Annotated in this window: 56 protein-coding genes and 2 pseudogenes (2 of these 58 only partly in view); 28 read left to right on the top strand and 30 right to left on the bottom strand. The window is 69.8% G+C overall.

Annotated features, from left to right (window positions below; genetic code table 11):
- The 7 genes in view from E4F25_RS07400 to E4F25_RS07370 are tightly spaced (at most 10 nt apart) and all read left to right on the top strand, a layout consistent with a single transcriptional unit that may run on beyond the window.
- Positions 1-131, top strand: the 3' portion of a protein-coding gene (locus E4F25_RS07400) for a COX15/CtaA family protein (RefSeq protein WP_140909523.1). The gene continues 1,033 nt to the left of window position 1, outside the view; 131 of the gene's 1,164 nt are visible here — the last part of the coding sequence; its start codon lies off the left edge, out of view; its stop codon occupies positions 129-131.
- Positions 128-1,057: a heme o synthase gene (locus E4F25_RS07395; protein WP_140909522.1), complete on the top strand. Its 930-nt coding sequence runs from the start codon at positions 128-130 to the stop codon at positions 1,055-1,057. The genes E4F25_RS07400 and E4F25_RS07395 overlap by 4 nt, the downstream gene beginning before the upstream one ends.
- Before the next feature lie 4 nt (positions 1,058-1,061).
- Positions 1,062-1,400 carry a hypothetical protein gene (locus E4F25_RS07390; protein ID WP_140909521.1) on the top strand — a complete coding sequence of 113 codons (339 nt, stop codon included), beginning with the start codon at positions 1,062-1,064 and terminating at the stop codon, positions 1,398-1,400.
- 9 nt (positions 1,401-1,409) lie between these two features.
- Positions 1,410-1,754 carry a GFA family protein gene (locus E4F25_RS07385; protein WP_140909520.1) on the top strand — a complete coding sequence of 115 codons (345 nt, stop codon included), beginning with the start codon at positions 1,410-1,412 and terminating at the stop codon, positions 1,752-1,754.
- A 3-nt stretch (positions 1,755-1,757) separates the two neighbouring features.
- Positions 1,758-2,300 (top strand): hypothetical protein, encoded by a 543-nt coding sequence (locus tag E4F25_RS07380; protein WP_140909519.1) that lies wholly within the window; start codon positions 1,758-1,760, stop codon positions 2,298-2,300.
- The gene (locus tag E4F25_RS07375; RefSeq protein ID WP_140909518.1) at positions 2,297-2,797 is read left to right on the top strand and encodes a cupin domain-containing protein; all 501 of its coding nucleotides are present in this window, start codon (positions 2,297-2,299) and stop codon (positions 2,795-2,797) included. The genes E4F25_RS07380 and E4F25_RS07375 overlap by 4 nt, the downstream gene beginning before the upstream one ends.
- Positions 2,798-2,807: 10 nt before the next feature.
- Positions 2,808-3,137, top strand: a complete 330-nt coding sequence (locus E4F25_RS07370; RefSeq protein ID WP_140909517.1) for an MmcQ/YjbR family DNA-binding protein — start codon at positions 2,808-2,810, stop codon at positions 3,135-3,137.
- On the opposite strand, the gene dnaG is transcribed toward E4F25_RS07370, so the two are convergent.
- From dnaG to rpsU, 3 genes are all read right to left on the bottom strand, one after another.
- Positions 3,134-4,882 carry a DNA primase gene (dnaG, locus tag E4F25_RS07365; RefSeq protein ID WP_140909516.1) on the bottom strand — a complete coding sequence of 583 codons (1,749 nt, stop codon included), beginning with the start codon at positions 4,880-4,882 and terminating at the stop codon, positions 3,134-3,136. The two genes, E4F25_RS07370 and dnaG, sit on opposite strands and share 4 nt — an antisense overlap.
- A 23-nt stretch (positions 4,883-4,905) precedes the next feature.
- Positions 4,906-5,352, bottom strand: coding sequence for a GatB/YqeY domain-containing protein (locus E4F25_RS07360; protein ID WP_140909515.1), 447 nt, complete (start codon positions 5,350-5,352; stop codon positions 4,906-4,908).
- A gap of 88 nt (positions 5,353-5,440) precedes the next feature.
- Positions 5,441-5,656, bottom strand: coding sequence for a 30S ribosomal protein S21 (rpsU, locus tag E4F25_RS07355; RefSeq protein ID WP_132328402.1), 216 nt, complete (start codon positions 5,654-5,656; stop codon positions 5,441-5,443).
- Between the two features lie 83 nt (positions 5,657-5,739).
- Here rpsU and tsaD point away from each other — a divergent pair, with 83 nt between their 5' ends.
- The 5 genes and pseudogenes from tsaD to E4F25_RS07330 all read left to right on the top strand — a co-directional run bounded on the left by tsaD (position 5,740) and on the right by E4F25_RS07330 (position 9,988).
- Entirely contained in the window at positions 5,740-6,765 is a 1,026-nt protein-coding gene (gene tsaD / locus E4F25_RS07350; protein ID WP_140909514.1) for a tRNA (adenosine(37)-N6)-threonylcarbamoyltransferase complex transferase subunit TsaD, read from the top strand.
- A gap of 10 nt (positions 6,766-6,775) precedes the next feature.
- Positions 6,776-7,126 (top strand): annotated as a pseudogene (gene folB, locus E4F25_RS07345) (dihydroneopterin aldolase); the annotation flags it as partial.
- Positions 7,127-7,231: 105 nt separating this feature from the next.
- Positions 7,232-7,759 (top strand): 2-amino-4-hydroxy-6-hydroxymethyldihydropteridine diphosphokinase, encoded by a 528-nt coding sequence (gene folK, locus E4F25_RS07340; protein ID WP_140910376.1) that lies wholly within the window; start codon positions 7,232-7,234, stop codon positions 7,757-7,759.
- An 84-nt stretch (positions 7,760-7,843) separates the two neighbouring features.
- On the top strand, positions 7,844-9,106 hold the full coding sequence (locus tag E4F25_RS07335) for a mechanosensitive ion channel family protein (protein ID WP_140909513.1): 1,263 nt from the start codon (positions 7,844-7,846) through the stop codon (positions 9,104-9,106).
- A gap of 33 nt (positions 9,107-9,139) precedes the next feature.
- A complete protein-coding gene (locus tag E4F25_RS07330) occupies positions 9,140-9,988 on the top strand; it encodes a DUF6159 family protein (protein WP_140909512.1) in 849 nt (282 codons plus the stop codon).
- A 29-nt stretch (positions 9,989-10,017) separates the two neighbouring features.
- Here the strand turns inward: E4F25_RS07330 and E4F25_RS07325 are convergent, their stop codons facing one another.
- A complete protein-coding gene (locus tag E4F25_RS07325) occupies positions 10,018-10,758 on the bottom strand; it encodes a pteridine reductase (RefSeq protein ID WP_140909511.1) in 741 nt (246 codons plus the stop codon).
- Between the two features lie 34 nt (positions 10,759-10,792).
- Here E4F25_RS07325 and E4F25_RS07320 point away from each other — a divergent pair, with 34 nt between their 5' ends.
- Together E4F25_RS07320 and E4F25_RS07315 are read left to right on the top strand one after the other, a co-directional pair.
- On the top strand, positions 10,793-11,977 hold the full coding sequence (locus tag E4F25_RS07320; protein ID WP_181168237.1) for a class I SAM-dependent methyltransferase: 1,185 nt from the start codon (positions 10,793-10,795) through the stop codon (positions 11,975-11,977).
- Positions 11,974-12,369, top strand: a complete 396-nt coding sequence (locus tag E4F25_RS07315; RefSeq protein WP_246069808.1) for a VanZ family protein — start codon at positions 11,974-11,976, stop codon at positions 12,367-12,369. Before E4F25_RS07320 ends, E4F25_RS07315 begins: the two co-directional genes overlap by 4 nt.
- 77 nt (positions 12,370-12,446) lie before the next feature.
- Here the strand turns inward: E4F25_RS07315 and E4F25_RS07310 are convergent, their stop codons facing one another.
- From E4F25_RS07310 to E4F25_RS07285, 6 genes and pseudogenes are all read right to left on the bottom strand, one after another.
- The gene (locus E4F25_RS07310; protein WP_140910374.1) at positions 12,447-13,685 is read right to left on the bottom strand and encodes a multifunctional CCA addition/repair protein; all 1,239 of its coding nucleotides are present in this window, start codon (positions 13,683-13,685) and stop codon (positions 12,447-12,449) included.
- 46 nt (positions 13,686-13,731) lie between these two features.
- Positions 13,732-15,678: a lytic transglycosylase domain-containing protein gene (locus tag E4F25_RS07305; protein ID WP_140910373.1), complete on the bottom strand. Its 1,947-nt coding sequence runs from the start codon at positions 15,676-15,678 to the stop codon at positions 13,732-13,734.
- Positions 15,679-15,830: 152 nt separating this feature from the next.
- On the bottom strand, positions 15,831-16,598 hold the full coding sequence (locus tag E4F25_RS07300; protein ID WP_140909509.1) for an endonuclease/exonuclease/phosphatase family protein: 768 nt from the start codon (positions 16,596-16,598) through the stop codon (positions 15,831-15,833).
- Between the two features lie 4 nt (positions 16,599-16,602).
- The gene (locus E4F25_RS07295) at positions 16,603-17,442 is read right to left on the bottom strand and encodes a thiol:disulfide interchange protein DsbA/DsbL (RefSeq protein ID WP_140909508.1); all 840 of its coding nucleotides are present in this window, start codon (positions 17,440-17,442) and stop codon (positions 16,603-16,605) included.
- A 59-nt stretch (positions 17,443-17,501) separates the two neighbouring features.
- Complete coding sequence (locus tag E4F25_RS07290; RefSeq protein ID WP_140909507.1) at positions 17,502-18,131, bottom strand: thiol:disulfide interchange protein DsbA/DsbL; 630 nt, start codon at positions 18,129-18,131, stop codon at positions 17,502-17,504.
- A gap of 224 nt (positions 18,132-18,355) precedes the next feature.
- A pseudogene (locus tag E4F25_RS07285) lies at positions 18,356-19,162 on the bottom strand (c-type cytochrome); the annotation flags it as partial.
- A gap of 72 nt (positions 19,163-19,234) precedes the next feature.
- Here E4F25_RS07285 and yihA point away from each other — a divergent pair.
- The 3 genes from yihA to E4F25_RS07270 are packed head-to-tail and all read left to right on the top strand — an operon-like array spanning position 19,235 to position 23,901.
- On the top strand, positions 19,235-19,873 hold the full coding sequence (gene yihA / locus E4F25_RS07280; RefSeq protein WP_140909505.1) for a ribosome biogenesis GTP-binding protein YihA/YsxC: 639 nt from the start codon (positions 19,235-19,237) through the stop codon (positions 19,871-19,873).
- A 57-nt stretch (positions 19,874-19,930) separates the two neighbouring features.
- On the top strand, positions 19,931-21,298 hold the full coding sequence (locus E4F25_RS07275) for a glutamate--cysteine ligase (RefSeq protein WP_140909504.1): 1,368 nt from the start codon (positions 19,931-19,933) through the stop codon (positions 21,296-21,298).
- Positions 21,298-23,901 (top strand): phosphoenolpyruvate carboxylase, encoded by a 2,604-nt coding sequence (locus tag E4F25_RS07270; RefSeq protein ID WP_140909503.1) that lies wholly within the window; start codon positions 21,298-21,300, stop codon positions 23,899-23,901. Before E4F25_RS07275 ends, E4F25_RS07270 begins: the two co-directional genes overlap by 1 nt.
- Positions 23,902-23,922: 21 nt before the next feature.
- Here E4F25_RS07270 and E4F25_RS07265 read toward each other — a convergent pair whose 3' ends face one another.
- Entirely contained in the window at positions 23,923-25,188 is a 1,266-nt protein-coding gene (locus E4F25_RS07265; RefSeq protein ID WP_140909502.1) for an ATP-binding protein, read from the bottom strand.
- A 144-nt stretch (positions 25,189-25,332) separates the two neighbouring features.
- Here E4F25_RS07265 and frmR point away from each other — a divergent pair, with 144 nt between their 5' ends.
- The 3 genes from frmR to fghA are packed head-to-tail and all read left to right on the top strand — an operon-like array spanning position 25,333 to position 27,585.
- Entirely contained in the window at positions 25,333-25,608 is a 276-nt protein-coding gene (gene frmR, locus E4F25_RS07260) for a formaldehyde-responsive transcriptional repressor FrmR (RefSeq protein WP_140909501.1), read from the top strand.
- A gap of 28 nt (positions 25,609-25,636) precedes the next feature.
- On the top strand, positions 25,637-26,746 hold the full coding sequence (locus tag E4F25_RS07255; RefSeq protein ID WP_140909500.1) for an S-(hydroxymethyl)glutathione dehydrogenase/class III alcohol dehydrogenase: 1,110 nt from the start codon (positions 25,637-25,639) through the stop codon (positions 26,744-26,746).
- Between the two features lie 11 nt (positions 26,747-26,757).
- Complete coding sequence (gene fghA, locus E4F25_RS07250) at positions 26,758-27,585, top strand: S-formylglutathione hydrolase (RefSeq protein ID WP_140909499.1); 828 nt, start codon at positions 26,758-26,760, stop codon at positions 27,583-27,585.
- A gap of 76 nt (positions 27,586-27,661) precedes the next feature.
- Here fghA and E4F25_RS07245 read toward each other — a convergent pair whose 3' ends face one another.
- Genes E4F25_RS07245 through E4F25_RS07230 form a run of 4 tightly spaced genes read right to left on the bottom strand, consistent with a single transcriptional unit; the run spans position 27,662 to position 30,077 of the window.
- Positions 27,662-28,333, bottom strand: coding sequence for an adenine nucleotide alpha hydrolase (locus E4F25_RS07245; protein ID WP_140909498.1), 672 nt, complete (start codon positions 28,331-28,333; stop codon positions 27,662-27,664).
- Between the two features lie 38 nt (positions 28,334-28,371).
- A complete protein-coding gene (locus E4F25_RS07240) occupies positions 28,372-28,716 on the bottom strand; it encodes a hypothetical protein (protein WP_140909497.1) in 345 nt (114 codons plus the stop codon).
- 13 nt (positions 28,717-28,729) lie between these two features.
- Entirely contained in the window at positions 28,730-29,119 is a 390-nt protein-coding gene (locus tag E4F25_RS07235; RefSeq protein WP_220433195.1) for a DUF1761 domain-containing protein, read from the bottom strand.
- Between the two features lie 16 nt (positions 29,120-29,135).
- Positions 29,136-30,077 carry a DegV family protein gene (locus tag E4F25_RS07230; RefSeq protein ID WP_140909495.1) on the bottom strand — a complete coding sequence of 314 codons (942 nt, stop codon included), beginning with the start codon at positions 30,075-30,077 and terminating at the stop codon, positions 29,136-29,138.
- A 95-nt stretch (positions 30,078-30,172) separates the two neighbouring features.
- Between E4F25_RS07230 and E4F25_RS07225 the strand changes: the two genes are divergently transcribed.
- A complete protein-coding gene (locus E4F25_RS07225) occupies positions 30,173-30,943 on the top strand; it encodes an AMP nucleosidase (protein ID WP_140909494.1) in 771 nt (256 codons plus the stop codon).
- Here E4F25_RS07225 and E4F25_RS07220 read toward each other — a convergent pair.
- From E4F25_RS07220 to E4F25_RS07210, 3 genes are all read right to left on the bottom strand, one after another.
- A complete protein-coding gene (locus tag E4F25_RS07220; RefSeq protein WP_140909493.1) occupies positions 30,940-32,193 on the bottom strand; it encodes an amidohydrolase family protein in 1,254 nt (417 codons plus the stop codon). The genes E4F25_RS07225 and E4F25_RS07220 overlap by 4 nt on opposite strands.
- Positions 32,190-33,614, bottom strand: a complete 1,425-nt coding sequence (locus E4F25_RS07215) for an amidohydrolase (RefSeq protein WP_140909492.1) — start codon at positions 33,612-33,614, stop codon at positions 32,190-32,192. Before E4F25_RS07215 ends, E4F25_RS07220 begins: the two co-directional genes overlap by 4 nt.
- Positions 33,615-33,700: 86 nt before the next feature.
- On the bottom strand, positions 33,701-34,546 hold the full coding sequence (locus tag E4F25_RS07210) for a DUF817 domain-containing protein (protein WP_140909491.1): 846 nt from the start codon (positions 34,544-34,546) through the stop codon (positions 33,701-33,703).
- Between the two features lie 23 nt (positions 34,547-34,569).
- Here E4F25_RS07210 and E4F25_RS07205 point away from each other — a divergent pair, with 23 nt between their 5' ends.
- Positions 34,570-35,106 (top strand): DUF924 family protein, encoded by a 537-nt coding sequence (locus tag E4F25_RS07205; protein WP_181168235.1) that lies wholly within the window; start codon positions 34,570-34,572, stop codon positions 35,104-35,106.
- Position 35,107: 1 nt separating this feature from the next.
- Here E4F25_RS07205 and grxD read toward each other — a convergent pair whose 3' ends face one another.
- Positions 35,108-36,043: a Grx4 family monothiol glutaredoxin gene (gene grxD, locus E4F25_RS07200; protein WP_140909490.1), complete on the bottom strand. Its 936-nt coding sequence runs from the start codon at positions 36,041-36,043 to the stop codon at positions 35,108-35,110.
- A gap of 44 nt (positions 36,044-36,087) precedes the next feature.
- Positions 36,088-36,840: an MBL fold metallo-hydrolase gene (locus E4F25_RS07195; RefSeq protein ID WP_140909489.1), complete on the bottom strand. Its 753-nt coding sequence runs from the start codon at positions 36,838-36,840 to the stop codon at positions 36,088-36,090.
- On the opposite strand from E4F25_RS07195, the gene E4F25_RS07190 reads away from it, so the two are divergent.
- Positions 36,839-37,642: a polysaccharide deacetylase family protein gene (locus E4F25_RS07190; protein WP_140909488.1), complete on the top strand. Its 804-nt coding sequence runs from the start codon at positions 36,839-36,841 to the stop codon at positions 37,640-37,642. The two genes, E4F25_RS07195 and E4F25_RS07190, sit on opposite strands and share 2 nt — an antisense overlap.
- Positions 37,643-37,778: 136 nt before the next feature.
- Here the strand turns inward: E4F25_RS07190 and E4F25_RS07185 are convergent, their stop codons facing one another.
- Together E4F25_RS07185 and E4F25_RS07180 are read right to left on the bottom strand one after the other, a co-directional pair.
- Positions 37,779-38,474, bottom strand: coding sequence for a class I SAM-dependent methyltransferase (locus tag E4F25_RS07185; RefSeq protein ID WP_140909487.1), 696 nt, complete (start codon positions 38,472-38,474; stop codon positions 37,779-37,781).
- The gene (locus E4F25_RS07180; protein WP_140909486.1) at positions 38,471-39,085 is read right to left on the bottom strand and encodes an SGNH/GDSL hydrolase family protein; all 615 of its coding nucleotides are present in this window, start codon (positions 39,083-39,085) and stop codon (positions 38,471-38,473) included. Before E4F25_RS07180 ends, E4F25_RS07185 begins: the two co-directional genes overlap by 4 nt.
- A 102-nt stretch (positions 39,086-39,187) precedes the next feature.
- Between E4F25_RS07180 and rsgA the strand changes: the two genes are divergently transcribed.
- The gene (gene rsgA, locus E4F25_RS07175; RefSeq protein ID WP_246069806.1) at positions 39,188-40,228 is read left to right on the top strand and encodes a ribosome small subunit-dependent GTPase A; all 1,041 of its coding nucleotides are present in this window, start codon (positions 39,188-39,190) and stop codon (positions 40,226-40,228) included.
- A 62-nt stretch (positions 40,229-40,290) separates the two neighbouring features.
- Positions 40,291-42,678: an NADP-dependent malic enzyme gene (locus E4F25_RS07170; RefSeq protein WP_140909485.1), complete on the top strand. Its 2,388-nt coding sequence runs from the start codon at positions 40,291-40,293 to the stop codon at positions 42,676-42,678.
- 22 nt (positions 42,679-42,700) lie between these two features.
- Here E4F25_RS07170 and arsB read toward each other — a convergent pair whose 3' ends face one another.
- From arsB to E4F25_RS07150, 4 genes are read right to left on the bottom strand one after another with little or no spacing between them, the layout of a single operon-like run.
- Positions 42,701-43,732 carry an ACR3 family arsenite efflux transporter gene (arsB, locus tag E4F25_RS07165; protein WP_181168292.1) on the bottom strand — a complete coding sequence of 344 codons (1,032 nt, stop codon included), beginning with the start codon at positions 43,730-43,732 and terminating at the stop codon, positions 42,701-42,703.
- A complete protein-coding gene (locus tag E4F25_RS07160; protein ID WP_246069805.1) occupies positions 43,729-44,154 on the bottom strand; it encodes an arsenate reductase ArsC in 426 nt (141 codons plus the stop codon). The genes arsB and E4F25_RS07160 overlap by 4 nt, the downstream gene beginning before the upstream one ends.
- On the bottom strand, positions 44,127-44,615 hold the full coding sequence (locus tag E4F25_RS07155) for an ArsI/CadI family heavy metal resistance metalloenzyme (protein ID WP_140909483.1): 489 nt from the start codon (positions 44,613-44,615) through the stop codon (positions 44,127-44,129). The genes E4F25_RS07160 and E4F25_RS07155 overlap by 28 nt, the downstream gene beginning before the upstream one ends.
- Positions 44,612-44,953, bottom strand: coding sequence for an ArsR/SmtB family transcription factor (locus tag E4F25_RS07150; protein ID WP_140909482.1), 342 nt, complete (start codon positions 44,951-44,953; stop codon positions 44,612-44,614). The genes E4F25_RS07155 and E4F25_RS07150 overlap by 4 nt, the downstream gene beginning before the upstream one ends.
- 137 nt (positions 44,954-45,090) lie before the next feature.
- Between E4F25_RS07150 and aceE the strand changes: the two genes are divergently transcribed.
- From aceE to E4F25_RS07135, 3 genes are all read left to right on the top strand, one after another.
- Positions 45,091-47,778, top strand: coding sequence for a pyruvate dehydrogenase (acetyl-transferring), homodimeric type (gene aceE / locus E4F25_RS07145; RefSeq protein WP_140909481.1), 2,688 nt, complete (start codon positions 45,091-45,093; stop codon positions 47,776-47,778).
- A gap of 112 nt (positions 47,779-47,890) precedes the next feature.
- Positions 47,891-48,781 carry a hypothetical protein gene (locus E4F25_RS07140; RefSeq protein WP_140909480.1) on the top strand — a complete coding sequence of 297 codons (891 nt, stop codon included), beginning with the start codon at positions 47,891-47,893 and terminating at the stop codon, positions 48,779-48,781.
- Positions 48,782-48,797: 16 nt separating this feature from the next.
- Positions 48,798-49,193, top strand: a complete 396-nt coding sequence (locus E4F25_RS07135; protein WP_140909479.1) for a hypothetical protein — start codon at positions 48,798-48,800, stop codon at positions 49,191-49,193.
- A gap of 53 nt (positions 49,194-49,246) precedes the next feature.
- Here E4F25_RS07135 and E4F25_RS07130 read toward each other — a convergent pair whose 3' ends face one another.
- The 4 genes from E4F25_RS07130 to dcm all read right to left on the bottom strand — a co-directional run.
- A complete protein-coding gene (locus E4F25_RS07130; RefSeq protein WP_220433194.1) occupies positions 49,247-50,821 on the bottom strand; it encodes a GmrSD restriction endonuclease domain-containing protein in 1,575 nt (524 codons plus the stop codon).
- 86 nt (positions 50,822-50,907) lie between these two features.
- Positions 50,908-52,278 carry a type II restriction endonuclease gene (locus tag E4F25_RS07125; RefSeq protein WP_140909477.1) on the bottom strand — a complete coding sequence of 457 codons (1,371 nt, stop codon included), beginning with the start codon at positions 52,276-52,278 and terminating at the stop codon, positions 50,908-50,910.
- Positions 52,279-52,427: 149 nt separating this feature from the next.
- Positions 52,428-52,853 (bottom strand): very short patch repair endonuclease, encoded by a 426-nt coding sequence (locus tag E4F25_RS07120; protein ID WP_140909476.1) that lies wholly within the window; start codon positions 52,851-52,853, stop codon positions 52,428-52,430.
- 31 nt (positions 52,854-52,884) lie between these two features.
- On the bottom strand, positions 52,885-53,932 hold the 3' portion of the coding sequence (gene dcm, locus E4F25_RS07115) for a DNA (cytosine-5-)-methyltransferase (RefSeq protein ID WP_140909475.1). The gene runs 167 nt beyond the window's last position; 1,048 of the gene's 1,215 nt are visible here — the last part of the coding sequence; the start codon falls outside the window, past its right edge; it ends in the stop codon at positions 52,885-52,887.

Genomic DNA, 53,932 nt, shown 5'->3' with positions numbered 1-53,932 from the left:
TGGGCATCGCCAACGTGCGCATGGCGTTGCCGCTGGAAGTGGCGGTGCTGCACAACGCCGGCGCGGCGCTGCTGCTGTTCACCCTGGTCACGCTGCTGGCGCGCGTGCGCGCTCCGGAGGTTGCGCCGTGAACGCTTCGGTGTTCCGCCAGTACTGGAGCCTGACCAAGCCGCGGGTGGTGGCGTTGATCGTGTTCACCGCGGCGATTGGCATGTTCCTGGCGACGCCGGGGCTGCCGCCGCTGAAGGAGTCGGTGCTCGGCTTCCTCGGGATCTGGCTGGCGGCGGCCAGCGCGGCGGCGATCAACCAGTTGCTGGACTCGCGCATCGACGCGCAGATGGCGCGCACCAACTGGCGCCCGATCGTGGTCGGCCAGGTGACGCCGCGGCAGGCGCTGGTGTTCGCGCTGGTGCTGGCCGCGGCCTCGATGGCCATCCTGCTGCTGTGGGTCAACGCGATGACCGCGCTGCTGACCTTCTGCTCGCTGATCGGCTACGCGGTGATCTACACCCGCTACCTGAAGCGCGCCACGCCGCAGAACATCGTCATCGGCGGCATCGCCGGCGCCGCGCCGCCGCTGCTGGGCTGGTCGGCGATCACCGGCATGCAGGACCAGTGGGGCTGGGCCCACGCGCTGCTGCTGGTGCTGATCATCTTCGTGTGGACGCCGCCGCACTTCTGGGCGCTGGCGATCTTCCGCCGCGCCGACTACGCGCGTGCCATGGTGCCGATGCTGCCGGTGACCCACGGCGTCGAGTACACGCGCTGGCAGATCCTGCTGTACACGGTGCTGCTGGTGGTGGTGAGCGTGCTGCCGTGGGTGGTGGGCATGAGCGGCCTGTTCTACCTCGGCGGCGCGCTGGTGCTGGGCGCGGTGTTCCTCTGGTACGCGTGGCGGCTGCTCGATCCGCCCGACGAGTTCCATGCGATGCGCACGTTCAACTACTCGGTGGTCTACCTGATGGCGTTGTTCGCGTTCCTGCTGCTGGACCACTGGCTGCTGCCGCTGCTGGCGCCGGCGGCGGGCATCGAGTTCGTGCCGGCCCAGGGAGGATGACGCCATGGCGAGTTGGCTCAGCGCCGCCGCACCGCTGATCCCGGAAGTGATCAGGCTGGCGACACCGTACTTCTCGAAGAAGCCGGTGGAGCAGCTGCCGGACCTCGCGGCCTCGGTGGCCGAGCTCCAGGACGCGGTGCGCACCAACGCCGACGCGCTCACCCGCAACGCCGAAGCGCTGGAGAGCTTTGCCGCCGATACCCGGCGCTCGATCGAGGCGCTGCAGGTGCAGGCGGCGGCGACCGCGCGCGAACTGCGCCTGCTGCGCCACGTCGCGACCGCGGCCCTGACGGTGGCAGTATTGGCGTTCGGGCTGGCGGCCTACGCGCTGGCGCAATCCTGAGGAGATGACATGAAGTCCGGAAGCTGCCATTGCGGTGCGGTGAAGTACACGGTCGATGGAGAGATCGACAAGGTCGTGGAGTGCAACTGCTCGCACTGTCAGCGCAAGGGCTTCCTGCTGTGGTTCGTGCCGCGCTCCGCGCTGAAGGTGACCGAGGGCGAGGACAAGCTCACCACCTACACCTTCAACAGGCATGTCATCCACCACGACTTCTGCCAGGTCTGCGGCTGCCAGCCGTTCGGCCTCGGCAAGATGCCGGACGGCACCGAGACCGCGGCGATCAACGTGCGTTGCCTCGCGGACGTGGACCTTGCCGGGATCGAGCGCACGCAGGTGAACGGGCGCGACTTCTAGCGCATGCGGGCCTGGTGCACGCAGACGCTGATACTGCTGGCGCTGCTGCTCGCCGGTTGCGCCTCCATCCCGCTGTCCACCGCGCTGCGGTTTGCGAATTGGGATGCCCGGGACCTGGCCCGGGTGGACCCGGCGCAGGTGCGGGTACGGGTGTCGGTCGACGAAGGAATCGGCATCGACGTCGACGGCACCCGCCTCGGGATGTCGCTGATCGACGACGCGGGCGTGGTCCACGCGGCAGAACTACCGCTCACGCTGCTGGCGTCGCGCTCCGGTACGCGGCCCGGCGGGTGGTTCCGGAGCGACATCCCGGTCGATACCGTCGTTCTTGCCCTGACTCCCGACGGTGCCGACAAGCTGGTCGGGATGCGGCAGCTCGTGCTGTCCGGCCAACCCCGCGAGTTCAGCCTGAAGGTGTGGGCCAAGCTGGCGGAGGTGCCTCCGGAAACCCGCGCGGTGAGGTTCTGGGCCGACGTGCGGCTGGGCGAGGACGAGCCCTACGTGACCGTGATCGACGGAGCCGAACTCGAGATGGTGCGGGAATGACGGGCGAAGCGGGAGCGGGGCGGGCCGCCTGGCTGGTGCAGGCGCTGGGCCTGGAACCGCATCCCGAGGGCGGCCACTACCGCCGCATCCATGCGTCGTCGGCAAGCGTGCTTCCCCCGGATGGCCGCGGCGAGCGGCCGGCGCTGACCTGCATCCATTACCTGCTGGCGGCCGGCGAATGCAGCCGCTGGCACCGCGTGGCTTCGGACGAGGCCTGGCATTACATCGAGGGCGCGCCGCTGGTGTTGCTCGGCGCCGACCCCGGTTTCACCGAAGTGGAGTCGCGTCTCCTCGGGCCGTTCGGTCCCGGCGCGGAGCCGGTGCGGGTGGTGCCGCACGGGCGCTGGCAGGCCGCACGGTCCACGGGGCCCTACACGCTGGTGGCCTGCACCGTCGGCCCCGGTTTCGACTTCGCCGACTTCGAGCTGCTGCGCGACCGCCCGGCCGACGCGGCGCGCGTGCGCGCGCTCGGCGGCGACGTGGCGGCGCTGGTGTAGGAGGGCAGCGATGAAGCTCGAAGAGATCCGCAAGGTCGCGATGGCGCTTCCGGAGGTGACGGAGGCGCCGCACCACAATTTCGGTTCGTTCCGCGTGGCGGGGAAGATCTTCGTCACCATGCCGCCGGACGGCGAGTTCGTGCACGTGTTCGTCGGCGAGGAGGACCGCGAGACGATCCTCGCGCTGTACCCGGAGTGGGCCGAGAAGCTGATGTGGGGCAAGCGCGCGCTGGGGCTGCGCATCGCGCTGCGGAAGGCGGACGCGAAGGTCGTCCTGCCGCTGGTGCGCAAGGCGTGGGAGAACAAGGCCCCGCCGCGGCTGGTCGCAGCAGCCCGCTAACGCGTCGACAGGTTGCCGAGCAGGGCGCGCAGTTCTTCCTTGTCGCGCGGGTCGAGGCCGGAGGCGCGTTGCTTCTCCTGCAGTTCGTCGATGCGCTGTTGCCAGGTCTGGCGTTCGAGCTGCGCCATGGCGTCGCGGAACTCGTGCTGCCAGGCGGCTTCCTCGCCGGGGATGGACTGCATCGCCAGCTTCTGCAGGGCGGCGGCTTCCTCGCGTTCGCCGAAGTGCTCGAGGATGCCGCCGGTGCGGATGTCCGGACGCTCGCGGACCAGCGCGACCAGTTCGGCCAGCAGCGGCACGCCGGGCTGGCGCAGGGCGGCGAAGGTGTACGGCGGCTCGAGCGCCAGCGCGAGCTGCGGGTGCTGCAGCAGCAGCGCGATCGCGCCGCGCACGAGGCTGCGCCTGGGCGCCGGCGCGCCGCGGCCGCCGCGGTGCACGCGATGTGCCGGGACGTGGGTCTCGGGCGTGCTCGCGCGCGCGCCGAGGCCGGTGAGCTCGGTCAGGCGCTGCTTCATCAGGTCGCCGAAGGCGCCGTCGGGGATCTGCGCGAGGTAGGGCTTGCAGCGCTCGGCCAGGCGCGCCTTGCCGTCGAGCGTGCCCAGGTTCACGTCGGCCTGCATCTGGGCGTAGAAGAACTCCGACAGCGGGGTCGCGTCGCGCAGCCGCGCGTCGAAGCCCCCAGCGCCTTCCTGGCGCACGATGGTGTCCGGGTCCTCGCCGTCGGGCAGGAACAGGAAGAACGCCTGGCGGCCCTCGCGCATGCGCGGCAACACCGACTCGAGCGCCTTCCAGGCAGCGGCGCGGCCGGCGCGGTCGCCGTCGAAGCAGAAGTACACGTCGGGCGCGTTGCGGAACAGCAACTCGGCGTGGTCGGGGGTGGTCGCGGTGCCGAGCGTGGCCACCGCCTGGGTCACGCCGAACTGCGCCAGCGCGACCACGTCCATGTAGCCCTCGACCACGACCAGGCGTTCCAGCTTCGCGTTGGCCTGCTTCGCCTGCCACAGGCCGTACAGCTCGCGGCCCTTGTGGAACAGCGGGGTCTCGGGCGAGTTGAGGTACTTGGGGCTGCTGGCCCGGCTCTCAGACGGCGTGTCGATCACCCGGCCGCCGAAGGCGATCGTGCGTCCGCGGCGGTCGTGGATCGGGAACATCAGGCGGTCGCGGAACTTGTCGTAGACGGCGCCCTTGTCGTTCTTCGAGAACATGCCGCCGCGCTCGAGCAGCTGCATGCGGCGCTGGTCGGTGCCGAGGGCATCGCGCAGCGCGCCGTAGCCGTCGGGGGCGTAGCCGATGCCGTAGCGCTCGACGATCTCCGGGGAGATGTCGCGGCCCGCCACGTAGGCGCGCGCCTTGTCGCTGGCCGCGAGCTGGCGGCGGAAGAACTGAGCCGCGGCCTCCATCGCCGCGTACAGATCGCGGGTGCCGCTGTCCTGGTTGCGCTGCTGCGTGTCGCGCGGCACTTCCATGCCGACACGCTTCGCAAGTTCGTCCACGGCGTCGAGGAACTCGAGCCGGTCGTAATTCATCAGGAACGAGATCGCGGTGCCGTGCGCGCCGCAGCCGAAGCAGTGGTAGAACTGCTTGGCCGGAGACACCGTGAACGAGGCCGAGCGCTCGTCGTGGAACGGGCAGCGCGCCGCGTATTCCTTGCCCTGCCGCTTCAGCGGCACCCGCGCGTTGACGATCTCGACGATGTCGGTGCGCGCGAGCAGGTCGTCGATGAAGGCATCGGGGATGCGGGCCATGGGGCTAGGATGCCCTACCGCGGTCAGCCTGACAGCCGCTGCTTCACCAGCTTCGAGACCTCGCCCATGTCGGCCTGGCCGGCGAGCTTCGGCTTGAGCACGCCCATCAGCTTGCCCATGTCGGCCGGGCCGCTGGCGCCGGTGGCGGCGACGGCCTCCTCGATCGCGGCCCGGATCGCGGCCTCGTCCAGCTTCTCGGGCAGGTAGGACTCGATCACCGCCATCTCGGCGCGCTCGATGTCGGCCAGGTCCTGGCGGCCGGCGGCGTCGTACTGGCTGATGGAGTCGCGGCGCTGCTTGACCATCTTCTCCAGCACGGCCAGCACCTGGGCGTCGTCGAGCTCGATGCGCTCGTCCACCTCGCGCTGCTTGATCGCGGCGTTGACCAGACGGATCACGCCGAGGCGAGCCTTGTCGCCGGCCTTCATGGCCGTCTTCATGTCTTCGGTGAGCTGCTGCTTGAGGGTCATGCTGGGGCTCCGGAAACAACGAAGGCCGGCGACGCGATGCGTGCCGGCCTTCGGGAATGCGTGGCGCTGGCCCGGACGGGCCGCGCGATCAGTACATCCGCTGGCGCTTGGTGACGTCGCGCGAGGTGCGGCGGGCCTGGCGCTTCACCGCGGCGGCGGCCTTGCGCTTGCGCTCCTGGGTCGGCTTCTCGTAGAACTCGCGCTTGCGGGTCTCGGCGAGCACGCCGGCCTTCTCGCAGGTGCGCTTGAAGCGACGGAGGGCAAACTCGAAAGGCTCGTTTTCGCGGACTTTGACGCTGGGCATCTGGTGGTCTCTGGTGGCTGGGCCGCCCTTTGGAAGGGGCGAGCCGCGTATGATAACGGGTGCCCCATGGAGCACGCAAGCGCTTGAAAGTCCTCGGCATCGAAACCTCCTGCGACGAAACCGGCGTGGCCGTCTACGACACCGCGCGGCCCGGCGCCGACGGCCTGCTGGCCCACGCCGTGTACAGCCAGGTGGCGCTGCACGCCGAGTACGGCGGGGTGGTGCCGGAGCTGGCCAGCCGCGACCACGTGCGCAAGCTGCTGCCGCTGGTGCGCCAGACCCTGGCCGAGGCCGGGCTGGCCACCGCGGACCTGGACGGGGTCGCCTATACCGCCGGTCCCGGACTGGTCGGGGCGCTGCTGGTCGGCGCCGGGGTGGCGCGCGCGCTGGCCTGGGGCTTGGACCTGCCGGCGGTGGCGGTGCACCACATGGAGGGCCACCTGCTGGCGCCGCTGCTCGAGGATCCGGACCTGGAGCCGCCTTTCGTGGCGTTGCTGGTGTCCGGCGGGCACACCCAGCTGGTCGCGGTCGAGGCGCTTGGCGCGTACCGGCTGCTCGGCGAGACCCTGGACGACGCCGCCGGGGAGGCGTTCGACAAGACCGCCAAGCTGATGGGGCTGCCGTACCCGGGCGGGCCGCAGCTCGCGCAGCTGGCCGAGCAAGGGACCCCGGGCGTGTACCGCTTCGCGCGGCCGATGACCGACCGGCCGGGGCTGGACTTCAGCTTCAGCGGGCTCAAGACCCAGGTGCTGCTGGCCTGGCAGGGCAGCGACCAGTCCGCGCAGACCCGCGCCGACATCGCGCGCGGCTTCGAGGACGCGGTGGTCGAGACCCTCGCGATCAAGTGCGAGCGCGCGCTGGACGCGGCCGGCTGCGACACCCTGGTGGTGGCCGGCGGCGTCGGCGCCAACAAGCGCCTGCGCGCGCGGCTGCAGGCGATGGCCGAATCGCGCGGCGGGCAGGTGCGGTTCCCGCGCCCGGCGCTGTGCACCGACAACGGCGCGATGATCGCCTTCGCCGGCGCGCTCCGGCTCGAGGCCGGGCAGCGCGCCGACGCCGCGGTGCGGGTGACCCCGCGCTGGGACATGGCCAGCCTCCCGGCCATGTAAAGTCCGCTCCATGGACAAGGTTTTCATCGAAGGGCTGGAGATCGAGGCGCTGATCGGCGTCTACGACTGGGAGCGCCGGATCCGGCAGCCGCTGCGGTTCGACCTCGAGATGGCGTTCGACAACCGCCGGCCCGCGGCCAGCGACGCGATCGCCGACACCCTCGACTACAAGGCGGTGAGCAAGCGTCTGATCGCGTTCGTCGGCGAGTCCTCGTACGAACTGGTCGAAACTCTCGCCGAGCAGTGCGCGCTGCTGGTGCTGCGCGAGTTCGGCGTCGAGCACCTGAAGCTCAAGCTGTCCAAGCCCGGCGCGGTGCGCGGCGCGGTCGCGGTCGGGGTGATGCTCGAGCGCAGCCGCGCCGACCTGCCGCCCGACGAACAGGTTGCCACCGAGGCCGCGCCGCCCGGCACCCCGGCCAGCTCGCCGGCCGCGGCGCGCGCACGCGTGGTGCTGCCGGCGGCGGCGATGCCGGCGCGCCGCGGCGCCAATCGCCTGCGCAAGGCGACCAGCCGCTGCTACCTGAGCCTGGGCAGCAACATCGAGCCGGAACAGAACCTGCGTTCCGCGGTGGCCGCGTTGCGCGAGCGCTTCGGCGAGGTCCAGGTGTCGCCGGTCTACCGCACCGCCGCAGTCGGCTTCCAGGGCCCGGACTTCCTCAACGCGATCGCGGTGCTGGACAGCGACATCCACCCGTTCGCGCTCAACGACTGGCTGCACGCGCTCGAGATCGCGCACGGCCGCGACCGCCGCGACGCCTCCTACAGCAACCGCCCGCTGGACGTGGACATCATCTACTTCGGCGAACTGGTGCTCGACGGCCCCGGCGACTTCCAGCTGCCGCGGCCCGAACTGCACCATGCGTTCGTGCTCAAGCCGCTGGCCGACGTCGCGCCCGACTTCGTGGATCCGATCCGCGGCGTGACCCTGGCGCGACTGTGGGCCGCGCACCCCGAGCACGACAGCCCGCCGCAGCAGGTGGACCTGGAACTGTAGGAGCGGCGCTAGCGCCGCGACCTGTTGCTGCGTGGGTCGCGGCGCGAGCGCCGCTCCTACAGGGTGAATTGTTACCCTGTCGCGATGGAATTCGATCTCCGCGCCCTCGCTTCCACCCCACTGTTCGCCGCCACCGGCCTGCTGATCGCGGCCTGGCTGGCCTGGTTCGTGTTCGGCCGCATCCTGCTGCGCGTGTTCACGCGGGTGGCCGAAGTCTCGCCGATGCACTGGGACGACGCCCTGGTCGAGCGGCGGGTGCCGCAGCGGGCGGCGTGGATCGTGCCGGCGGTGGTGGTGCTGGTCGGCCTCGCCTACGTGCAGGGGCTGCCCGAGTTCCTGGTGGTGGTGGTGCGCAACGTCGCGCTCGGCTGGATCGCGATCGCCGCCGCGCTGGTCCTCGGCGCCTTCCTCGACGCCATCAACGACGTCTACGTGCGCCACAGCCCGTCCGCGGCCGACCGCCCGATCAAGGGTTACCTACAGCTTTTGCAGATCGTCATCTGGGTGCTGGCCCTGATCCTGGTGGTGGCCGCGCTGATCAACAAGTCGCCGCTGGTACTGCTGACCGGCCTGGGCGCGATGACCGCGGTGCTGATGCTGGTGTTCAAGGACACGCTGCTGTCGCTGGTGGCGAGCCTGCAACTGGCGAGCAACGACATGCTGCGGGTCGGCGACTGGATCGAGATGCCGAGCCAGAACGCCGACGGCGACGTGATCGACATCAGCCTGCACACGGTCAAGGTGCAGAACTGGGACAAGACGATCAGCACCATCCCCACCCACCTGCTGATCAGCGAGAGCTTCCGCAACTGGCGCGGCATGACCGAGTCCGGCGGCCGCCGGATCAAGCGCGCGCTGCTGCTGGACCAGACCTCGGTGCGCTTCCTCGACCAGCAGGAGCGCCACAGGCTGCGCCGGATCGCGCTGATCGACGAGTACCTGGACAAGCAGAGCGCGGAGCTCGCCGCCTACAACGCCAAGCTCGAAGCGGCCGGCAAGGACCCGGTCAACAACCGCCGCGCGACCAACCTCGGCACCTTCCGCGCCTACGTCGTGGCCTACCTGCGCTCGCACCCGGGCGTGAACCAGGACATGACCCTGCTGGTGCGCCAGCGCGATCCGACCCCGCAGGGCATCCCGCTCGAGGTCTACTGCTTCTCCGCCGACGTGCGCTGGGCGCCCTACGAGAACCTGGCCGGCGACATCTTCGACCACCTGCTGGCGGTGCTGCCGGAGTTCGGGCTGCGGGTGTACCAGCAGCCGGGCAGCGGCGACGTCACCGAGGCGGTGGAGGGGATCACCGCCGCGCTGCGGCCCCCCACCCGCGAGCCCGGCGCCGGGGCATAATCGGGCTTCCTGCGACGGCAATGGGGATTGCTCATGGGGAAGTTCGCGCGTAGCTGGGCGCTGGCCAAGGCCAGCTTCGGTGTGTTGCGTTCCGACAAGGAACTGCTGGTGTTCCCGATGATCTCGGCGGTGGCGGTGGTGCTGGTGGTCGCCAGCTTCGCGCTGCCGGTGTTCGGGCTGGAGCTGTACCAGGGCCTCGCCAGCGACGACGGCGGGGTGGCGCCGCTCGGCTACCTGCTGGCGTTCGCGTTCTACCTGGTGCAGTACTTCGTGATCTTCTTCTTCAACACCGCGCTGGTCGGCGCGGCGATGATGCGGCTGGACGGCGGCGACCCGACGGTGGCCGACGGCCTGCGCATCGCCCGCTCCAAGTGGGTGCAGATCCTCGGCTACGCGGCCATCGCCGCCACCGTGGGCCTGCTGCTGCGCGCGATCGAGGAGCGCGCCGGCTTCGTCGGCCGGATCGTGGTCGGCCTGATCGGCGTCGCCTGGACGGTCGCCACCTTCCTCACCGTGCCGGTGCTGGTCGCCCGCGACGTCGGACCGGTGCAGGCGGTGAAGGAAAGCGCCTCGCTGCTCGGCCGCACCTGGGGCGAGAACCTGATCGGCAACGGCGGCCTCGGCCTGGTGATGTTCGTGCTGAACCTCGCCGTGGTCCTGGTGTTCGGCGCGCTGACGGTGGCGTTCGCGACCAACGGCGTGGCGGTGATGGCGGTGGCGATGGTGGTGCTGGGCGTGCTCGCGGTGCTGGCGCTCGCGCTGGTGCAGGCCGCGCTGTCGGGCATCTATTCGGCCGCGCTGTACCGCTTCGCGGTGATGGGCGACGCGCCGCAGGGCTTCGACGGCGTGCTGCTGCGCGAGGCCTTCCAGCGCAAGGTCTAGGCTTAGCGAGGCCGGGCGCTTGCCCGGCCCTACTTCAGCGAGCGCCCGCCATCGATGCGCAGGACCTCGCCGGTGGTGTAGCTGGCGCCGCGCAACAGCCAGCACACGGCCGAAGCCACTTCGTCCACCGTGCCGGTGCGCGCCAGCGGGGTCATCGCCAGCATGGCCTCGCGCTCGCCGCGGTCCTTGCCGCCCTCGGGCCACAGGATCGCGCCGGGGGCGACGGCGTTGACCCGCACCGCGGGCGCCAGCTCCAGCGCCAGCGCGCGGGTCATGTACAGCAGCGCCGCCTTGCCCATGCCGTAGACCGCGTGGCCGGGCAGCGGCCGGCGCTCGCCGTGGATGTCGGCGATGTTCACGATCGCGCCGCCGGTCCTGGCCAGGTGCGGCGCCGCCGCCTGCGAGAGGAAGAACGGCGCGCGCAGGTTGACCGCCGACAGCGCGTCCCACTGCGCCGGCGTGGTCTCGCCGAACGGGGTCGGGAAGAACGCCGAGGCGTTGTTGACCAGCGCATCCATCCGGCCGAACTGCCCGACCGTCCGCGCCACCAGTTCCGGGAGCCGGTCGAACTCGGCCAGGTCGGCCTGCAGCAGCAGGGTGCTGCCCGGGCGGGCGGTTTCCAGTTCCTCGACCAGCACGCGCGCGTCCTCGCCGGAGGCGCGGTAGTGCAGGGCGATGGCGTAGCCCTCGCGGTGCAGGCGGCGGGCGATGGCGGCACCGATGCGGCGCGCGGCGCCGGTGACCAGGGCAACGGGTTGGGTGGCGCTCATCGGCGGCTCCCTCGGTGCGGCTATGCTGCGCATTATGTCCGCATTGCCCCCACCCGACGCCGACGCGCTCGAGCACAGCGCCCGGCTTGCCCGGCACATCCAGTCGCAGGTGCTCGCCGCCGGCGGCGCGATCCCGTTCTCGCGCTTCATGGAACTGTGCCTGTACACCCCCGGGCTCGGCTACTACAGCGCCGGCGCGTCCAAGTTCGGCGAGGCCGGCGACTTCGTGACCGCGCCCGAGCTCGGGCCCCTGTTCGCCGCCTGCACCGCCGACGCGATCGCGCCGGTGATCCGGCAGCTCGGGCCGGAGGCCCAGATCGTCGAGCTGGGCGGCGGCAGCGGCGCGTTCGCCGAGGTCGCGCTGAAGCGGCTGCTGGCGCTCGACGCGCTGCCGGCGCGCTACGCGATCCTCGAGCCGAGCGCGGACCTGCGCCAGCGCCAGCAGGAACGGCTGCGCGAAAACCTCAACCCGCTGCTCGGCGAACTGGTGGAATGGATCGACGGCCCGCCGGAAGCGCAATGGGACGGCGTGCTGTTCGCCAACGAGGTGATCGACGCGCTGCCGACCCCGCGCTTCACCCTGCGCGGCGGCGAGGTGTTCGAGGAGCACGTGGCGCTGGACGGCGAAGGCCGCTTCGTGCGCGACGACCGCCCGGCCGACCCGCTGCTGACGGCGGCGGTGCGCCACGTCGAGCGCCAGCTCGAGGCGCCGTTCGCGGACGGTTACCGCTCGGAACTGCTGCCGCAGTTGCCGTACTGGCTGCAGGCGGTGGCCGGCGGGCTGCGCAGCGGGGCGATGCTGTTCGTGGACTACGGTTACGCGCGGCGCGAGTACTACAACCCGCAACGCAGCGACGGCACCGTGCGCGCGTTCCGCCGCCACCACCTGGTGCCGGACGTGCTCGCCTATCCGGGCTTGCAGGACATCACCGCCTCGGTGGACTTCACCGCGCTGGCGGAAGCCGGCACCGGCGCAGGCTTCGACTTCTCCGGCTACTGCAACCAGGCCAGCTTCCTGATCGGCAACGGCCTCGAGCAGCGGCTGGCCGAGGCCGAAGCGAAGGCGCGCGACGAGGCCGGCCGTTATCGCCTGCGCCAGGAAGCCAAGCGCCTGACCCTTCCCGGCGAGATGGGTGAGCGCTTCCAGGCCATGGGCTTCGCGCGCGACGTCGAGTTCGGGGTCGCGTTCCTGGCCGGCGACCTGAGCCATCGCCTGTGAGTGGCGCCGCCTGGGTCAAGCCGCTGCGCCGGCGGCGCACCTGGCTGGCGATGTGGTGGCTGGCGATCGCGACCGTGGTGCTGGCCTGCCTGTTGCCGGGCAGCGACCTGCCCAGCATCCCGGTCAGCGACAAGCTCGAGCACGCGCTCGCGTTCTTCGCGCTGTCGGCGTCGGCGGTGCAGCTCTTCCGGCGCGGAATGCCGCTGCTGCTGGTCGCCGGCGGCCTGCTGCTGCTCGGCGCGGCGATCGAGATCGCGCAGCACCTGTTCACCACCTCGCGGGCGATGGAACTCGGCGACCTGGTTGCCGATGCGCTCGGGATCGCGGCCGGGCTGGCCACCGCCTGGACCCCGCTCGGCGATCTCCTGCTGAAGCTCGACCGCCCGGTGTAGGAGCGGCGCTGGCGCCGCGACCGGGGAAGGGCTCGCCGCCATGGCGGCTCCCACGGGTCGCGGCGCTAGCGCCGCTCCTACAGGGTGCGGGCTTCGTGGATCGCGGCGATGCGCGCCTTGCGCAGGGCGGCGCCGAGCGCGGGGCCTTCCAGCGTGCGGCCCTCGGGCAGCGCCGCGAGCACATCGCCGGCGCGCACCGCGGCCGCCGCCTCGAGCAGGCGCAGCAGTTCCGGCCCCTGCGGGTAGGCGTCGTCGCGGTGCCCGGTGCGGCCGCGCTTGTCGGCCTCGCACACCAGCGCGAGCTGCGCGATGCGCCCGGGCTGGCGGAAGCCGTCGCAGCGCGCCAGCAGGTCGTGCACGGTGTCGTCGCGCAGTTCCGCCAGGCGGTGCACGTTGAGGTGTTCGCGGCAGGCGACCTCGGCCAGCCGGCGGTGCGCGACCGGCACCTTCAGCCGCTCGCACAGTTCGCCCAGCGGCTTCAGCCCGGCGTGCTCGTGGCCCAGGTGCCGGGGCAGCACGTGCGCCGGCGTACGCGCCTTGCCGAGGTCGTGCACGAGCGCGGCGAAGCCGACCACGTCGTCGCCTGGCGCGAGCTCCGCGGCCATGTCGCAGACCAGTTCGACGTGCACGCCGGTGTCCACCTCCGGGTGGAACTCGGCGCGTTGCGGCACGCCGTACAGCGCATCCACCTCGGGCAGGACCACGGCCAGCGCGCCGCACTCGCGGAGCGTGCGCAGGAAGGCCGACGGCGCCTTGCTGGCGAGCGCGCGCACCAGCTCCTGCCACACGCGCTCGGGCACCAGTTCGGCGAGCTCGCCGGATTCGGCCATCGCGCGCATCAGCGCCATGGTCTCGTCGGCGACGCGGAAGCCGAGCGGCGCGAAGCGCGCCATGAAGCGCGCCGCGCGCAGCACGCGCAGCGGGTCCTCGGCGAAGGCCGGGCCGACGTGGCGCAACACGCGCGCCTCGATGTCGGCGACGCCGCCGAACGGATCCACCAGCGTGCCGTCGGGGCGACGCGCGATCGCGTTGATGGTGAAGTCGCGCCGGGCGAGATCCTGTTCCAGCGTCACCGAGGGATCGGCGTCCACCACGAAGCCGCGATGGCCGCGTCCGGACTTGCGCTCGGTGCGCGCCAGCGCGTACTCCTCCTGCGTCTGCGGATGCAGGAACACGGGGAAATCGCGGCCGACCGCGCGGAAGCCGCGGTCGCGCATCGCCTGCGGCGTCTGCCCGACCACCACCCAGTCGCGGTCGCCGCCGGCGATGCCGAGCAGGGCGTCGCGTACCGCGCCGCCGACGAGGTAGACCTCGATGCCGTCCATGCTGGCGATCATGCCATGGGGCCCGCGCGCGCCCGGCTCAGGGCGCGGTGGCGAGCGGGCAGGTGAAGCCCTTTCGGGGTGCCTGCGTGCCGTTCATGCGCGCGCTCAGCGGCAGCGCGTTGCCGTTGAGGCGCCAGTCGTAGATCGTGCTGAAGGCGAGCACGCGGGCGACGTAGTCGCGGGTCTCGCCGTAGCTGATGGTCTCGATCCAGAAGTCGGGATCCATGTTGGGCCGCTGTTCCTGCCAGCGCAGCAGCGGCCGCGGCCCGGCGTTGTAGCCGGCGATCGCGAAGTAGGGCTTGCCGCCGTAGCGGTCGAGCACCTTGCGCAGGTAGGCGGTGCCGAGGGCGATGTTGGTGTCCGGGTCGTACAGCGATTCCGCGCCCTTCCACGGCAGCCCCAGGCGGCGCGCCTCCTCGGCGCCGGTCGTCGGCAGCACCTGCATCAGCCCGCGCGCGTTGGCCGGCGAACGTGCCTTCGGATCGAACACGCTCTCGGCGCGGATCTCGGCCGCGACCCAGGCCGGGTCGAGTCCGTGTTTCGCGGCCTCGCGGCGGATGGTGTCGTCGTGGTGCAGCGGGAAGCGCAGCTGGTACAGGCGCTGCTCCTCCGGGGTGCGGCCGAGGCCGAACACCGCGCGGTCGAACCAGCCGTGGTCGAGCGCGACCGCGACCGCGAGCCGGCGCTGGCGATCGTCGAAGCGCGACAGCGCGTCCTGCCATTCACGGACAGCCCACGCCTTGCGGTCGGCGGCGTGCAGCAACAGTGCGCGCGCCAGCGACGGGTCCGCGGACACGCCCGCCTTCGCCTCGGCGCTTACGTCCGGCAGCCACGGGCACAGCGTGTACGGCGCATCGATGCGGTCGGCCGCGAGGAAGCCATGGAACTCCGGCTTGCCGGCGGCCAGCCGGTAGGCGGCCTGCGCCGCGGCGCTGTCGCCACCGGTCAGTTCGAGCAGCCGGCCCTCGAAGTAGGCCCAGTGCGAATCCTCCCGCTGCTTCTGCGGCATGCGCCGGATCGCTTCCAGCGCGCCCTTCCAGTCCGAGCGCGCGAGCGCCTCGCGCACCTGCCATTCGTGCAGGCGTCCGTCGTAGGAGGACGCCGGCACCGCCGCCAGCCGGCGCGCGGATTCGGGCAGGTAGGAAGCCGCGCTCCACAACGCCACCTGGTAAAGCACGCGGCCGCGTTCGGCCTCGGTGAACCCGAGCGCGTCGGCGACGCCCGGCAGCAGGCGTTCGGCTGCCGCGGGATCGGCCTTGCCGAGCTTGGCCAGCGCCTGCGACGCGACCTCGCGGCTGCGCGCGGTCTTCGGCCATTGCGACACGCTCGCGGACGGCTGGTCCATGTACGCCGCATAGGTGTTGCCGAGCGCCGCCTGGTCGCCGGGCAGGCCCTTCGTGGCGACGCGCATCACCGGCGCGTTCCACTCCGCCACCGCCTTGTCGAAGCGCTGCCAGCGCAGCTCCGGGGTCAGCGCGCCGCGCACGTCGAGCGCGGCGAACACCGGGTCGCAGGCGTCGGGCAGCGACTTGCCGCTGCCGGTCCACACCGCCTGCGCGTCGCGCACCCACTGCGCGTCGTCGGCGCCGGTCCGCAGCCGCGCCTGCAGCTCGGTGCAGCGCAGTTCGGTGCTTTCGATCGCGGGCGACCACGCGGCGCGGAACGCGGTCCACTCGTTGCGCCGCGCCAGCGACGCCAGCCAGTCGGCGCGGAAGGCCTCGGCCACCGGCTTGCCGCGGTGGCGCGCGAGGAAGGCCTCGCCGCGCGCCACCGGCAGCGTGTCGAGGTCGCGGCGCAGCGCCGAGTACTCGATCCAGCCCTGCACCGGTGTCTGCAATGCCTGCGCGCGCGTTGCGTCGAGTTCGCCGCGCTCGGCGGAGGCGATCGCCGCGGCAACCTCGCCCGGCGTCATCGGCTGCGCGCGTTCGGCGGCGGTCGCGGGCAGCAGTGGCAGGCCCGCCAGGAGCATTCCCGCCAAGAGCATGCCCGCCAAAAGCAGCGGCGACAGCAGGGAGGCCAGCGGCAGGCGTGCGGTGGGAGCGCGCGTCGTGCTCATCGTGGTCATCGCGAAGTGAAGGGGGTGCGCCCGACTATAGCGGCGCAGGGGTGAACGCAATTTTTGCGCGCCGGGGCCGCTCAGGCCGCGCGCAACGCTTCCCGCGGCACGTCGAGCTCGATGGACAGCGCCAGGTGGTCGGATGCGGCCGCCGGCATGGCCTGCATGCGGTCCAGTTGCAATCCGCTGCTGACCAGGATGTGGTCGATGGCGCGGTTCGGTCGCCAGCTCGGGAAGGTCGGCACGCACACCGACGGCGGCTGCAGCCGGGTGCGCTTGTACAGCAGCTCCATCTCCGGCCGGTCCGGCACGCAGTTGAAGTCGCCCATCAGCACCGCGTTGGGATGGTCGCTGAGCAGCTCGCCGATGAAGGCCAGCTGCGCCCGGCGCGAGGTCGAGCCCAGCGACAGGTGCGCGATGGCCACGGTCAGCCCGGCCTCGCCATCGCCGAAGCGCGCCATCAGCACGCCGCGGCCGGCGATGCGCCCGGGCAGCGGATGGTCCACCACTTCCACCGGCTCCAGCTTGCTGAGCAGGCCGTTGGCGCTGGAGGCGAGGCCGCCGACGCTGCGGTTGGGCTGGTGGCTCCAGTAGTCGAAGCCGCCGCGCTGGGCGAGGTAGTGGGTCTGGTTGGTAAAGCCCGAGCGCAGGCTGCCGGGGTCGGCCTCCTGCAGGCCGACGATGTCGTGCGCGCCGGCGAGCCGGGCGATCTGGTCCAGCGCGACCCGCTTGTTGCCCGCCGGCAGCACGTGCGACCAGCTGCGTGCGACGTAGTCGCCGTAACCGCGCGTGCTGGAGCCGGCCTGGATGTTCGCGCTGAGCAGCTTCAGCCGGCGGGTGTCGCCCATGGCATTACCGCGCCGCGCGCTCGCGCGCGACCAGCGCATCGGTGACGCGGGCGATGTCCTGGTAGCTCTTGCGCGTGGTCACCATGTACTTGCCGTTGACCAGGATCGTCGGCGTGCCGCCGACCCGCTCGCGGATCAGGTACTGGGTGGCGCGCTTGAGCTTGGCGTCGGTGGCGAAGCTGTTCATGTCGGCCAGGAAACGGTCCGGATCGGCGCCGTACTTGGCGTAGAACTCGGCGACCTTGCGCGCGTCCGGTTTCTGGCCCTCGCCGGGCAGGCTGCGCGCGACGTGGATGGCATGGAACAGGTCGGTGTGGCTGTCGTCGGCGATGCCCATGGCGTCGGCGACGATGAAGGCGCGCGCGTACGGCTCCCACTGCGCGTTGAACGAGGCCGGCACGTAGGTCACGCGCACGTCGTCGGCGGCGCTGGCCGCCCAGGTGCTGAACACCGGCTCGAAGCGCGCGCAGGCCGGGCAGATGTAGCTGAACACCTCGACGACTTCGACCTTGCCGTTGAGCGGCTCGTACGGCTGGCCGCCGGGGATCACCTCGTAGTCCACGCCTTCGACCAGGCCGTCGGCCGCGACCGGTGCGTCGTTCGTCGGCGTCTCGGCCGGGGTCGCGGCCGGAGCGGCGTCGGTGCCGGCCGTTTCGCCGGCGGGCAGCTGCGCGCCTTCGGCGGCGGCAGCGGAGGCGGCGGCGGCCTGCGCGGCTTCGCTGGGGCCGGCGTCGGCAGTGGCGGCGCCCGGGCCAGCGGCGTCCGCGCCCTCGGCGTCGGCGGGGGCGTTCTGGCTGCAGGCGACGAGCAGCAGCAGCGGCAGCAGGAGGAGGGATCGCTTCATGGGCTTGGCTCCGCGGAACTGGAAATGGGGTTGGGGACCGGGCTTCTCAATGGCGTTCGTCAATGGCGCCCGGCGCGCAGCTTCGCGACCAGCGCGTCGGCGATGCGCAGGGCGTCGGCGTGGCTGGACGGGGTGATCACGTAACGGCCGTTGACCACCAGGGTCGGGGTGCCAGGCAGGCGGATGCCGAGCGCGAACTCGCGCGCGTGGCGCACCTTCGCTTCGACCTCGGGCGACAGCATGCGCACCTTCATCCGGGTCGCGTCCATGCCGTGCTGGCCGTAGAACCAGGCCAGCTCGGCGGCGCTGGCGTTGTGCGCGAGCAGGCGCTCGTCGTGCACGGCGCGGAACAGCGCGTCGTGGGTGCGGCCCAGCGCGCCTTCCTCCTCGGCCACGAAGAACGCCCGCGCCCAGGTCTCGCCGGGCCCGAAGGGGGCCGGCACGTAGGTCACGCGGACGTCGTCGGGCTGGCGCGCCGCCCAGGCACCGAAGGCCGGCTGGAAGTCGGCGCAGTGCGGGCAGGTGTAGGCGAAGACCTCGACCACCTCGACCTTGCCCTCGAGCGGCCGGTAGGGCTGGCCGCCCTCGACGAGGACGTAGTCACGGCCCTCGACCAGGGCCGACGGCGCGTCGGCGGCGCAGGCCGCCATCGGCAGCGCCAGGCAGAGCAGGGCGATCAGCAACTTCATGCGCGCGCAGGCCATCGACACCATTCCGGCAGGTCCAGCGCGCCATGGTAGCGGGCCGCGCCCGCGGCGACTCACGGCTCGACGGATTCGGCGTCGGCCTGTTCAGCGTCGGTCTGCCCGGCCTCGGTGGGCGCGTCCGTCGCCGGCGTGGCGGCGGCATCGCCTTCGGCGGCTTCGCCCTCGGCGGTATCGGTGGTCACGGCTTCGTCGCCAGCCGGGGCGACCGGCGCACTGGCGGGGGTCGCGGCGCTGGCCACGACCACGTCGGTGCGCGCGTGCAGGCCCTGCAGGTAGCTGGCCAGGGACTGGATCTCCTGGTCGGTCAGCTCGGCGGCGACCTTCGCCATGATCTGGAACTGCGGGTTGTCGGCGAGCGGACCGGTGCCGGAGCGGAACTCCTCGAGCCGGCGCGCGGCGTAGCCGGAGTTCTGGCCGCCCACGTTCGGGTAGGCCGGGCCCGGGTTGCCGGCGCCGGTCGGGCCGTGGCACGCCATGCACGCGGGGATGCCGCGCTCGAAGTCGCCGCCGCGGTAGAGCTGCTCGCCCACCTGGTAGAACTTCATGCCGTCGTACGGGCCGCCGGCGATCACGGTGTCGTCGGCGATGCCGGCGCCCGGGTTCTGCTGCGCGAAGTACGCGCCCACGTCGCGCATGTCCTGCGGCGACAGCATGGTCGCGAACGGGATCATCACCGCGGCCATGCCGCTGGTGCGCTGGTTGGCCTTGAACAGGGCCAGCTGCTCGGCGATGTAGCGCTCGGGCATGCCGGCCAGGCGCGGGTACTGCGGGTCGCTCGGGTTGCCGTCGACGCCATGGCAGGCGGCGCAGGCCGCGGCCTTGGTGGCGCCGGCCTTGGCGTCGCCCCAGGTGGTCGCCGACAGGTCGGCCGGGGCCGCGTCGAGCGGCGCGGCTTCCACCGGCGCGTTGTCCGGCAGCGGCGTCACCGTGGTCTCGGTGGTCTGGGCGTAGGCGACGGCGGCCATCGCGACGGTGGCGAGGGCAGCGATTCCGTAGGCGCGGGCGTGGCGCATGCAAAGCTCCAGGAACACGTGGGACGGCGCGCCGGGCGCGACCGCATAGACGCAGAATTATATGCTAGCCGGATGGCCGTCCCCAATCCCCTCGCCCGCGCCGACTACCTGCTGGCCGCGCACAACCATCGCCAGTTGCCGCCGGACGGCGGTTTCGAGGTCGCTTTCGCCGGCCGTTCCAACGCCGGCAAGTCCAGTGCCCTCAACGCCCTGTGCCAGCGCAACGCGCTCGCGCGGGTGTCGAAGACGCCGGGCCGCACCCAGCAGCTGGTCTATTTCGACGTGACCCCGCCGGGCACGGACCGCGAGGCCCGGCCGGAGGCGGCCCGCTACCTGGTGGACCTGCCCGGCTACGGCTACGCCAAGGTGCCGCAGGACCTGCAGGCCCACTGGCAGCAGTTCCTCGACGGCTGGTTCGGCAGCCGCCAGGCGCTGCGCGGGCTGGTGGTGGTGATGGACATCCGCCATCCGCTGAAGGACTACGACCGCCAGATGATCGGCTACGCCGTCCGGCGCGGCCTGCCCGCGCACGCATTGCTGACCAAGGCCGACAAGCTCGGCCGCGGCGCCGCCGGCAACACCGTACTGGCGGTGCGCAAGGAACTCGCCGCCGCCTACGGCGACACCGTCAGCGTGCAGGCCTTCTCCGGCGAGTCGAAGCAGGGCGTCGAGGAAGCCCGCGCCGTCGTCTCCCGCTGGCTGGACCTGTAGGAGCGGCGCTGGCGCCGCGACCGGCTCCGGCGGCGCGCGCGGCACTACAATCGCCGAATGTCGAGTCCCAGCAACGTTGCCGAATCCCCGATCGCCGATCGCCGGGAACTGATCGAGTACATCGCCGCCGGCGAGCGCGCCCGCGACGACTGGCGCATCGGCACCGAGCACGAGAAGTTCGGCTTCCGCTTCGACGACCTGCGCCCGCCCGAATTCGACGGCGAGCGCGGCATCGAAGCCCTGCTCAAGGGCCTGGTGCGCTTCGGCTGGGACCCCGTGGAGGAGAACGGCCGCGTGATCGCCCTGACCCGCGGCGACGGTGCCTCGGTCACGCTCGAACCCGCCGGCCAGTTCGAACTGTCCGGCGCCCAGCTGCGTTCCATCCACGAGACCTGCCGCGAGGTCGGCAGCCACCTGCTCGAGGTCAAGACCGTCGCCGACGACCTGCGCCTGGGCTTCCTCGGCATGGGCTTCCAGCCCAAGTGGTCGCGCGCCGACATGCCGTGGATGCCCAAGGGCCGCTACAGGATCATGCGCGCCTACATGCCGAAGGTCGGCAAGCTCGGACTCGACATGATGACCCGCACCTGCACCGTGCAGGTCAACCTCGACTTCAGCAGCGAAGCGGACATGGTGCGCAAGTTCCGCGTGTCGCTGGCGCTGCAGCCGGTGGCGACCGCGCTGTTCGCCGACTCGCCGTTCACCGAAGGCAAGCCCAACGGCTTCCTCAGCTACCGCTCGCACATCTGGACCGACACCGATCCCGACCGCACCGGGATGCTCGACTTCGTGTTCGAGGACGGCTTCGGCTACGAGCGCTACGTGGACTACATCCTCGACGTGCCGATGTACTTCGCGTACCGCAACGGCGACTACGTGGACCTGTCCGGGCAGTCCTTCCGGCGCTTCATGGACCGCGGCCTCGACGCGCTGCCGGGCGAGCGCCCGACGCTGCGCGACTGGACCGACCACATGACCACCGCCTTCCCCGAGGTGCGGCTGAAGCGCTTCCTGGAGATGCGCGGCGCCGACGGCGGCCCGTGGAACCGGCTGTGCGCGCTGCCGGCGTTCTGGGTCGGCCTGCTGTACGACGACGCGTCGCTGGACGCGGCCTGGGACCTGGTGAAGGACTTCAGCATGGAGGAGCGCCATGCTCTGCGCGACGGGGTGCCCAGGCACGCGCTCAAGCTGCCGTTCCGCGGCGGCACCGTGCGCGACCTGGCCCAGCGCGCGCTGGAGATCTCCGCCGCCGGCCTGCAGCGGCGCGCGCGCGTCAACGCCAACGGCGCCGACGAGCGCATCTTCCTCACCCCGCTGATGGAATTCGCCGACGCCAACGAAACGCCGGCCGAGCGCAAGCTCTCACTGTTCCATGGCGACTGGAATGGCAACATCGACCCGGTGTTCCAGGAGTTCGCCTACTGATGGCGTTGCGCGAGGTCGAGTTCGCCCCCACCGACGCGTTGCTGCGCGACGACGTGCGGCGCCTCGGCGCGATGGTGGGCGGGATGCTCGCCGAGCAGCAGTCGCCGGGATTCCTCGAGCTGGTGGAAGCGGTCCGCAAGGCCGCCATCGCCCGGCGCGAGGAGGGCGCGCCGGTGTCGGCGCTGGCCGAACGCCTCGCGGAGGTGCCGGCTGCCGACGTGGACGCGCTGGTGCGTGCCTTCGCCGCCTATTTCGGCGCCACCAACCTGGCCGAGCGCGTGCACCGCATCCGCCGCCGGCGCGACCACCAGCGCAATGGCGACACACCCCAGCCCGGCGGGCTGGAAGCGGTGCTGGGCGAACTGCGCGCGGCCGGCGTCAGCCTCGACGAGCTGCGCGCGCTGCTGCCGCGGCTCTGCATCGAGCCGGTGTTCACCGCGCACCCGACCGAGGTCGTGCGCCGCGCGCTGCTCGACAAGGAACACACCATCGTCGAGCGCCTGGTCGCCGACATCGATCGCGGGCGCACCCCGGACGAGCGCCGCGCCGACGAGGCGCGCATGCGGCTGGCGCTGACCTCGGCCTGGCAGACCTCGGACGCGCCGCCGCGCAAGCCGACCGTGGCCGACGAGGTCGAGCACGTCGGCTTCTACCTGTCCAAGGTGCTGTTCCGCGCGCTGCCGGTGTTCCTCGAAGGCTTCGCCGACGCGATCGAAGCCGTGTACGGCGAACGCGTCGAGGTGCCGGAGCTCCTGCGCTTCGGCACCTGGGTCGGCGGCGACATGGACGGCAACCCGAACGTCGGCGCCGACACCATGCGCGAGGCGCTGCAGGCCCAACGCGCGCTGGCGCTGGCCCAGTACCGGCGCGACGTGCGCGCGCTCGGCGCGGTGCTGACCCAGACCCTCGGCCGCGCAGGCATCGACGGCGCGGTGCTGGAGCGGGTGGACGCCTACTCGCACGAGTGGCCGGAGGTGGTGGCCGCGTTCAACCCGCGCTGGGCCGACATGCCCTACCGCCTGCTGCTCGAGCTCGTGGAGGCGCGCCTGGCCGCGACCGCGGCCGACGACGCGCGCGGCTACGACGGCGTCGCCGGTTTCATCGCCGACCTCGAATGTATCGACGCCAGCCTGCGCGCGCATCGCGGCGAGCATGCCGGCCGCTTCGCGGTACAGCGCCTGTTGCGACGCGTGCGCAGCTTCGGCTTCCACCTCGCGGCGCTCGACCTGCGCCAGGATTCGGCGGTGCACGAGGAGGCGCTGGCCGGCGGCGAGGCGCGCGAGCCGACGCTCGCGGTCTTCCGCGAGGCCCAGGCGCTGCGCCGCAGCCACGGCGCCGGCGCGATCGGCCTGTACATCATCAGCATGGCGCGCAGCGCAGCCGACGCGCGCGCGGTGCTCGAACTCGCGCGCCAGGGTGGCTGCGTGGAGGACGACGGCAGCGTGCCGCTGGACGTGGCGCCGCTGTTCGAGACCGTGGACGACCTCGAGGCCGCGCCCCGGGTGATGCGCGAGCTGTTCGGGGACGCGACCTACCGCGCCCACCTGGCCCGGCGCGGCGAGCGCCAGGTGGTGATGCTCGGCTATTCCGACAGCGCCAAGGACGGCGGCCTGCTGGCCTCGCGCTGGGCGCTGCAGCGCACCCAGATCGCGCTCACCGCCCTGGCCCACGAATCCGGCGTGCGGATCGTGTTCTTCCATGGCCGCGGCGGCTCGGTCAGCCGCGGCGGCGGCAAGACCGGGCGCGCGGTGCTCGCGTCGCCGCCCGGCTCGGTGGACGGCACCCTGCGCGTGACCGAGCAGGGCGAGGTCATCCACCGCAAGTACGGCATCCGCGCGCTGGCGATCCGCAACCTCGAGCAGGCCACTGCGGCGGTGCTGCAGGCGACGCTGCGCCCGCGTCCGCCGCATGCGGACGAACGCCGCTGGCACGAAATCGCCACGGACCTGGCGCAGGCCGGGCGCGCGCACTACCGCGCCCTGGTCTACGACGACCCGCGCTTCGACGACTACTTCCGCGCCGCCACCCCGATCGACGTGATCGAGCGCCTGCACATCGGCTCGCGCCCGGCGCGCCGCCGCAACGCCGGCATCCGCGGCCTGCGCGCGATCCCGTGGGTGTTCTCGTGGGCGCAGAACCGGTCCGGGCTGACCGCGTGGTACGGCGTCGGCAGCGCGCTGCAGGCCGGCGTGGACAGGCACGGCTTCGAGGCGATGTCTGCGATGGCGCGCGAGTGGCCATTCTTCGCCACGCTGCTGGACGACCTCGAGATGACGCTGGCCAAGTCCGACCCCGGCATCTTCGAGTGCTACTCGCGCCTCGCCGGCGAGCTGCACGGCGCGCTCCATCCCGGCATCGCCGCCGAGTTCGAACGCACCCGCGAGCTGGTGCTGGCCCTGCGCGGCGAGGACGAACTGCTGGCCGGCGACCCGCGCCTGCGCCTCTCGATCCGCCTGCGCAACCCGTACGTGGACCCGATCAGCCTGCTGCAGGTGGACCTGCTGCGGCGCTGGCGCGAAGGCGGCCGCGAGGACGACGCCCTCCTCGAAGCCCTCTACTCCACCGTCAACGGCATCGCCGCCGGCATCCAGAACACTGGCTGAGCCGGACTGTCGCGGTGTACGTCACATGTCCCATAGCCGCGCCATCGGCACGGCCATGCAATTCCCGGTTTCCAGGGGCAGGGTGCTGCTTCCGGTGTACAGCAGCGCGCCTCCCTTGAAGTCGGCACCACATTGGTCGGCCAGCCGGCGCAGGCCGGTGCCGTCGCGCGAGGTGACGGTGGCGGCCGCCTTGACTTCCACACCCCACACCTCGCGGCCGCGAGTAATGACCAGGTCCACTTCCACCTGGTCCTTGTCGCGGTAATGCCACAGTTTCAGCTCCGGCGCGGTCCAGCCGGCCTGGGCAGCCAGCTGTTGGACCACGAAGGTTTCCAGCAAGTGGCCAAAACGCTGGCGTTGGCCGATGGCGTCGGCGGCCTCCAGATCGGCAAGGGTGGCGCACAGGCCGCTGTCGACCAGGTGGACCTTGGGCGTCTTGATCAGGCGCTTGGCGCGGTTGCTGTGCCAGGGCTGGAGCCGGCGCAGCAGGAACAGGCGCTCGCATACGGCGAGATAGTGGTCGACCGTCTCCCGGCGTACGCCCAACTCGTTCGCCAGGCTGGACACGTTGAGCAACTGGCCGGTGCGCAGGGCCATCAACTCCAGCAGGCGCATCAACTCCTGCGGGTCCCGGATGTTGGCCACGTCGCGGACGTCGCGTTCGATCAGGGTCCGAAGGTAGCTGCGGTGCCAGGCGCGCGCCCGCGGCCGGGTGCGGGCAACCGCTTCCGGAAAGCCACCTGCCAGCACGTGTCGGACCAGGGTGTCGCTGCCGGCTTTGGGTGGGGCGGTGTTGACCACGGCCGGCTTGAGGCCGCCGTCCAGCAACCGGGCCAGGAAGGCACCGGGCTGCCCGGCCTGCTCGGCGGCGGTGAGCGGGTGCAGGTCGATGATCTCCATGCGGCCCGCCAAGGAGTCGCCCAGTCGCGGCAGCAGCAGCAGGTTGGCCGAGCCGGTCAGCAGGAATCGGCCGGGGCGACGGTCGTTGTCGACGGATAGCTTGATTGCACGCAACAGCTCCGGCGCGCGCTGCACCTCGTCGAGGATCACCGGGTCGGGCAGGGCCGCGACGAAGCCGGCCGGATCGTCCGCGGCGAAGGCTGCCGTGGCCGCATCATCGAGACTGACGTAGCCCATGGCCGGTTCGAGCTGCCGCGCCAACGTGGTCTTGCCGACCTGTCGGGGGCCGAGCAGGCAGGCCACGGGGGTGTCGCCCAGGGCGGTGCGCAGCGCGCCGGCCAGGAGCCGCGGGTACAAGGGGGAATCTACGGGCGTGGTTTCGGCCATTTACCTGTCAGGTTTTCGTCCAATTGCCTATTACGCCAGCGTCCAGTTGCCTATTTCTACTCCGTCCATTTGCCGGATGCAAGAGCGTCTGCCTTCCGCCTGCCGGGTGCAGTATACTACCCCCCACTATCAGAGGATTGGTGTGTGCCGCATTCGCCCGAAGAGAAGAAAAAGGTCCTGGCCCGCGTGCGCCGCATCCGCGGCCAGTGCGACGCGCTCGACCGCGCACTCGAGGCCGGCGCCGACTGCGGCCCGGTGCTGCAGCAGATCGCGGCCATCCGCGGCGCGGTCAACGGACTGATGAGCGAGGTGCTGGAGTCGCACCTGCGCGAGCAGTTCGGCCAGCCCGCCGCCGACCCCGTCGACCGCAAGGAACGGGTAGACGAGATGACCGCCCTGATCCGTTCCTATCTCAAGTAGCCCGTTCCGCCCCCACAGGAGCCATGCCATGAAGTCCCGCGCCGCCGTCGCCTTCGCCCCCGGAAAGCCGCTCGAGATCGTCGAACTCGATGTCGCGCCGCCGAAGGCAGGCGAAGTCCTGGTCAGGATCACCCACACCGCGCTGTGCCACACCGATGCGTTCACGCTGTCCGGCGACGATCCGGAAGGCGTGTTCCCGGCCGTGCTGGGGCACGAGGGCGCCGGCGTCGTGGTCGAGGTCGGCGAGGGCGTCACCAGCGTCAAGCCCGGCGACCACGTGATCCCGCTGTACACCGCCGAGTGCGGCGAGTGCCTGTTCTGCAAGTCGGGCAAGACCAACCTGTGCGTCGCGGTGCGCGCCACCCAGGGCAAGGGCGTGATGCCCGACGGCACCACCCGCTTCAGCTACAACGGCGAGCCCGTCTACCACTACATGGGCTGCTCGACCTTCAGCGAGTACACCGTGGTCGCCGAAGTCTCGCTGGCCAAGGTCAACCCGGAGGCGAACCCGGAGCACGCCTGCCTGCTCGGCTGCGGCGTCACCACCGGCATCGGCGCGGTGCACAACACCGCGAAGGTGCAGGAGGGCGACAGCGTCGCGGTGTTCGGGCTGGGCGCGATCGGGCTGGCGGTGATCCAGGGCGCGCGCCAGGCGAAGGCCGGCCGCATCATCGCGATCGACACCAACCCGTCCAAGTTCGAACTCGCGAAGCAGATGGGCGCGACCGAGTGCGTCAACCCGAAGGACCACGACAAACCGATCCAGCAGGTGATCGTGGAGATGACCGGCTGGGGCGTGGACCATTCGTTCGAGTGCATCGGCAACGTCGAGGTCATGCGCGCGGCGCTGGAATGCGCGCACCGCGGCTGGGGCCAGAGCGTGATCATCGGCGTCGCCGGCGCCGGGCAGGAGATCAGCACCCGGCCGTTCCAGCTCGTCACCGGGCGCAAGTGGATGGGCACCGCGTTCGGCGGCGTGAAGGGCCGCTCGCAGCTCCCGGGCATGGTCGAGGACGCGATGCGCGGCGACATCGAGCTGGCGCCGTTCGTGACCCACACGCTGCCGCTGGAACGCATCAACGAGGCCTTCGACCTCATGCACGAGGGCAAGTCCATCCGCACCGTGATCCACTACTGAAGGAGGCCGGCATGACCGAGCGCATCGAACGCCACGCCTGCTTCGGCGGCTGGCAGGACGTCTACCGCCACCGCTCCGAGGTCCTCGGCTGCGACATGACCGTGGGCGTGTACTTCCCGCCGCAGGCGGAACAGGGCAAGTGCCCGGTGCTGTACTGGCTGAGCGGCCTGACCTGCACCGAGCAGAACTTCATCACCAAGGCCGGCGCGCAGCGCTATGCCGCCGAGCACGGGATCATCCTGGTGGCGCCCGACACCAGCCCGCGCGGCGACGACGTCCCCGACGCCGACGGCTACGACCTCGGCAAGGGCGCGGGCTTCTACGTCAACGCCACGCAGGCGCCGTGGAACCGGCACTACCGGATGCATGACTACATCGTCGAGGAGCTGCCGGCCTGGGTCGAATCCGACCCGGCGGCGAGCGACGTGCGCACCATCAGCGGCCACTCGATGGGCGGCCACGGCGCGCTCACCATCGCGCTCAGGAACCCGGGCCGCTACCGCAGCGTGTCGGCGTTCTCGCCGATCGTCGCGCCGAGCCGGGTGCCCTGGGGCGAGAAGGCCTTCGGCGCCTACCTGGGCGAGGACCGCGAGGCCTGGAAGCAGTGGGACGCGACCGAGCTCATCGCCGGCGCGCAAGAGCGCCTACCGCTGCTGGTGGACCAAGGCGCGGACGACGAGTTCCTCGAGCGCGAACTGCGGCCCGAGCTGCTGCGCGAGGCCTGCGAAGCCGCCGGCCATCCGCTGACCCTGCGCATGCAGCCCGGCTACGACCACAGCTACTACTTCATCTCGAGCTTCATCGGCGAGCACATCGCCTGGCACGCGAAGCACCTGTAGGAGCGGCGCTCGCGCCGCGACCGGGTAGAGGCTCGCCGCCATGGCGGCTCCCACTGTCGCGGCGCCAGCGCCGCTCCTACAGGAGGCAGTAGTCGGTATAGAGGAAGCGCTCGTCGCGGAGGACGTCCTCCCCGCGGCGCAGGGCGAGTGGTTCGGCGAACATCGGGCCGTCCCAGGCGCAGGTGTGGAACTCGCCGTTCTCGCCGCAGGGGTCGACGCCCGCGGGCAACTCCCGCAGCAGCGCTTCGTCGAAGTCGCGCCCGGCGAAGCGGGCGTCGAGCCGGGTGGTGTCCACGCAGCACAACGAGGCGCGCAGCCCCCCGGCGATCATTTCCCGTGCCACCGCCGCGGTGTCGTTGCCGAACAGCGGGAACATCGGGGTCCAGCCGAGGCGCGCGCACAACGCGGCGCGCCACAGGCGGATGTCCTCGAGCGCGAGGTCGCCGAAAGCGATGTGGCGGATCCCGGGCCAGCGCATCCGGGCCCGCGCCAGCGCGCCGGCGAAGGCGCTCGAGTAGGCGGTGTCGCTGGCCCGCAGCGGCATGCGCGCCTCGATCACCGGCAGCCCGGTCGCGCGCGACTGCGCCGCCAGCACGTCCAGGGCGATGCCCTGCATCGAGATGCGTTCGTGGCCCTCGGTGATGGTGGTCAGCAGGCCGACCACCTCGACCTCGCCCTGCTCGCGCAGCACGTGCAGGGTCCAGGCGGCGTCCTTGCCGCCGCTCCAGGAGAGGAGGATCGGGGTCATGGCTGGTCGCGGCGCCAGCGCCGCTCCTACAGGGTTGGTCAGGCGTTGGAAACGTCGCGCAGTTCCCAGCCGTTGCCGGCCAGCAGGCGCAGGCGGTGGCGGAGCACGCTGCCCGGGATCGAGGTCACCGCCACGAGGTCGATGTGCAGGTCGTGCTGCGCGCCCTCCACGGTGGCGCCGGGGTCGGTGGCGCCGAGCGCCGGATCGACCTCGTCCGGATCCTCCTGCGCGTCGCGCCAACGCTCGAACAGGCTGTCGCCGCGCAGCGCGTCCTGCAGTTCCTGTGCCAGTCCCTGCGCCCCGTGGCTGCGGAAGGCATAAGCAGGGTCGCTGCCGCGGGCCTTCTCCGGGTCGGGCAGCGCGATGTGGTAACGGATCGCCATGGGTCTCCTTCGATCAGTGCCAGAGACCCAGGATGATGCCGTAGAGCACGAACTGCAGCGTGTGATAACCGCCGTCGATCAGCCACAGCCTGAAGCTGCGGCCGGCGAAGCTGTAGTTGATCGCGAAGCTCATGGCGGCGATGCCGAGGCCCGCGGCCAGGCCCTTGCACGCGGCCGCCTGCAGTTCGGGCTCCGGCCCCAGCCACCAGGCGAACACCGCGGCCGAAACCAGCGCGGCGACGAAGGCGGTGCCGAACACCTGCGCCGGGTGCCGCTTGTTCGCGTCCACCGGGATCCCGGTCTCGCGCGACCAGGCCTTGAGGAACAGCGGCCCGTACCAGACGCCGCCGAGCACGAACGCCGACACCGCGGCCGCCACCACCGCCAACCAGTTCAGTTCCATTGCCATTTCCCCAAGTTCATGCGAATGCGTGCGCTTCGGCCGCGAAGCCCACGCACAGCGCGCCCTTGCCGACGTTGACCATGCCGGTCAGGCCCATCACCGTCTCGTGGAACTCGATGTTGTTGTCGCGGCAGGCGCCGCGCAAGTCCTCGTAGCCCGGCAGCAGCCGCATCTCGGTCAGGTCGCCGCCGTAGCTCAGGCACATCGTCGGCGTCATCAGCCCCTGGCGCACGCGCTCGGCGGCGAATGCGAACAGCCGCTGCGCCGCGGCCTCCAGTCCCTTGACCTTGGCCACCGGCCCGGTCTCGCCGCGGTTGCAGTGCAGGATCGGCTTGATGTCCAGCGCACTGCCCAGGGTCGCGCTGATCAGGCTGACGCTGCGGTCGCCGCGCTTGCGGGTGCGCGCGCGCAGGTAGTGCAGGTCCGGCGCCACCAGGTACGCGTGGGTGTGCAGCGCCAGGTGCTCGAGGCGCGCGCGGATCTTGGCCGCGCCTTCGCCGGCCTCGATCAGGCGCACCGCCTCGACCGCGGTCACGCCCTGGCCGGCGAACACGTTCTGGCTGTCCACCACGCGCAGCGCGAACGGCGTGTCGAAGCCGGCGCGGGCGCGGATCGGGCGGTACTCGTTGAGGATCGCGAAGCTCGCCTTGGTCGCGTTCTCGTGGATCGCGCTGCGGGTCCTGGCGGTGGTCAGGCAGAAGACGTGGTCGTAGTCCTTGACCAGCCGTCCGAGGAACAGTTCCTGGATCTGCTCGACGGTGAACGGCGCGGTCTCGGCGTCGGCGCCGCCCTCGGCGATGTGCGAATGCAGGAAGCGCAAGGTGTCCTGCTCGTCGCGCAGGTCGGTCATGGTGTCGCCGCCGATCTCGACGGTGACGGGCAACAGCGTCACATCGTGTTCGCGGAACCAGTCGGCCGGCAGGTCGCAGGCCGAATCCACCACCAGTCCGATACGCATGTTTTTCCCCTGGTTTTGCGGGTCCTACGCTACCCCAAAGCCGCCCAGGCTGCATCCGGCTTGCGGCCGGGCCGGCGCCGGCCGAAACTGGCGCGATGAAGGACAAGGAACAGATCGTCGACAACTGGCTCCCGCGCTACACCGGGGTGCCCCTGGACGGCTTCGGCGACTACATATTGCTGACGAATTTCGGCGGCTACCTCGGCCACTTCGCGCGCCTGACCGGGGCCCGGATCACGGGCGAGGACCGGCCGATGCCAAGCGCCACCGCCGACGGCATCACCATGATCAACTTCGGCATGGGCAGCCCCAACGCCGCGACCATGATGGACCTGCTGTCGGCCATCAAGCCGAAGGCGGTGCTGTTCCTGGGCAAGTGCGGCGGGCTGAAGAAGAAGAACCAGCTCGGCGACCTGATCCTTCCGATCGCGGCGATCCGCGGCGAGGGCACCAGCAACGACTACCTGCCGCCGCAGGTGCCGGCGCTACCGGCGTTCGCGCTGCAGCGCGCGGTCTCGACCATGGTCCGCGACCTCGGCCTCGACTACTGGACCGGCACCGTCTACACCACCAACCGCCGCGTCTGGGAACACGACGACGCGTTCAAGGAGCGGCTGCGGGTGATGCGCTGCATGGCGGTGGACATGGAGACGGCGACGATCTTCGCCGCCGGCTTCGCCAACCGCATCCCCTGCGGTGCGCTGCTGCTGGTCAGCGACCAGCCGATGGTGCCGGAGGGGGTGAAGACCGAGGCGTCCGACGCCAAGGTCAGCGCCTCGTTCGTGGAATCGCACATCCAGGTGGGGATCGAAGCGCTGCGGCTGATCCGCCGCAACGGCAAGTCCGTCAAGCACCTCAGGTTCTAGCGCCCCAGGTAGCGGTCGCGGAGTTCGGTCTGGCGCGAGCGCATGGGGATTGCGCGACCGTCGAACCAGACCTGGTCGGCGGTGGCGTTGACCTCCAGCGGGTCGCCGTTCCACAGCACCAGGTCGGCGCGCATGCCAGGGGCGATGCCGCCGAACTGCCCGGCCACGCCCAGCACCTGCGCCGGCACCGTGGTCAGCCCGGCCAGGCCCGCCTCCCACGGCAGCCCGTTGGCGACCGCGTTGCCGGCGAGCTGGCGCACCTTGCGCGCGTTGTGCGAGGCGTCGCCCGACTGGCTGAAGCCCACGCGCACGCCGGCGGCGTGCAGGCGCGCGGCGTTCTCCATGGTCGCGCCGAGGGTGTCGAAGTTGCCCGGCAGGTTGGCCAGCGGATCCACGAACACCGGCACCTTCGCCGCGGCGAGCTGCGGCGCCACCGCCCAGGCCTCGGCGCCGCCCGAGATCGCTACGCGCAGGCCGTGGCGCTTGCTCCAGCGCAGCAACTGCACGATGTCGGCGGCGCGCTGGACTTCCACCATCCACAGGCCGTCGCCGTCGAGGAAGCGCTTCAGGGTCGCGCGTCCCGCGGGGGTCAGCAGCGAGTGGTTCGAGTCGGGGGCGATGCGACCGCGGGCCTCGTCGATGAGCTGGTCGAGCAGCATCCACTGCGCCGCGCGCGAGTCGCCGGTGAGGCCGGCGTTGCCGGCGCCCAGGGCGAGGAACAGCACCTTCGGCCCGACCGGGTCGAGGCTGCCGTCCAGGCGCACGGTGCCGCCCTGGCCGGCGACGATCGAACCGCCGCGGGTGGCGCCGGCGTGCAGCAGCGTGTAGCCGATGCCCTCGACGCGGTTCACCGGCACCAGCGACGAGGCCGGGTTGTAGGCGAGGGTGACGTCGAACTCGGGGCGCACCGACATCGCCGGCGGCGCCGCCAGCGCCAGCGAGGCGTCCACGGTGCTGCCTTCGCCCGAGACTTCCTCGATGCCGATGCCGGTGATGCCGCCGAACAGCGCCGGCGTCAGCGCGCGGCCGTTGGCCTCGACCACGGTGGCGTTGCCCGCGGCCAGGCCCTTGCCGACCGCGGCGATGCGGCCGTCCCGCACCAGCACGTCGGCGCCCGCGAGGGTGCCCTGCGCGGTGGCGGTGTGCACGGTGGCGTTGCGGACCAGGAGATCCTGGGCGGCGGCGCTGCCGGCGACGGCGAGGAGTCCGGCAGCGAGGGTCGCAGCGAAGCGCGGAGCGAAGCGGTTCATCGGGCACCTCCGGCATTGCGGTGGCCAAGCACGCCTTGACCAAGCATGAAGTCGGACTCGTGCTGTCGCGACGGATCGTTGCGGTCGTACTGCAGCGCGCCGTCGATCCACACCTTCTGCGCCTGCGCGTACACGCTGAACGGGTTGCGGTCCCACAGCACCACGTCGGCCATCTTGCCGGCCTCCAGGGTGCCGGTCTGGTCGAGGATGCCCATGGACTTCGCCGGGTTCTGCGTGATCCACCGGATCGCGTGCTCGGGCGCGATGTCCATGCCGGCCTGGCGCGCGTGCGCCATCACCTTGGCCGCCTCCTGGTTGAGGCGCTGGATGCCTTCCTCCGAATCCGAGTGCACGATCGCGCAGCCGCCGGGTGCGGCATCGACGATCGCGATGTTCTCCTGGATGCCGTCGTAGGCCTCCATCTTGAAGCCCCACCAGTCGGCCCACAGCGCGCCGCAGGTGCCGGCCGCGGCCAGGCGGTCGGCGACCTTGTAGGCCTCGACGCCGTGGTGGAAGGCGGCGACGTGGAAGCCGAACTCCTCGGCCAGGTCGAGCATGGTCGCCATCTCGTCGGCGCGGTAGCAGTGGATATGCACGAGGATCTCGCCCTCGAGCGCCGCCGCCAGCGTCTCCAGCTTCAGGTCGCGCTTGCCGCCCTTGTCGTTGTCGGAATCGGCGCCGTCGACCTTGTTGCGCTTGTCGCGGTACTCGGCGGCGTCGATGAACGCGGCGCGGTAGCCGGCGACGTTGCCCATGCGGGTCGAGGGGCCGCCCTTGCCGCCGTAGACCCGCTTCGGGTTCTCGCCGCAGGCCATCTTCATGCCCCAGGGCGCGCCGGGAAACTTCATGCCCTGGTAGGTGGTCGCGGGCACGTTCTTGAGGGTGACGCCGCGGCCGCCGACCAGGTTGGCCGAGCCGGGCAGGATCTGCAGCGAGGTGACGCCGCCGGCGCGCGCGGCGTCGAAGCCGGGGTCCTGCGGCCACACCGAATGCTCGGCCCAGACGTTGGCGGTCACCGGCGCGGTGGCCTCGTTGCCGTCGGAGTGCGCGCGCATGCCCGGGCTCGGGTAGACGCCGAGGTGCGAGTGCACGTCGATGATGCCGGGCGTGACCCACTGGCCGGTGCCGTCCACGCGGGTGGCGCCCTCGGGCGCCTCGAGGCCGTGGCCGACCGCGACGATGCGGCCGTCGGCCATCAGCACGTCGGCGCCGTCGAGGCGGGCGCCGTCGCCGGTGAGCACGGTGGCGTTGGTGACCAGCACCGGCGGCGATGGCGCGCGCACGTAGGTGCTCGGATAGGCGTCGGTGGTGAACCGGGCCGACGACGCGGTGGCGTCGGCCGGCGCCGTGTCACGCGCGGCGGTGCTGGCGCAGCCGGCGAGTAGCAGCGCCGCGATCGCGGCGACGAGAGGCTTGTGCATTGGCGGTCTCCCCGTGGACCCCCGCACGCTAGCCCGGGCCGCGGGCGCTGCCAAGCCTGACGATGGTCATGCCCGGCGCTCGCGCGTCAGTCCGGGACGTGGATCCGTTCCTTGATGTGCTTGAGGTGGGCGACGATGGTGAAGGTCATCACCACCAGCAGCGACCACGAGCTCCACTTGCCCACGTGCACGGTGGACCAGGCGCCGAGCTGGTCCGGGTACTGCCAGACGCCGAAGAAGGTGCTGAAGTTCTCCGCCAGCCAGATGAAGAAGCCGATCAGTACGAAGGCCAGCAGCATCGGCATCCGCCGGTCGCGGTCCAGCGGCCGGAACACCACCGTGGTGCGCGCGTACACGCCCAGCGCGCAGGCGGCGATGTACCAGCGGTAGTCGCCGATGAAATGGTGGGTGAAGAAGTTGGCGTAGATCGCGAGCGCGATCAGCGTCGCCAGCCAGTACGGCGGGTGGTGGCGGATGCGCACGTCGAGCAGGCGCCAGGCCTGGATGATGTAGCTGCCGACCGCGGCGTACATGAAGCCCGAGAACAAGGGCACGCCAAGCACCTTGGTGTAGGCGAAGTCCGGGTACGACCACGAGCCGATCGCCGGCGAGGTCTTGAACACTTCGAGCGCGAAGCCGACCACGTGGAACAGACAGATCGCCTTGAGCTCGTCGAGCGTCTCCAGCTTCGCCAGCACCATCCACGCCTGGATCGCGATCGCGATGATGAGCAGCACGTCGTAGCGCGGCAGCCCGAGCACGCCGGTGCGCGGCACGAGGAAGATCGCGGCGAAGAACAGGCCCGCGAACAGGCAGGCACGCGCTTCCTTCACGGTGAAGTACGCGAGGTCCAGCAAGGGCCGCGGTAGCGCCGCCAGGAATGGCAGCGGCCGGGTGTCGAGGAGGGCGGCGTCCAGCGAGCTCAGGCGCATGGCCCATGCTACCCTCGAAAACGATGATCGAGGCACGCGAAGTCGTCGGGTTCTGGCGCGATGCCGGGCCCGCGAAATGGTTCCGCGGCGGCGCCGGGTTCGACGCCGCCTGCCGCGAGCGCCTGCTGGTCCCGCACATGGCCGCCTCGCGGCGCGAGCTGGACGCGTGGATGGACCACGCCGAGGGCGCGCTCGCGCTCCTGCTGCTGCTCGACCAGATCCCGCGCAACGTGTTCCGCGGCAGCGCGCACGCCTTCGCCACCGATCCGCTGGCGCTGCATTTCGCCACGCGCGCGGTGGACGCCGGCTTTGACCGCGAAACGCACGTGTCGCTGCGCCCGTTCTTCTACCTGCCGTTCGAGCATGCCGAGGACCTGGCCGCGCAGGACCGCTCGGTCGCGCTGTTCGAGGCGATGGGCTCGGACGAGCACCTGCGCTACGCCACCGACCACCGCGACGCGATCCGGCGGTTCGGCCGCTTCCCGCACCGCAACGCCGCGCTCGGCCGCGAGACCACGCCGGAGGAACAGGCGTGGCTCGACGCCGGCGGGGGCTGGTGAGTCAGTACTTCGGGACCGACGGGTCGGTGTCGGCCCAGGCGTCGATGCCGCCGGTGATGTTGTAGACCTCGGTGAAGCCGAGCTGGCGGAAGTGCTCGGCGGCGCTGGCGCTGCGGCCGCCGTGGTGGCACAGGAACGCCAGCGGGGTGTCCTTGGGCAGCGCCTCGAGCGCGCCCGGACCGTTGTCGAGGGTTTCGAACGCGCCCGGGATCGCGGCCTGCGCGCGCTCGTCCGGCGGGCGCACGTCGACGATGGTGACTTCGCCGACCCCGCGCTTCGCGGCGGCGTCGGCCGGCGCCAGCGGGCGCACCTTCGGCGGACCGTTCGGGTTGTCGATCACCAGGCCGCGGCCGCGCGCGTCGTCCACCCAGTCGATGGACATGCCCCTGGCGCGGCGCGCCGAGGCGAGGTCGAACTGCACGCGGATGCCGGCGGATTCGCTGGCGATGGCGCTCGGGTCGTGCGGCTCGGCCTGCAGCTGCGCGTTGAAGCGCGGGTCCACGCTGACCTTGAGCGCATAGCCCTCGCCGGCGTCGGCCAGGGCCTGCTTCAGCATCGCGGCGGCGCCCTCGGAGATGGTGATCTCCGGCGGGGTGCGGTCCGGCGGTGGCAGCCCGAGCGCGGTCTGCAGCTCGCCGCTGTTGGCCATCTGCTCGATGATGTCGCTTCCGCCGACCAGCTCGCCGTCGATGTAGAGCTGCGGGATCGTCGGCCAGTCGCCGTAGGCCTTGATGCCTTCGCGGATCTCGCCGTCGGCGAGCACGTTGACGTGCGCGTACTCGTCGAGGCCGATGCCCGACAGCGCCGACACCGCGCGCGCGGAGAAGCCGCACTGCGGCGCCGCCGGCTCGCCCTTCATGAACAGCACGACCCGGTTGGCGTCGAGCAGGGACTGGATGCGCCCGCGCAGGGCGGGATCGAGGGCTTCGGCAGGCATGGCGGTGTGTCCGGAACGCGGGGGGAGAACCGCCATTCTACGAGCTACGCGAAGTGCAGGGCCTCGCCGTCGGCGGGGATGCGCAGGCGCGGGGCGAAGCCCGGTTCCGCGTCCAGGAACGCGCGCAGCATGCGCCGGTCCACGGTGGCGTGGTCCACGGCGTCGAGGTGGGTGGCGACCACCGTGGCGTCGGGCGCGGCCTCCAGCACCTCGCGGACCATGGCCACGTCCATGACCAGCGGGCCCTTGCCGTTCCAGTCGGCGCCGCAGGCGTGGACCACGACCACGGCCGGGCGCTCGGCGGCGATGGTCGCGGCGACCTCGGGGCAGAAGATGGTGTCGCCGGCCCAATACAGGGTGGGCTCGCCGGGGTGGCTGAACACGAAGCCGGAGACGTCGCCCATGTCGCCCAGCACCTCGGGCGGGCCGTGGCGGCCGCCGACGCGGCGGACGCGCACGCCGTCCTCGGTGCGCGTGTCGGGAATGGGCGTGACCCGGGTGAACCCGTCGCCCGCGATCGCGTCCGCGTCCGCCGGCGCGCACAGGATCGGGATGTCGCGCGGCAGCAACTCGCGCGCGGCGTCGTCGAAGTGGTCGGAGTGCAGGTGCGAGACGATCACCGCGTCCACGCCCTCGAGCAGCTTGGGGACCGGCATCGGCAGGTCCACCAGCGGAGAGCGCTGTTCGCCGGCATAGCTCCTGCCCTCGCCCCTGGCCGCGAGCCAGGGATCGATCAGGTATGTGCGCCCGCCGTAGCCGAGGCGCAGGGTGGCACTGCGGATAAGCTGTAGCTCCATGGCCGCCAAACCTACTACAGCGCCGGGCCTGCCTGCGCTGCACGCGCCACCGCGGCGCCCGCACGCGTGGGCGTGGGCGGCGGTGCTGCTGCACGTCGCGGTGGCCGGGTCGTGGTGGCGCTTCGGCTGGCCGGTCGGGCTGGCGTCGCTGGTGGCCGTGCACCTGCTGTTCGTGTGGGGCACGCTGCGGCCGCAGTCGCGGCTGTTCGGGCCGGTGCTGGTGCGGTTGCCGACGCGCGAGCCGGTCGTCTGGCTGACCGTGGACGACGGGCCGTCCGACGACACCATGGCGATGCTCGACCTGCTCGATGAGCACGGCGCCAGGGCGACGTTCTTCGTGGTCGCCGAACGCGCCGCCGCGCGACCGGAGCTGGTGCGCGAGATCGTGCGTCGCGGCCACGGGCTGGGCAACCACAGCACCAGCCATCCGTCGGCGTGGTTCTGGGCGCTGGGGCCGCGGCGGATGGCGGCCGAGATCGCCAATGCGCAGCGCTTGCTGCAGGCCGCCAGCGGGGTGTCGCCGCACTGGTTCCGGGCGGTGGTCGGCATGGCCAATCCGTTCGTGGCGGCCTCGCTGAAGCGGCTCGGGCTGGCGCGGGTGGCGTGGAGCGCGCGCGGCTTCGACGCGGTGGATGGCGACCCGGCGCGGGTGGTGGCGCGGATCGAGCGCGACCTGGCGCCCGGCGCGATCGTGTTGCTGCACGAGAGCGCGGGGCATGGGCGCAGCGTCGAGATCCTGCAGGCCCTGCTGGAGCGGATGGGGGCGCTCGGATACCGGAGCGTCCTGCCCGAAGATCTGTAGAAGAGCTGTAGAAGACTGTGAAGACTTGTTGTGGGAGCGGCGGAAGCCGCGATCATCTGTTCGCGGCTTCCGCCGCTCCCACAATCTGGCTTCGCTGGTCGCGGCTCCCGCCGCTCCCACAGGACAGCCTCCGGAATCAGAGCCTGGTGGCGACGACGCGCCAGTTGTTGAAGGGGGTGTTGCCGTGGAGGGGGGTGAACTCGGCGGCGAGACCGGCGGCGGCGAAGCGGGCGCGGAGGGCGTCGGGGTCGGGGTAGCGCTTGGGGCCGGTGTTCATCCAGCCGAGCAGGCGCGAGAGGGCGTCGATGCGGCGGGTGGTGCGCGCACGCGCGCTGCCGTCGTCGAGGCCGGTGCGGATGACCAGCTTTGCGCCGGGGACGAGCATCGCGACCGCGGCGTCGAGGATCGCGTCCTGCGCCTCGGGCGGGACGAACTGCAGCACGTCGAGGATCGCGACGCTGCCCCGGTGCGCGGGCACGCCGGCGGCCAAGTCCACGCACTCGAACGCCGCGTCGGCCAGGCCCGCGTTCGTGCCCGCGCGCTGGGCCGCGGCGATCTTGCGCGCGTCGTTGTCCACGCCGCGGTAGGGCATCGCGAGCCCGGCCGCCCGCAGCGCGTGTGCGAGCAGGCCGATGCCGCAGCCGAGGTCGAGCAGCGGCGCGGTGGTGCCTCGCAGCGCCTCGACCACCCCCGGGTACAGCGGATCGCTGCGCAGCTTGGCGCGGGCGTAGAAGTAGTGCGCGCGGCTGCCGTGCCAGCGCGGCGGCGCGAACGCGGCGGCGATGCGCGCGGCGGTGGCGGCGTCGACGGTCGGCGCGTCGACGCCGCTCACGTGGCGACGTCGGCCAGCAGGCGCCGCGCGTACGGCAGCGCGCGTTCGGTCCACAGCGCGTACATCGCCGCCGACGGGTGCAGCCCGTCCTCCACCAGCATGCCCGGCTCCGCGCCGCGTTCGCGGGAGATCCCGGTGACGTCCACGAAGCACACGCCGTGCTGTGCGCACAGGCGCTCGGCGCAGGCGTTGTAGGCGTCCAGCTCGCGCGCCACCTGCGCGAGGTCGCGCCCGGAGGCGGCGCCGAACGGGGTCGCGCCCCAGTCGGGGATCGACAGCACCAGAACCCGCCGGGTGCCGCCGCTCGCCAGCCCGATCGCGCGTTCGAGCAGGCGGTGGAAGCCATTGCGGTACTCGTCCACGCTGCGCCCGCGATACTGGTCGTTGACGCCGATCAGCAGCGAGACGCAGCCCCAGATGCCGAGCGGCTCGGCCGTGTCCATCGCCGCCGAGAGCTCGTCGGTGGTCCAGCCGGTGGCGGCGATGATGCGCGGGTCGGCGACCGGCAGCCCCTCGGCGCGCAGCGCCCGCGCCAGTTGCACCGGCCAGCGGCCGTCCTCGGGGACGCCCTCGCCGATGGTGTAGCTGTCGCCCAATGCCAGGTACTTCATCGACGGCTCCCAAGAGCAGTTTTGGCCACAGATTACACAGATGGCACGGATTGGATTCGCGGTGGGCCGCAGTTCGGGCCGAAATCGGGGCAGAATCCGCGGGTGGAGAATCTGCGTGCAATCGGATGGCCTTACGCCGGGGAAATCGACGACCCGGCGTGGGCGGCGTTGTGCGCGGCGCATCCGGGGGCGCGGCCGATGCGGGTGGTGGCGCAGCACCGCACCGGCTACGAGGTCGCGGCGGCGCCGGGCGAGGGGGTGGCGGTGGAATCGCCGCCCGAGTGGCAGCGTGCCACCGGCTACCGCAAGGGGCTGGTCGCGCCCGAGGAGCGCGCCGCGGTCGGCGACTGGGTGCTGGTCGAAAGCGGAAAAATCGTCGCCCTGCTGCCCCGGCACTCCGCGATCAAGCGCGCCGCCGCCGGCGAGCACTACAAGCAGCAGCTCATCGCCGCCAACGTGGACACCGTGTTCGTGGTCTGCGGCCTCGACGCCGACTTCAACCCGCGCCGGATCGAGCGCTACCTGCTGCTGGTGCAGGGCAGCGGCGCGCAGGCGGTGGTGGTGCTGACCAAGGCCGACAAGGCCCAGGATGCGGCGCCGGGCGCGGTGGCCGCGGCGCTGGCCGAGGTCCGCGCGATCGCCGGCGAGGCCCCGGTGCTCGCGCTCAACGCCAAGGACCGCGACAGCGTCGCCGCGCTGGCGCAGTGGCTCCGGCCGGGGCGGACGGCGGTGCTGGTCGGCTCCTCCGGCGCCGGCAAGTCCACGCTCACCAACACCCTGCTCGGCGTCGAGAAGATGAAAACCGGCGAGGTACGCGAGTCCGACGACCGCGGCCGCCACACCACCACCCACCGCGCGCTGATCGCGCTGCCCTCCGGCGCCTGCCTGATCGACACCCCCGGCATGCGCGAGCTCAAGCCCACCGGCGAGGAGGACGTCGCCGACAGCTTCGCCGACATCGAGGCGCTGGCCGCCGAGTGCCGCTTCCGCGACTGCCGCCACGACAAGGAGCCCGGCTGCGCCGTGCGCGCCGCGATCGAGGCCGGCACCCTGGATCCGGGGCGCCTGGCCAACTACCGCAAGCTCGGCGGCGAAGTCGCCGGCGCCGCCGGCCAGCTCGCGAGCCGCAGGACACGGAAGTAGCCGGGGCGAAGGGCTAGAATCGAAGGTCCTTTCGCGCTTCGCCTCCGGATTCCACCAAGAGCATGGCCCAAGACCCGTCCCCCACAGTTCCCGGCCCCGGCCACGACACCAGCGAGTCGCGCGAATCCACCGCCCGGGTGAGCGAGGACTTCCCGCAGGCGGCGCTGGACTACCACCGCTTCGCCCCGGCCGGGAAGATCAAGGTGGTCGCGACCAAGCCGATGGTGACCCAGCGCGACCTGGCGCTGGCCTACTCGCCGGGCGTGGCCTATGCCTGCGAGGCGATCGTCGAGGACCCGAAGGCCGCCAGCCAGCTCACCGCGCGCGGCAACCTCGTCGCGGTGATCACCAACGGCACCGCCGTGCTCGGCCTGGGCGACATCGGCCCGCTCGCCGGCAAGCCGGTGATGGAAGGCAAGGGCGTGCTGTTCCAGAAGTTCGCCGGCGTGGACGTGTTCGACATCGAGTTGAACGAGCGCGACCCGGAGAAGCTGGTCGAGATCATCGCCGCGATGGAGCCGACCTTCGGCGGCATCAACCTCGAGGACATCAAGGCGCCGGAGTGCTTCATCGTCGAGCGCAAGCTGCGCGAGCGCATGAACATCCCGGTGTTCCACGACGACCAGCACGGCACCGCGATCATCGTCGGTGCCGCCGTGGTCAATGCGCTGGAAGTGGTCGGCAAGAAGATCGAGGACGTGAAGCTGGCCACCGCCGGCGCCGGCGCCGCCGGCATCGCCTGCCTGGACATGCTGGTCGCGCTCGGCCTCAAGCCCGAGAACATCCTGGCGGTGGACCGCGACGGCGTGCTGCACACCGGCCGCGACAACCTCGACCCGGACAAGCAGCGCTACGCCCGCGACACCGACAAGCGCACCTTGGCGGAGATCGTGGAAGGCGCCGACGTGTTCCTCGGCCTCTCCGCCGGCGGCGTGCTGAAGCCGGAAATGGTCGCGAGCATGGCCGACAAGCCGGTGATCCTGGCGCTGGCCAACCCGAACCCGGAGATCCTGCCCGAGGAGGCCAAGCGCGTCCGCCCGGACTGCATCATCGCCACCGGCCGCAGCGACTACCCGAACCAGGTCAACAACGCGCTCTGCTTCCCGTACATCTTCCGCGGCGCGCTCGACGTCGGTGCCACCCAGATCAACGAGGCGATGAAGCTGGCCTGCGTCAACGCCATCGCCCAACTCGCGCGGATGGAGGCCGGCGACCTTGCCGCCGCCTACGGCGACGACATCCCCTGCTTCGGCCCGGACTACCTGATCCCGCGCCCGTTCGACCCGCGCCTGCTGGTGATGCTGGCACCGGCGGTCGCGCGCGCGGCGATGGAGTCGGGCGTGGCCACGCGCCCGATCGAGGACTTCGCCGCCTACGAGGAGAAGCTCGGCCAGTTCATCCACCGCACCGGCCTGGTGATGAAGCCGGTGTACGACCGCGCCCGCGGCGACCGCCAGCGCGTGGTCTACGCCGAGGGCGAGGAAGAGGTGGTGCTGCGCGCGGTGCAGACCGTGGTCGACGAGGGCCTGGCCACGCCGATCCTGATCGGCCGCCCGGACGTGATCGACGCCCGCATCCAGCGCCTGGGCCTGCGGATGAAGGCCGGCGTGGACTTCGAGCTCACCAACATCCTCGACGACCCGCGCTTCAACGACTACTGGCAGCAGTACCACGCGCTGACCGAGCGCCGCGGCGTCACCCAGGCCGCGGCCAAGAGCCTGATCCGCTCGCGCCCGACCCTGATCGCCGCGCTGATGCTCGAGCGCGGCGAGGCCGACGCCATGATCTGCGGCCTGGTCGGCCGCTACCACAAGAAGCTCGGCTACCTGCGCAGCGTGATCGACTTCGACAAGGGCGTGCAGGGCACCGCCGCCATGACCGGGGTGATCAACGAGCAGGGCGTGTGGTTCTTCGTGGACACCCACGTGCAGGTGGACCCGAGCGCCGAGCAGATCGCCGAGGCCACGCTGCAGGCCAGCTACCGGCTGAAGCTGTTCGGCATCGAACCAAAGGTGGCGTTGCTCTCGCACTCCAACTTCGGCAGCCACGACGACGCCAGCGCGCAGAAGATGCGCAAGGTGCGCGAACTGGTGCTGGCGCGCGCGCCCAGGCTCGACCTCGACGGCGAGATGATGGCCGACACCGCCTGGCACGCCGACCTGCGCCGCCAGATCATGCCCAACACCACGCTCCACGGCCGCGCCAACCTGTTCGTGATGCCGAACCTGGACGCGGCCAACATCGTCTACAACATGGTGCGGGTGATGACCGACGGCGTCGCCATCGGCCCGATCCTGATGGGCCTGGACCAGCCGGCCCACATCCTGACCCCGGCCAGCACCCCGCGGCGGGTGATCAACATGACCGCGATCGCCGCCGTCGAGGCCCAGCTCCGCAAGCAGCAGCGCGCCACCGGCATGTCCTTCGGCCGCCTCATGCGATCCCTGTAGGAGCGGCGCTAGCGCCGCGTACCTAACCCGCGGCGCGCGCCCCGTACCACCCCCTGGTCGCGTTCACGATCCGGACCACCGACAACATCACCGGCACCTCCACCAGGACGCCGACGACGGTGGCCAGCGCCGCGCCCGAGTGCACGCCGAATACGCCGACCGCGGTGGCCACGGCCAGCTCGAAGAAGTTGCTGGCGCCGATCAGCGCCGATGGCCCGGCGACGCAGTGCGCGACCCCCAGCCTGCGGTTGAGCCAGTACGCCAGCCCCGCGTTGAAGTACACCTGGATCAGGATCGGCACCGCCAGAATGGCGATGATCAGCGGCTGCGCCAGGATCTGCTGCCCCTGGAAGCCGAACAGCAGCACCAGCATCACCAGCAGCGCGAGCAGCGACAGCGGGTGCAGGCGCTGCAGCAGCGCCGCCAGCGCGGCCTCGCCTTGCCGCCGCAGCAGCCAGCGCCGCAACGGAACCGCCACCGCCACCGGGACGACGATGTACAGGCCCACCGACGACAGCAGGGTCGACCACGGCACCGAGATGGACGAGATCCCCAGCAGCAGCGCGACCACCGGCGCGAACGCGACGATCATGATCAGGTCGTTCAGTGCGACCTGGCTCAGCGTGAACCGCGGCTCGCCGTCGCACAGGTGGCTCCACACGAACACCATGGCGGTGCACGGCGCCGCCGCCAGCAGGATCAGGCCGGCGATGTAGGAGTCGATCTGCGCGGCGGGAAGCTGGTCGGCGAACACGTTGCGGATGAAGATCCAGCCCAGCAACGCCATCGAGAACGGCTTGACCGCCCAGTTGATGAACACGGTGACGCCGATGCCGCGCCAGTGCCGGCGCACCTCGCCCATCGCGGCGAAGTCGATCTTGAGCAGCATCGGAATGATCATCAGCCAGATCAGCGCCGCGACCGGCAGGTTGACGCTGGCGAACTCGGCGGCGGCGACCCGGGCGAAGGCGTCGGGGAACAGGGCCCCGAGCCCGATGCCGGCCGCCATGCACAGCCCGACCCAGAGCGTCAGGTAGCGCTCGAAAATGCTCACGAAGACGCCAGCAGTTCGCGGACCCGGCGCGAGATCTCGTCGCGCACGGCGCGGTAGCCGGCGTCGTCCAGGTCCTTCGGATCGGGCAGGTTCCAGTCCTCGCGTCGGCGCGCCGGCACCCATGGGCAGCTATCGCCGCAGCCCATGGTGACCACGGCATCGAATTCGCCGGTCACCTCGTCCAGCGACGTCGACGCATGCGTGGACAGGTCGTAGCCCAGCTCGGCCATGAAGCGCACGGCCCGCGGGTTGACGCGCCCCGAGGGCCGCGAGCCGGCGCTCAGGGCCTCGACGCCGTCGCCACCGTGGATGCGCGCGAACGCTTCCGCCATCTGGCTGCGGTTGGAGTTCTCCACGCAGACGAACAGCACGCGTTTCCTTGCGCCTGCGACCATCAGCAGCAGCCCGACTGCGGCGCGCAACAGGACGCGCCCTGGTCGGCTTTCGGCGCGACGCTGGCGATGTCCGGGCTGCAGGAGGCGCCGTCGGTCGCGCAGGGGGCGTCGCCGGCGTGGTAGGTGGTGGCGTCGCCGAGGGTGTGGAAGGTCTCCCAGCGCGTGCCCTGCGGATCCTCGGTCCACAGCTTGTCCGACTGCGCGTAGCAGCAGATCGTCGCCTCCTCCGGCACCACGCTGCCGCCGGCCGCGTCGAGGCGGCGGCCGAGCGCGGCCAGCGCTTCGCCGCTGTCCGCCTGGATGCCGAGGTGGTCGATGCCCGGCGCGCGGCCGGTGTTCGAGATCGCGAAGTTGACCCGCGGATCCTCGAGCATCCACTTGGCGTAGTCGTCCTTGAGCACGGAGGGTTGGGTGCCGAACAGCTCGGTGTAGAAGCGGACGCTCGCCATCAGGTCGGCGACGTTGAGGTGGACGTGGAAGCGGTTCATGGCCGTGGGTCCTTGTTTCGCGGGGAGCAGGTGCCCGCCGGCCCGCAGTCCCCGGCGCCGGCGCAGCAGTTTTCGGTGAGGAAGGCGAGCAGCGCATCCATGCGCGCGTAGTCGGCGCGCACGCGGATGACGCGGCCCTCGCGTTCGTCGCCGACCATGCCGGCGGCGCGCAGCACGTTGAGGTGGGCGGTCAAGGTGGCCGCGGGCAAGTCCAGGCGTTCCCGCAGCTCGCCCACGGACAGGCCGTCGGGGCCTGCCTGCACGAGGGCGCGGAACGCCGCGAGGCGGGACTCGTGGCTGAGCGCGGAGAGGGCGGCGAGGGCGTCTGGCGTCTGCATGATTCGATAATTCCAGAATAATCGAAGTAATGTCAACACCCGGGTGAAATTAAATCCCGGATCAAAACTTCCAATAAATCGCCCGGGTCCAATTGAACAGTCGGTCGCGACCAGTGTTTGCGGGCTAGAATCCCCCCATGAACCAGACCAACGAGCTCCTCCGCGAAGACCCCGATCCGATCGAGACCCAGGAGTGGCTCGAATCCATCGAGGCGGTCCTCGACCGCGACGGCCCCGCCCGCGCCCACCAGCTGCTGGAGAACATGGTCGAGGTGACCCGCCGCGCCGGCGCCAACCTCCCGTTCTCCACCACCACCGAGTACATCAACACCATCCCCGCCGGCCAGGAGGCCAGGACCCCCGGCGACTCGGCGATGGAATGGCGGATCCGCTCGCTGATCCGCTGGAACGCGATGGCCATGGTCGTCGCCGCCAACCGCCGCCCCGGCGAGCTCGGCGGCCACATCGCCACCTTCGGCTCCAGCGCCACGCTCTACGACGTCGGCTTCAACCACTTCTGGCGCGCGCCGTCCGAGGACCACCCCGGCGACCTGCTGTACATCCAGGGCCACGGCTCGCCCGGCATCTACGCGCGCTCGTTCCTCGAGGGCCGGATCAGCGAGGAGCAGCTGCACAACTTCCGCATGGAAGTGGACGGCAAGGGCCTGAGCTCCTACCCGCACCCGTGGCTGATGCCCGAGTACTGGCAGACCGCCACGGTGTCCATGGGCCTGGGCCCGATCGCCGCGATCTACCAGGCGCGCAACTTCAAGTACCTGGAAGCGCGCGGGCTGATGCCCAAGTCCGACCGCAAGGTCTGGTGCTTCCTCGGCGACGGCGAGACCGACGAGCCCGAGAGCCTGGGCGCGATCTCCGTTGCCGGCCGCGAGGGCCTGGACAACCTGATCTTCGTCATCAACTGCAACCTGCAGCGCCTCGACGGCCCGGTGCGCGGCAACGGCAAGATCATCCAGGAGCTGGAAGGCAACTTCCGCGGCGCCGGCTGGAACGTGATCAAGACGATCTGGGGCAGCTACTGGGACCCGCTGCTCGCGCGCGACACCGGCGGCCACCTGCGCCGGGTGATGATGGACACCGTCGACGGCGAGTACCAGAACTGCAAGGCCTTCGGCGGCGCGTACACGCGCGAGCACTTCTTCGGCAAGACCCCGGAGACCGCCGCGCTGGTCGCCAACCTGTCCGACGACGACATCTGGCGCCTCAATCGCGGCGGCCACGACCCGCACAAGGTCTATGCCGCGTACCACGCCGCGGTGAACACCAAGGGCATGCCGACCGTGATCCTGGCCAAGACGGTCAAGGGCTACGGCATGGGCAAGGCCGGCGAGGCGCTGAACCCCACGCACGGCACCAAGAAGATGGACGACGAGGACGTCAAGGCGTTCCGCGACCGCTTCCAGATCCCGGTGACCGACAAGCAGCTCGAGAACGGCCAGGTACCGTTCTACCACCCGGGCAAGGACTCGCCGGAAGTCGAGTACATGCTCGAGCGCCGCCGCGCGCTGGGCGGCTTCCTGCCGCAGCGCCGGCGCAAGGCCAAGGAGCAGCTGGAGGTGCCGCCGCTCAAGACCTTCGAGCGCCTGCTCAAGGACACCGGCGACCGCCACATCAGCACCACCATGGCGTTCGTGCAGATGCTCAACATTGCACTCAGGGACAAGCAGGTCGGTCCGCGCCTGGTGCCGATCGTCGCCGACGAGGCGCGCACCTTCGGCATGGAAGGCCTGTTCCGGCAGATCGGCATCTACGCCCCGCACGGGCAGAAGTACAAGCCGGTGGACGCCGACCAGCTCATGTACTACCGCGAGGACGCGGCCGGGCAGGTGCTGCAGGAAGGCATCACCGAGGCCGGCGCGTTCGCGAGCTGGCTGGCCTGCGCCACCAGCTACAGCACCAACGACCTGCAGCTGCTGCCGTTCTACATCTACTACTCGATGTTCGGCTTCCAGCGCATCGGCGACGCGGCCTGGCAGGCCGGCGACATGCGCTCGCGCGGCTTCCTGCTCGGCGCCACCGCCGGCCGCACCACGCTCAACGGCGAAGGCCTGCAGCACGAGGACGGCCACAGCCTGGTCCAGGCCGGCTTGATCCCGAACGTGCGCAGCTACGACCCGACCTTCGCCTACGAGGTGGTGACCATCATCCAGCACGGCATGCAGCGCATGCTCGCCGAGCAGAAGGACGAGTACTGGTACGTGACCCTGATGAACGAGAACTACGCGCACCCGGCGATGCCGGAAGGCAGCGCGGAAGGGATCCTGAAGGGGATGTACCTGTTCAAGGACGCCGGCAAGGGCAAGAAGGGCGAGCTGCGGGTCCAGCTGATGGGCTCGGGCACCATCCTGCGCGAGGTGATCGCGGCGGCGGAGCTGCTGGAGCAGGACTTCGGGGTCAAGGCCGACATCTGGTCCTGCCCGAGCTTCAACGAGCTCGCGCGCGACGGCCAGGACGTCGAGCGCCACAACCGCCTGAACCCGACGGCCGAGCCGCGCAAGGCCTACGTCACCGAGCTGCTGGAAGGCCGCCAGGGCCCGGCGATCGCCGCGACCGACTACGTGCGCGCCTATCCGGAACAGATCCGCGCCTTCGTGCCGATGCGCTACACCGTGCTCGGCACCGACGGCTACGGCCGCAGCGACACCCGCGAGAACCTGCGCCGGCACTTCGAGGTGAGCTGCAACTACATCGCGCAGGCGGCCGTCGCGGCGCTGGCCGCGGAAGGCAAGCTCACCGCCAAGGACGTGGCCAAGGCCAACGAGAAGTACGGGATCGACGGCAGGAAGCCGAACCCGATCGGCGTCTGATCCATCCAGATGCAGGACGAAGAGGGCGGCCGGTTGGCCGCCTTTTTCGTTGTAGGCTAGGGGCCGGGCGCCGGAAGCGCGCCCGTCGGGGAACCTGGACAGGGAGAAGTCCATGCACGGAAGCAAGCGTATTTGCCTGGCCCTCGCGCTGGCGTGCAGCGCGCTCGTGGCCGGCGGTTGCAGCAACCTGGGCGCGGTGCGCGAGTTCGCCGCCAGCTCGGCGCGGATGACCGACTACCGCGCCGCCACCGACCACTACCTCGACAGCGCCGACCGGCAACTGGCCGAGTTGCCCGCCGCCGAACGCTTCGACGGCACGCGGCAGCACCTGCAGGCGCTGAAGCAGGTCACCGCCCACGACAAGGCCACGCTGCTCAGGCTGCACGCCACCACCACCGGCTACATGCGCGCGCTGGCCCAGCTCGCCGGCGCCGACGCGTACTCGGTGTCGCCGGAAATCGGCAAGGTGGCCCGCGCGATCGAGACCTCCGAGGCGCTCGGCATCGACAAGGACCACGTCGACGCCTACGCCAACATCGCCCGGCGCGTGAGCAACTGGGCCCTGGCCGCCAGGCAGGCCAGGGACGTCAGGCACCTGCTCACCGAGAACGGCGCCGACATGGACAAGCTGCTGGAGGCCATGCAGCGCGCCACCGAGGCCTACGGCATCGTGCTCGAGCAGGAGATCGCCTCGTACGACGCGCTGGCCGACTACCGCCGCGCCCAATGGACGGCCGAGCTCCCCGGCGACGCAGCGCTGACACCCGAGCGCCGCGAAGTCATCGCCACCCTGCTGCGCCGTTCCGAGCTGGCGGACAGGGAAGCGCAGCGGCAAGCGCGCAAGGCGCAGCGGGCTGCGGCGCGGGGGCTGGAGCGCGTACGGCAGGCCCATGCGGAGATGCTCCGGAACGTGGACAGGCTGGACGCCGACCAGGTGCAGGAGCTCCTGCGCGCCGCGGCGGACGACCTGAAATCCATCCGCGAAAGCATCGAAGCGCTATAGGGAAAGGAGCAAGGACATGGAAGCCAAGCTGGGGAAAGCCGGGAAGCAGGCCTTCAGGATCGCCAACCTGCTGGACGATGCCGCCGACGCCCTCCGGAAGCGGAGCAGGCGGGCCTACCGCGAGGGCCGGATGAGCCTGGAGGAATACATGGAGGCGCGGGCGAAGGAGCTGGAGTTGCGGGCGGAGGCGTCGGTGGTTGTGGCTAGCGATTTGAGTGGGGTGCTCGAGGAGGCATCCGAGGCGGGGGAGAACATCGAGTGGGCGATTCGGAATGCTAAAGGGAGGATAGAGCGCGTCCGAACACTCGAGAGCCGGCTAAAAGTCGCGGCGCTGCTGATCTCCTTGGCTGGGGCTTTAGCGTCTGGAAATGTCAGACAGGTATTGAAGGCTGGTAAGGCATTGGCGGACTAACGCGATGATGCCTACGCCCGCCACTTGGGTTCACTGTGCGAATTGGAGCCATTTCAACTGGGAGTCTGGGCAATCGGCTCACCATTTTTTGCTAACTCTTTGTAACTTTGATTGCAGTAAGGATGGGTCATCTGACAATTGTGCTCGTCGCCTGCCCCACCGTGCTTTTTGTCAGTAATGTGGTCGTAAGAGACGGATTTGCTTGGATCCAAATAACCGTTGCAGATCGGGCACTTGATGGCTGACGCGAGCGCTGTTCGCAAAAAAACTGCGCTCTTGGTGTCAGCGGAAAAATTCTTGGGGCCCTCGGCCTCTTTGCCGAGCACAATTTTTCCGATCAGTCCTGCATCTCCTACTAATGTTTGCTCGGTAATGGTTTCCCCCCTGCAGAGCCGCTTTATGGTTCTGTCAAGTAGGTCAGCGTAGCGATCCACTCGACGATTGCTAATCGTTTTCTGGAGAATGCTGGCAATAAGTTCCTTGTGAGTGATCAAAATCGATTCAAGCTTCTCGCGTGCCGCCGTAAAGCTTACGAAAAACTGCTTGTCGTTGTTAGCTAGTTTCCTGCCTATAAGTTTGCAAGTTCCAAGGAACATTGAGCTCGCATGCCGACCCGAAGGGCCATAAAAGTAAATGGCCGGAAGCAAACCTAAGCTGCCACCGGAGTTGCCGGTCACTCTCTTTGCCAAACGCAGGGCCTGTTCCAGGGCGCGAACCGTTGCGTCGCCCGTGACGTCGTCTTCCTGGTCGCCAACCTTTGACGGCTGTTGCTGCTGATCTTGGATGGCATATAAGACAAACTCGATGAGCACTTCCAAGGCCGTACGTACGCCACGAGATCCACCCAAAGGGAGGTCGAGAGTCTTGATGGGCGTAGAGACCTCCGGTTCGAACAAGGTCTTATGCAGTGCGCTTGCCATGCTCTCAATTCTTTGCTTATTGCTATCGCCAAAGCTCGACCAATACTTGTGGCCCATTCCTGCTCGGATGACCGCTCTCGCGGCTATAGCAATAGGCTTCTTTCGATTTGATAGAAGTAGATGCTCGATGTTGTCTAGTGGCGTACCCTTGGTATTGATTTTAAAAAATGAGGCTTCGGCCTTTTCTGCATTGCCGGGGACCCACTGAATAGTGAGCGCCCTTGAGGAAATTACCTGTAGCTTCCGTAGCTCATCTTGGCTTGTGTCTTTCGACTTCATTTGTGCTTGCACGTGCTGCCAGCTCCCCACGCTCTTGGCAATTCGTTTGCGCACCTGCTCGGCGGCAGAACGTTGTTCAGCTGAGATCGCTTCAGCGCCGAAGAAGTTGAGCGATGTTGGGCCGTCGCCGTAATCGTCCTCCACCCACGCCTTAAGCACGCTAAGTCGGTGCCCTCCGTCTATTACGAATAGGTGGGACGATGACTTCCAAAGAATTACGGAAGGGATCAGGTCTCCATTTACGAAGCACTCGAGCAGCGACACAACCTGCTCAGGAGACCAGTGGTTTGTCTCCCGCTGAAAATCCGGTTTGCGAAGAGCTGCCGCAATCATGGCATCGCTTGTCAGATCGCGAAGGCCGATGGTGTTGATTGTTTCGTAAGTGGCTTCGGTCGAGTCTTGTGCGGCAAAGTCTGCACGCTTGATCATCGCGTCCAAATTAACCAGCCTGCTTCGACTTGCCATCTCTCGCCCTCGTTCAAATATCAAGGAAAATGTGCTGTCAATTAGCTCGTTTACGAAGCCACTAGGAATGGCCGCAGTTGGCGAATGTGTGTGTCAAAAAACTCTCGGAATGAAAGAACGTTATCCTGTTCTCGGTAGTACGCCTCATCGCTGCTTTTGAGTGATTCTGGGACGACAAGCTGGATGCCCGCGTCTGCCATCTCGCGGATTGAGTTGATCGCGACTCGATCATCCACGGTGGCAAGAAATACTTCGCAGTTTAGGCGTTCGCTTGACACTTGCTTCCAACGTTCCCGCAGCGTTGTCTTTGCGGCTAGCACCAGCGCGTCCAGTGAGTTCCGTTTGCGGTCACGCAAGGTTTTCAGGTCAGGCATCACGAAGTCAGGTCGCCGCCCTCCAGTAACCGCCTGCTCTACGAAGCGTATGCGACCCGCCGCAAAGCAATTGGCGATGTGATACTCGAAAGAGCGACCTGCCCGGGTCTTTCGCTGCTGGCTGGCGCTGAGAAACACCCGGTCGATGTCGGCAAACCGGTGCACTATGGTGGTAACCAAATCGTTGCCGTTTGCCACAATCGCTAGAAGCTCGGCTGCGCGCCGCCGAAGTTCGTACCGACGGTACAGACTGAACTCGACGTCGCGGCTAATTGCCATGATGGCATCACCGGGATTTGGAAGCGACCAAGGGTCGAGACTGTCTAGCCCGCGCGCCTGAAGCCAGCTTTCCCGAGCCTCGGTCGCAATGTCCGCCGGTTCTGGGATGCCATATTCGCGTAGAATCGTCTCAATTGAACCAGTACGGATCGCGTGCTGCAGGCGATCGATGAGTTCTTGCTTCTCGTCCTTCTGAAGTTGCGCGGCATCTGCGAAACACGTTGCATCGAAAAGCCTGTAGTGGAAGTCAGAACGGAGGTCGAAAACTGTCTCGAGAAGCTCGGCCTCCTCGCTAGCGGAGTCTAGAACGACAATCCAATAATGGCACCCTGCTGTTTGGTGCTTGAAGCGGCCTGTGAGCAACAGGGATGCTGGGGTGAGAGATTGAAACAGCGGCTTGGGTAAGCGCGTGAAGTGAGCTTCAGAGCCTTTATTGCTGTAGTGCCGAATATTGGAGTGGGTTGTTTCTCCAGTTTGCGGCCACAAAACATCGCAATTGGCGCGGAAGATGTGAGGCTTATCTGGGTTGTCGGCTACGAGCGTTGGGAAGAATCCGGCCGTCCTAATATGATGGGGAACGTAAAAGCCAGCTTGATGTTTTCCGGCGTCATCGGCCCACGAGGTGTCATTGCGCGACAGCTTCTTCACAAACAGCTGATCGCTGATGTCGGCGAGTGCTTGAATCTTCCACCAAAGCGACGATCCGTCGGCTGCCGACTCGGCTACGCCCACTGTCGGTAGCAAGTCCAAGCTTTGCTGTGAATTCATCGATCCCCCTAAGCGCTGACGCGCTCTCCAAGTCGCCTACGGCTAGCGCCCGCCGCGCTGTTGCTTCCTAGGAGCACATGCCAAAAAGGCTTCTCCCGCGGCTCCACCGAACTCAGATTGGTCTCACAATATTCCCGACGGATTCGACCTCAAGAGCTGCGAATGCATTCTGCCAGCTTGTCGAAGAATCTGGAACGCAGATCCTCACTCGCGCCTCTCAGCGAGCACTCCCACACCACCAAGGTGCGCCAGCCAAGATCTGCCAACTGCAAAAGAACACGCGAGTCGCGCTCCGTGTTCGATTCGATCTTCTGCCGCCAGAAATCAGGGCGTGTCTTGGGTAAACGGAAAAGCGGGCATGAGTGGCCATGCCAAAAACATCCGTGCACGAACACAGCTGTCCGGAAGCGTGGAAACACAATGTCCGGTCGGCCTGGAAGACCTGCGCCCCCTAAACGATATCGGAGGCCCCTGGCGTGCAGCGCCCGACGGACCACTTGCTCCAGCTTGGTATTAGAGCCGCGAATGCCGGACATCATCCGGCTTCGGGTTGCCTGATCCACGATATCGGCCATGCGGCCGATGATAGGCGCAGATAGCTCCAGGTCAGGCGAGAGTCAATTCACGCTGCTCACTCGAGGCAGGGTCTCTCAGGATCAACTCCATCAGCCGGGGCACCATGATCCGGGCAACCTCCTGGATCACAGGGACAACCACGCTGTTCCCGAACTGCTTATAGGCCTGGGTGTCGCTCACCGGGATCTGGAAAGAATCCGGGAACCCCATCAAACGCGCGCATTCACGCGGGGTAAGTCGGCGGGGTCTCTTGCGGGGGCCTTGGGAGACGAGGATCTCCGAGCCGTCCTTGTAGTACCTGGCTGACAGCGTCCGTGCAACCGAATCCTCGGTCACCAACCCATAGCCGAAGCCGTTACCTGCAGCCTTGTGCTTCGCTGCGTAATTCTTCAGGTAGGTCCAGAGCTTGGGGCTGAGCGTGTAGCGATCGTCGATTTCTTCTGCGGGGAGCAGGATGTCTTTCATCCGCTTCGTGCAATCGGGGAGACGCAGGTCCTCCCACGTGAATCCGGCGGGCTCACGGAATCCTACGATGATGATTCGCTCCCGGTGCTGGGGCACGAAGTGCTGGCCATCAATGACCTTGTAATGCACTTCATAACCCAGCTCTTCCTTGAGAACCTGCAGGATCGTGCGGAACGTATTTCCCTTGTCGTGGGAGACAAGGTTCTTCACGTTCTCGAGGAGGAAAGCCTTTGGCTTCTTCGCTGCGATGATCCTGGCGACGTCGTAAAAGAGCGTCCCCTGAGTTGTGTCCGCGAAGCCGTGGGGACGGCCCAAAGCATTCTTCTTGGAAACGCCAGCAATGCTGAAAGGCTGGCAAGGAAACCCGGCAAGCAGCACGTCGTGATCCGGGACGTCCTCTGCCTCGACACGAGTGATATCTCCCTCAAGAACATGGCCTTCTTCGTGCGGGAAATTGGCGAGGTATGTCTTCTGGGCGAACTGGTTCCACTCACTGGTGAAAACACACCGTCCGCCGTGGCGCTGAAAGGCATAGCGGATGCCGCCGATGCCTGCGAACAGATCGATAAAGGTGAACGAGCCATCGTCATTGGCGGGGGCAATGATCAGCGGA

It is taken from the genome of Cognatiluteimonas lumbrici, from assembly GCF_006476065.1.
Classification (GTDB): domain Bacteria; phylum Pseudomonadota; class Gammaproteobacteria; order Xanthomonadales; family Xanthomonadaceae; genus Cognatiluteimonas; species Cognatiluteimonas lumbrici.
This window is presented reverse-complemented; position numbering and strand designations above follow the sequence as displayed.

What these genes read in the sequence shown, in the direction of transcription:
- E4F25_RS07245 (WP_140909498.1), bottom strand. Translation starts at nt 28,333, where the DNA reads ATGACCCCGATCCTCCTCTCCTGGAGCGGCGGCAAGGACGCCGCCTGG.
- E4F25_RS07295 (WP_140909508.1), bottom strand. Translation starts at nt 17,442, where the DNA reads ATGAAGCGATCCCTCCTCCTGCTGCCGCTGCTGCTGCTCGTCGCCTGC.
- E4F25_RS07180 (WP_140909486.1), bottom strand. Translation starts at nt 39,085, where the DNA reads ATGAAGTACCTGGCATTGGGCGACAGCTACACCATCGGCGAGGGCGTC.
- E4F25_RS07230 (WP_140909495.1), bottom strand. Translation starts at nt 30,077, where the DNA reads ATGCGTATCGGACTGGTGGTGGATTCGGCCTGCGACCTGCCGGCCGAC.
- E4F25_RS07155 (WP_140909483.1), bottom strand. Translation starts at nt 44,615, where the DNA reads ATGAACCGCTTCCACGTCCACCTCAACGTCGCCGACCTGATGGCGAGC.
- grxD (WP_140909490.1), bottom strand. Translation starts at nt 36,043, where the DNA reads ATGCCTGCCGAAGCCCTCGATCCCGCCCTGCGCGGGCGCATCCAGTCC.
- E4F25_RS07265 (WP_140909502.1), bottom strand. Translation starts at nt 25,188, where the DNA reads ATGGCCGAAACCACGCCCGTAGATTCCCCCTTGTACCCGCGGCTCCTG.
- E4F25_RS07190 (WP_140909488.1), top strand. Translation starts at nt 36,839, where the DNA reads ATGGCCGCCAAACCTACTACAGCGCCGGGCCTGCCTGCGCTGCACGCG.
- E4F25_RS07290 (WP_140909507.1), bottom strand. Translation starts at nt 18,131, where the DNA reads ATGAAGTTGCTGATCGCCCTGCTCTGCCTGGCGCTGCCGATGGCGGCC.
- E4F25_RS07225 (WP_140909494.1), top strand. Translation starts at nt 30,173, where the DNA reads ATGAAGGACAAGGAACAGATCGTCGACAACTGGCTCCCGCGCTACACC.
- fghA (WP_140909499.1), top strand. Translation starts at nt 26,758, where the DNA reads ATGACCGAGCGCATCGAACGCCACGCCTGCTTCGGCGGCTGGCAGGAC.
- E4F25_RS07380 (WP_140909519.1), top strand. Translation starts at nt 1,758, where the DNA reads ATGCGGGCCTGGTGCACGCAGACGCTGATACTGCTGGCGCTGCTGCTC.
- E4F25_RS07205 (WP_181168235.1), top strand. Translation starts at nt 34,570, where the DNA reads ATGATCGAGGCACGCGAAGTCGTCGGGTTCTGGCGCGATGCCGGGCCC.
- E4F25_RS07120 (WP_140909476.1), bottom strand. Translation starts at nt 52,853, where the DNA reads ATGGCCGATATCGTGGATCAGGCAACCCGAAGCCGGATGATGTCCGGC.
- E4F25_RS07375 (WP_140909518.1), top strand. Translation starts at nt 2,297, where the DNA reads ATGACGGGCGAAGCGGGAGCGGGGCGGGCCGCCTGGCTGGTGCAGGCG.
- E4F25_RS07370 (WP_140909517.1), top strand. Translation starts at nt 2,808, where the DNA reads ATGAAGCTCGAAGAGATCCGCAAGGTCGCGATGGCGCTTCCGGAGGTG.
- E4F25_RS07360 (WP_140909515.1), bottom strand. Translation starts at nt 5,352, where the DNA reads ATGACCCTCAAGCAGCAGCTCACCGAAGACATGAAGACGGCCATGAAG.
- E4F25_RS07125 (WP_140909477.1), bottom strand. Translation starts at nt 52,278, where the DNA reads ATGAATTCACAGCAAAGCTTGGACTTGCTACCGACAGTGGGCGTAGCC.
- E4F25_RS07300 (WP_140909509.1), bottom strand. Translation starts at nt 16,598, where the DNA reads ATGGGCGACACCCGCCGGCTGAAGCTGCTCAGCGCGAACATCCAGGCC.
- E4F25_RS07130 (WP_220433194.1), bottom strand. Translation starts at nt 50,821, where the DNA reads ATGATCAAGCGTGCAGACTTTGCCGCACAAGACTCGACCGAAGCCACT.
- E4F25_RS07140 (WP_140909480.1), top strand. Translation starts at nt 47,891, where the DNA reads ATGCACGGAAGCAAGCGTATTTGCCTGGCCCTCGCGCTGGCGTGCAGC.
- E4F25_RS07210 (WP_140909491.1), bottom strand. Translation starts at nt 34,546, where the DNA reads ATGCGCCTGAGCTCGCTGGACGCCGCCCTCCTCGACACCCGGCCGCTG.
- E4F25_RS07335 (WP_140909513.1), top strand. Translation starts at nt 7,844, where the DNA reads ATGGAATTCGATCTCCGCGCCCTCGCTTCCACCCCACTGTTCGCCGCC.
- E4F25_RS07235 (WP_220433195.1), bottom strand. Translation starts at nt 29,119, where the DNA reads ATGGAACTGAACTGGTTGGCGGTGGTGGCGGCCGCGGTGTCGGCGTTC.
- E4F25_RS07270 (WP_140909503.1), top strand. Translation starts at nt 21,298, where the DNA reads ATGGCGTTGCGCGAGGTCGAGTTCGCCCCCACCGACGCGTTGCTGCGC.
- rpsU (WP_132328402.1), bottom strand. Translation starts at nt 5,656, where the DNA reads ATGCCCAGCGTCAAAGTCCGCGAAAACGAGCCTTTCGAGTTTGCCCTC.
- yihA (WP_140909505.1), top strand. Translation starts at nt 19,235, where the DNA reads ATGGCCGTCCCCAATCCCCTCGCCCGCGCCGACTACCTGCTGGCCGCG.
- E4F25_RS07240 (WP_140909497.1), bottom strand. Translation starts at nt 28,716, where the DNA reads ATGGCGATCCGTTACCACATCGCGCTGCCCGACCCGGAGAAGGCCCGC.
- E4F25_RS07275 (WP_140909504.1), top strand. Translation starts at nt 19,931, where the DNA reads ATGTCGAGTCCCAGCAACGTTGCCGAATCCCCGATCGCCGATCGCCGG.
- E4F25_RS07305 (WP_140910373.1), bottom strand. Translation starts at nt 15,678, where the DNA reads ATGCTCTTGGCGGGAATGCTCCTGGCGGGCCTGCCACTGCTGCCCGCG.
- aceE (WP_140909481.1), top strand. Translation starts at nt 45,091, where the DNA reads ATGAACCAGACCAACGAGCTCCTCCGCGAAGACCCCGATCCGATCGAG.
- E4F25_RS07325 (WP_140909511.1), bottom strand. Translation starts at nt 10,758, where the DNA reads ATGAGCGCCACCCAACCCGTTGCCCTGGTCACCGGCGCCGCGCGCCGC.
- folK (WP_140910376.1), top strand. Translation starts at nt 7,232, where the DNA reads ATGCCGGCGCGCCGCGGCGCCAATCGCCTGCGCAAGGCGACCAGCCGC.
- E4F25_RS07195 (WP_140909489.1), bottom strand. Translation starts at nt 36,840, where the DNA reads ATGGAGCTACAGCTTATCCGCAGTGCCACCCTGCGCCTCGGCTACGGC.
- E4F25_RS07220 (WP_140909493.1), bottom strand. Translation starts at nt 32,193, where the DNA reads ATGAACCGCTTCGCTCCGCGCTTCGCTGCGACCCTCGCTGCCGGACTC.
- E4F25_RS07255 (WP_140909500.1), top strand. Translation starts at nt 25,637, where the DNA reads ATGAAGTCCCGCGCCGCCGTCGCCTTCGCCCCCGGAAAGCCGCTCGAG.
- E4F25_RS07170 (WP_140909485.1), top strand. Translation starts at nt 40,291, where the DNA reads ATGGCCCAAGACCCGTCCCCCACAGTTCCCGGCCCCGGCCACGACACC.
- E4F25_RS07135 (WP_140909479.1), top strand. Translation starts at nt 48,798, where the DNA reads ATGGAAGCCAAGCTGGGGAAAGCCGGGAAGCAGGCCTTCAGGATCGCC.
- E4F25_RS07215 (WP_140909492.1), bottom strand. Translation starts at nt 33,614, where the DNA reads ATGCACAAGCCTCTCGTCGCCGCGATCGCGGCGCTGCTACTCGCCGGC.
- E4F25_RS07385 (WP_140909520.1), top strand. Translation starts at nt 1,410, where the DNA reads ATGAAGTCCGGAAGCTGCCATTGCGGTGCGGTGAAGTACACGGTCGAT.
- dnaG (WP_140909516.1), bottom strand. Translation starts at nt 4,882, where the DNA reads ATGGCCCGCATCCCCGATGCCTTCATCGACGACCTGCTCGCGCGCACC.
- E4F25_RS07320 (WP_181168237.1), top strand. Translation starts at nt 10,793, where the DNA reads ATGTCCGCATTGCCCCCACCCGACGCCGACGCGCTCGAGCACAGCGCC.
- E4F25_RS07390 (WP_140909521.1), top strand. Translation starts at nt 1,062, where the DNA reads ATGGCGAGTTGGCTCAGCGCCGCCGCACCGCTGATCCCGGAAGTGATC.
- E4F25_RS07150 (WP_140909482.1), bottom strand. Translation starts at nt 44,953, where the DNA reads ATGCAGACGCCAGACGCCCTCGCCGCCCTCTCCGCGCTCAGCCACGAG.
- E4F25_RS07330 (WP_140909512.1), top strand. Translation starts at nt 9,140, where the DNA reads ATGGGGAAGTTCGCGCGTAGCTGGGCGCTGGCCAAGGCCAGCTTCGGT.